The organism is Streptomyces sp. 3N207 (assembly GCF_052246355.1).
GTDB lineage: Bacteria > Actinomycetota > Actinomycetes > Streptomycetales > Streptomycetaceae > Streptomyces.
The window spans coordinates 1-57,671 of record NZ_JBQQBV010000004.1 but is presented as its reverse complement, the minus strand read 5'-3'; the positions used below and the strand labels follow the sequence as shown (position 1 = coordinate 57,671).

The 57,671-nt window shown below is 70.3% G+C and carries 43 protein-coding genes, 1 tRNA gene and 1 rRNA gene (1 of these 45 running past the window's edge); 14 read left to right on the top strand and 31 right to left on the bottom strand.

The annotated features are described in order from the left end of the window. The 5 genes from ACTWP9_RS08035 to miaA form a co-directional block, all read right to left on the bottom strand. Positions 1–59: the start of a M1 family metallopeptidase gene (locus ACTWP9_RS08035; RefSeq protein WP_443245310.1), read on the bottom strand. 1,486 nt of this gene lie to the left of the window's left edge; only the first 59 of its 1,545 coding nucleotides appear in the window; its start codon is at positions 57–59; the stop codon falls past the left edge of the window. 148 nt (positions 60–207) lie between these two features. Beyond that, positions 208–2,367, bottom strand: a complete 2,160-nt coding sequence (locus ACTWP9_RS08030) for a RelA/SpoT family protein (protein WP_443245309.1) — start codon at positions 2,365–2,367, stop codon at positions 208–210. A 238-nt stretch (positions 2,368–2,605) separates the two neighbouring features. Continuing rightward, on the bottom strand, positions 2,606–3,487 hold the full coding sequence (gene dapF / locus ACTWP9_RS08025; RefSeq protein WP_443245308.1) for a diaminopimelate epimerase: 882 nt from the start codon (positions 3,485–3,487) through the stop codon (positions 2,606–2,608). Positions 3,488–3,559: 72 nt separating this feature from the next. After that, positions 3,560–4,120: a hypothetical protein gene (locus ACTWP9_RS08020; protein WP_443245307.1), complete on the bottom strand. Its 561-nt coding sequence runs from the start codon at positions 4,118–4,120 to the stop codon at positions 3,560–3,562. 107 nt (positions 4,121–4,227) lie between these two features. Further along, positions 4,228–5,196: a tRNA (adenosine(37)-N6)-dimethylallyltransferase MiaA gene (gene miaA, locus ACTWP9_RS08015; protein ID WP_443245306.1), complete on the bottom strand. Its 969-nt coding sequence runs from the start codon at positions 5,194–5,196 to the stop codon at positions 4,228–4,230. 182 nt (positions 5,197–5,378) lie between these two features. Here miaA and ACTWP9_RS08010 point away from each other — a divergent pair, with 182 nt between their 5' ends. Continuing rightward, positions 5,379–5,780 (top strand): hypothetical protein, encoded by a 402-nt coding sequence (locus ACTWP9_RS08010; RefSeq protein ID WP_443245305.1) that lies wholly within the window; start codon positions 5,379–5,381, stop codon positions 5,778–5,780. 44 nt (positions 5,781–5,824) lie between these two features. After that, the gene (locus tag ACTWP9_RS08005; protein WP_443245304.1) at positions 5,825–6,112 is read left to right on the top strand and encodes an antitoxin; all 288 of its coding nucleotides are present in this window, start codon (positions 5,825–5,827) and stop codon (positions 6,110–6,112) included. Positions 6,113–6,299: 187 nt separating this feature from the next. Here the strand turns inward: ACTWP9_RS08005 and ACTWP9_RS08000 are convergent, their stop codons facing one another. The 3 genes from ACTWP9_RS08000 to ACTWP9_RS07990 form a co-directional block, all read right to left on the bottom strand. Beyond that, positions 6,300–7,007, bottom strand: coding sequence for a class III extradiol dioxygenase subunit B-like domain-containing protein (locus ACTWP9_RS08000; protein ID WP_443245303.1), 708 nt, complete (start codon positions 7,005–7,007; stop codon positions 6,300–6,302). A gap of 134 nt (positions 7,008–7,141) precedes the next feature. Further along, positions 7,142–8,662, bottom strand: a complete 1,521-nt coding sequence (miaB, locus tag ACTWP9_RS07995; RefSeq protein ID WP_443245302.1) for a tRNA (N6-isopentenyl adenosine(37)-C2)-methylthiotransferase MiaB — start codon at positions 8,660–8,662, stop codon at positions 7,142–7,144. Positions 8,663–8,743: 81 nt separating this feature from the next. Beyond that, the gene (locus tag ACTWP9_RS07990; RefSeq protein ID WP_443245301.1) at positions 8,744–9,229 is read right to left on the bottom strand and encodes an ATP-binding protein; all 486 of its coding nucleotides are present in this window, start codon (positions 9,227–9,229) and stop codon (positions 8,744–8,746) included. 341 nt (positions 9,230–9,570) lie between these two features. Here ACTWP9_RS07990 and ACTWP9_RS07985 point away from each other — a divergent pair, with 341 nt between their 5' ends. Then, on the top strand, positions 9,571–10,569 hold the full coding sequence (locus ACTWP9_RS07985) for a TAXI family TRAP transporter solute-binding subunit (protein WP_443245578.1): 999 nt from the start codon (positions 9,571–9,573) through the stop codon (positions 10,567–10,569). An 85-nt stretch (positions 10,570–10,654) separates the two neighbouring features. Then, positions 10,655–13,726 carry an alpha-mannosidase gene (locus ACTWP9_RS07980; RefSeq protein ID WP_443245300.1) on the top strand — a complete coding sequence of 1,024 codons (3,072 nt, stop codon included), beginning with the start codon at positions 10,655–10,657 and terminating at the stop codon, positions 13,724–13,726. On the opposite strand, the gene ACTWP9_RS07975 is transcribed toward ACTWP9_RS07980, so the two are convergent. Together ACTWP9_RS07975 and ACTWP9_RS07970 are read right to left on the bottom strand one after the other, a co-directional pair. Further along, on the bottom strand, positions 13,692–15,119 hold the full coding sequence (locus tag ACTWP9_RS07975) for a sensor histidine kinase (RefSeq protein WP_443245299.1): 1,428 nt from the start codon (positions 15,117–15,119) through the stop codon (positions 13,692–13,694). The genes ACTWP9_RS07980 and ACTWP9_RS07975 overlap by 35 nt on opposite strands. 30 nt (positions 15,120–15,149) lie before the next feature. Further along, a complete protein-coding gene (locus ACTWP9_RS07970) occupies positions 15,150–15,878 on the bottom strand; it encodes a response regulator transcription factor (RefSeq protein ID WP_443245298.1) in 729 nt (242 codons plus the stop codon). Between the two features lie 452 nt (positions 15,879–16,330). Between ACTWP9_RS07970 and ACTWP9_RS07965 the strand changes: the two genes are divergently transcribed. The 5 genes from ACTWP9_RS07965 to ACTWP9_RS07945 all read left to right on the top strand — a co-directional run bounded on the left by ACTWP9_RS07965 (position 16,331) and on the right by ACTWP9_RS07945 (position 21,838). Continuing rightward, on the top strand, positions 16,331–17,116 hold the full coding sequence (locus ACTWP9_RS07965) for an amino acid ABC transporter ATP-binding protein (protein WP_443245297.1): 786 nt from the start codon (positions 16,331–16,333) through the stop codon (positions 17,114–17,116). A gap of 115 nt (positions 17,117–17,231) precedes the next feature. Beyond that, positions 17,232–18,143 carry a glutamate ABC transporter substrate-binding protein gene (locus tag ACTWP9_RS07960; protein ID WP_443245296.1) on the top strand — a complete coding sequence of 304 codons (912 nt, stop codon included), beginning with the start codon at positions 17,232–17,234 and terminating at the stop codon, positions 18,141–18,143. Between the two features lie 181 nt (positions 18,144–18,324). Then, the gene (locus ACTWP9_RS07955) at positions 18,325–18,972 is read left to right on the top strand and encodes an amino acid ABC transporter permease (RefSeq protein ID WP_443245295.1); all 648 of its coding nucleotides are present in this window, start codon (positions 18,325–18,327) and stop codon (positions 18,970–18,972) included. Beyond that, the gene (locus ACTWP9_RS07950; protein ID WP_443245294.1) at positions 18,969–19,895 is read left to right on the top strand and encodes an amino acid ABC transporter permease; all 927 of its coding nucleotides are present in this window, start codon (positions 18,969–18,971) and stop codon (positions 19,893–19,895) included. The genes ACTWP9_RS07955 and ACTWP9_RS07950 overlap by 4 nt, the downstream gene beginning before the upstream one ends. Before the next feature lie 248 nt (positions 19,896–20,143). Continuing rightward, positions 20,144–21,838, top strand: a complete 1,695-nt coding sequence (locus ACTWP9_RS07945) for an FAD-dependent monooxygenase (RefSeq protein ID WP_443245293.1) — start codon at positions 20,144–20,146, stop codon at positions 21,836–21,838. Positions 21,839–22,025: 187 nt separating this feature from the next. Here ACTWP9_RS07945 and ACTWP9_RS07940 read toward each other — a convergent pair whose 3' ends face one another. From ACTWP9_RS07940 to ACTWP9_RS07915, 6 genes are all read right to left on the bottom strand, one after another. After that, entirely contained in the window at positions 22,026–22,784 is a 759-nt protein-coding gene (locus ACTWP9_RS07940) for a MerR family transcriptional regulator (protein WP_443245292.1), read from the bottom strand. Positions 22,785–22,794: 10 nt separating this feature from the next. Then, positions 22,795–23,679, bottom strand: coding sequence for a DUF2268 domain-containing protein (locus tag ACTWP9_RS07935; RefSeq protein ID WP_443245291.1), 885 nt, complete (start codon positions 23,677–23,679; stop codon positions 22,795–22,797). A gap of 198 nt (positions 23,680–23,877) precedes the next feature. Further along, on the bottom strand, positions 23,878–24,597 hold the full coding sequence (gene recX / locus ACTWP9_RS07930) for a recombination regulator RecX (RefSeq protein WP_443245290.1): 720 nt from the start codon (positions 24,595–24,597) through the stop codon (positions 23,878–23,880). Between the two features lie 3 nt (positions 24,598–24,600). Beyond that, positions 24,601–25,773, bottom strand: coding sequence for a recombinase RecA (gene recA / locus ACTWP9_RS07925; RefSeq protein ID WP_443245289.1), 1,173 nt, complete (start codon positions 25,771–25,773; stop codon positions 24,601–24,603). A 268-nt stretch (positions 25,774–26,041) separates the two neighbouring features. Continuing rightward, positions 26,042–27,148: an AI-2E family transporter gene (locus ACTWP9_RS07920; RefSeq protein WP_443245288.1), complete on the bottom strand. Its 1,107-nt coding sequence runs from the start codon at positions 27,146–27,148 to the stop codon at positions 26,042–26,044. A gap of 301 nt (positions 27,149–27,449) precedes the next feature. After that, entirely contained in the window at positions 27,450–27,644 is a 195-nt protein-coding gene (locus tag ACTWP9_RS07915) for a DUF3046 domain-containing protein (RefSeq protein WP_443245287.1), read from the bottom strand. 79 nt (positions 27,645–27,723) lie between these two features. Between ACTWP9_RS07915 and ACTWP9_RS07910 the strand changes: the two genes are divergently transcribed. After that, positions 27,724–28,629, top strand: a complete 906-nt coding sequence (locus ACTWP9_RS07910; protein ID WP_443245286.1) for a hypothetical protein — start codon at positions 27,724–27,726, stop codon at positions 28,627–28,629. 141 nt (positions 28,630–28,770) lie between these two features. On the opposite strand, the gene ACTWP9_RS07905 is transcribed toward ACTWP9_RS07910, so the two are convergent. The 3 genes from ACTWP9_RS07905 to ACTWP9_RS07895 all read right to left on the bottom strand — a co-directional run bounded on the left by ACTWP9_RS07905 (position 28,771) and on the right by ACTWP9_RS07895 (position 30,821). Next, positions 28,771–29,076: an AzlD domain-containing protein gene (locus ACTWP9_RS07905; RefSeq protein WP_443245285.1), complete on the bottom strand. Its 306-nt coding sequence runs from the start codon at positions 29,074–29,076 to the stop codon at positions 28,771–28,773. After that, complete coding sequence (locus tag ACTWP9_RS07900; RefSeq protein ID WP_443245577.1) at positions 29,073–29,780, bottom strand: AzlC family ABC transporter permease; 708 nt, start codon at positions 29,778–29,780, stop codon at positions 29,073–29,075. Before ACTWP9_RS07900 ends, ACTWP9_RS07905 begins: the two co-directional genes overlap by 4 nt. Positions 29,781–29,969: 189 nt before the next feature. Continuing rightward, positions 29,970–30,821: an AraC family transcriptional regulator gene (locus ACTWP9_RS07895; protein ID WP_443245284.1), complete on the bottom strand. Its 852-nt coding sequence runs from the start codon at positions 30,819–30,821 to the stop codon at positions 29,970–29,972. A 131-nt stretch (positions 30,822–30,952) separates the two neighbouring features. Here ACTWP9_RS07895 and ACTWP9_RS07890 point away from each other — a divergent pair, with 131 nt between their 5' ends. Further along, positions 30,953–35,803 (top strand): DNA glycosylase AlkZ-like family protein, encoded by a 4,851-nt coding sequence (locus tag ACTWP9_RS07890; RefSeq protein WP_443245283.1) that lies wholly within the window; start codon positions 30,953–30,955, stop codon positions 35,801–35,803. 81 nt (positions 35,804–35,884) lie between these two features. On the opposite strand, the gene ACTWP9_RS07885 is transcribed toward ACTWP9_RS07890, so the two are convergent. After that, positions 35,885–36,523: a MarR family winged helix-turn-helix transcriptional regulator gene (locus tag ACTWP9_RS07885; protein ID WP_443245282.1), complete on the bottom strand. Its 639-nt coding sequence runs from the start codon at positions 36,521–36,523 to the stop codon at positions 35,885–35,887. 157 nt (positions 36,524–36,680) lie between these two features. Here ACTWP9_RS07885 and ACTWP9_RS07880 point away from each other — a divergent pair, with 157 nt between their 5' ends. Then, a complete protein-coding gene (locus tag ACTWP9_RS07880; RefSeq protein ID WP_443245281.1) occupies positions 36,681–37,526 on the top strand; it encodes an Fpg/Nei family DNA glycosylase in 846 nt (281 codons plus the stop codon). Positions 37,527–37,575: 49 nt separating this feature from the next. Further along, positions 37,576–38,370: an SDR family NAD(P)-dependent oxidoreductase gene (locus ACTWP9_RS07875; protein ID WP_443245280.1), complete on the top strand. Its 795-nt coding sequence runs from the start codon at positions 37,576–37,578 to the stop codon at positions 38,368–38,370. A 641-nt stretch (positions 38,371–39,011) separates the two neighbouring features. Here the strand turns inward: ACTWP9_RS07875 and ACTWP9_RS07870 are convergent. The 8 genes from ACTWP9_RS07870 to ACTWP9_RS07835 all read right to left on the bottom strand — a co-directional run bounded on the left by ACTWP9_RS07870 (position 39,012) and on the right by ACTWP9_RS07835 (position 53,442). Continuing rightward, a complete protein-coding gene (locus tag ACTWP9_RS07870) occupies positions 39,012–39,392 on the bottom strand; it encodes a helix-turn-helix domain-containing protein (protein ID WP_443245279.1) in 381 nt (126 codons plus the stop codon). A gap of 130 nt (positions 39,393–39,522) precedes the next feature. Further along, a complete protein-coding gene (locus ACTWP9_RS07865) occupies positions 39,523–40,110 on the bottom strand; it encodes a CinA family protein (RefSeq protein ID WP_443245576.1) in 588 nt (195 codons plus the stop codon). Next, positions 40,107–40,934, bottom strand: coding sequence for a CDP-diacylglycerol--glycerol-3-phosphate 3-phosphatidyltransferase (pgsA, locus tag ACTWP9_RS07860; protein WP_443245278.1), 828 nt, complete (start codon positions 40,932–40,934; stop codon positions 40,107–40,109). Before pgsA ends, ACTWP9_RS07865 begins: the two co-directional genes overlap by 4 nt. Beyond that, entirely contained in the window at positions 40,931–42,568 is a 1,638-nt protein-coding gene (gene rimO, locus ACTWP9_RS07855; protein ID WP_443245277.1) for a 30S ribosomal protein S12 methylthiotransferase RimO, read from the bottom strand. Before rimO ends, pgsA begins: the two co-directional genes overlap by 4 nt. Positions 42,569–42,688: 120 nt before the next feature. Next, positions 42,689–43,492: a helix-turn-helix domain-containing protein gene (locus tag ACTWP9_RS07850; RefSeq protein ID WP_443245276.1), complete on the bottom strand. Its 804-nt coding sequence runs from the start codon at positions 43,490–43,492 to the stop codon at positions 42,689–42,691. Positions 43,493–43,806: 314 nt separating this feature from the next. Beyond that, entirely contained in the window at positions 43,807–46,626 is a 2,820-nt protein-coding gene (locus ACTWP9_RS07845; RefSeq protein WP_443245275.1) for a DNA translocase FtsK, read from the bottom strand. Between the two features lie 190 nt (positions 46,627–46,816). Then, positions 46,817–47,512 carry a response regulator gene (locus ACTWP9_RS07840; protein WP_443245274.1) on the bottom strand — a complete coding sequence of 232 codons (696 nt, stop codon included), beginning with the start codon at positions 47,510–47,512 and terminating at the stop codon, positions 46,817–46,819. Positions 47,513–47,760: 248 nt separating this feature from the next. Next, positions 47,761–53,442, bottom strand: coding sequence for a HAMP domain-containing protein (locus tag ACTWP9_RS07835; RefSeq protein WP_443245273.1), 5,682 nt, complete (start codon positions 53,440–53,442; stop codon positions 47,761–47,763). 461 nt (positions 53,443–53,903) lie between these two features. On the opposite strand from ACTWP9_RS07835, the gene ACTWP9_RS07830 reads away from it, so the two are divergent. Continuing rightward, the gene (locus tag ACTWP9_RS07830; protein WP_443245272.1) at positions 53,904–56,525 is read left to right on the top strand and encodes a SpoIIE family protein phosphatase; all 2,622 of its coding nucleotides are present in this window, start codon (positions 53,904–53,906) and stop codon (positions 56,523–56,525) included. An 80-nt stretch (positions 56,526–56,605) separates the two neighbouring features. On the opposite strand, the gene ACTWP9_RS07825 is transcribed toward ACTWP9_RS07830, so the two are convergent. The 3 genes from ACTWP9_RS07825 to rrf form a co-directional block, all read right to left on the bottom strand. Then, positions 56,606–56,681, bottom strand: a tRNA-Thr gene (locus ACTWP9_RS07825). 70 nt (positions 56,682–56,751) lie between these two features. Further along, positions 56,752–57,447, bottom strand: coding sequence for a DegT/DnrJ/EryC1/StrS family aminotransferase (locus ACTWP9_RS07820; protein ID WP_443245271.1), 696 nt, complete (start codon positions 57,445–57,447; stop codon positions 56,752–56,754). 98 nt (positions 57,448–57,545) lie between these two features. Further along, positions 57,546–57,662, bottom strand: a 5S ribosomal RNA gene (gene rrf / locus ACTWP9_RS07815). Positions 57,663–57,671 lie beyond the last annotated feature (9 nt).

Sequence of the window (57,671 nt, the reverse complement as noted above, 5' to 3'; positions counted from 1 at the left end):
CCGCGCCGTCCGGCGGCTGAGCGGGAGACTGCGCGTGCTGCGGGGGCTGTAAGGGCCATGGATCATCGCTACCAGCGGCCGCAGCCGGTGGTGGCTCCGCCCGGGCTCGTCCACCCGAAAGGGGACGTTCCGCGCCTCCGCCCGAACGGTGCCTGCTACGCCCGCGGAGCGGAAAGCCCGTCGATTCGCGACAGGAGGGACGGCCCGTCAGTTCGCTGCGGCCTGGCGGACGGAGCGGGCGACGTCGTAGACGCCCGGCACCCGCTGCATGGCACGCATCAGTGCGGGAAGCCCCGCAGCGTCAGGGAGTTGCAGGGTGTAGGTGTGCCGCACGCGCTGCTCGCGCGGGGGTTCCACATCGGCCGAGACGACAGCCGCGCCCTGTGCAGCAATGGTCTCGGTGAGGTCGGCCAGCAGGTGCGGCCGACCGAACGCCTCGGCCCGCAGGGTGACCCTGCATCCGGCCTCGCCCTGCTCCCAGCGCACCGGAAGGGTCAGGCGCCCGTCGGAGGCCATCCGGGCCACCGACCGGCAACTGTCACGGTGCACGGTGACGGCACCGCCCCGCACCGGGAACCCGGTGACCGCATCCGTCGGTACGGGTGTGCAGCAGCGGGCGAGCCGAACCGGCGTGCCGGGATGGCCGGGCACCACAGGAATGTTCTCCCCGTACTCCGCGTACTCCCCGTACTCCGCGTGCTGCTCCTCCTGCTCCGGACCGAGGGTGCGTTCGCTCTCGGCGGGAGCGCGATCGCTCCTGGAGTCGTCGGTTTCCCGCCGTCCGTGCGCGGCGAGCCACTCCCGGATGGCCAGCCGCGCGGACGGCGTGCGTACGTGGTCGAGCCACTCCGGGGACGGCCCCGAGGGGTTGCCGTGGCTGCCCTCCAGGAAGAGCTGCAGCGCGTCCCCGTCCCGCAGCACCGTGGTGAGCGCCGCCAGCCGGCCGTTGACTCGGGCCCCGATGCACCGGTGAGCCGCCTCCCCCAGCCTGGCGTATGCGGCGTCCACACATGTCGCACCGCCGGGCAGCGGCAGCGCGCCCCCTGCGGCACCCTCCGCTCCGGGGACGGCGCAGTAGACGGTGATCTCCAGGTCCTGCGCCAGTTCGTCGCGCAGCTCCTGCCAGAAGGTGTTCGAGTCGGGCGCGTGGCTCTGCCACTCCAGCAGGCGCGAGAGCCATCCGGGGCGGGTCGGGTCGGTCCGCTCCCCGGCCCCTTCGGCGGTCGCCGCTGACGCACCCCCTGCGCCTCCCTCGGCCGCGTCGGGGGCCGTCTCCGCCGTTGCGTGCGGGTCGCCGAGGGCGATGACACCGGTCTCGGCCACCTGGTGCATCCGGCGGGTGCGTACGAGCACTTCGGCGACCCTGCCCTCCTCGTCGGCGATCGCGGTGTGCAGCGACTGGTAGAGGTTGAACTTCGGAGCGGCGATCAAGTCCTTGAACTCGGAGACGAGAGGGGCGAAGCAGGTGTGCAACTCCCCCAGCACCGCATAGCAGTCGGCGTCCTCGTCCACGAGGACCAGCAGCCGGGCGAAGTCGCAGTCGCCCAACTGGCCGCGTTTGAGCCGCAGCCGGTGCACGGAAACGGTGTGCCGGGGACGGATGAGCACCTGCGCCGTGATTCCGGCCTCGCGCAGTGTACGGCGTACCTGGGCCGCAAAACCTGTCAGCGGATCGGGGCGCGAGTTGTGCTCACGGATCAACTCACGTGTCCTGGTGTGCTCTTCGGGGTGGAGGATCGCGAACACCAGGTCCTCCAGTTCGCTTTTGAGCGCCTGGATGCCGAGCCGTTCGGCGAGCGGGATCAGCACATCCCGCGTCACCTTGGCGATGCGGACCTGTTTCTCACGCCGCATCACACCGAGAGTGCGCATGTTGTGCAGCCGGTCGGCAAGCTTGATCGACATGACCCGTACGTCGTTGCCCGTGGCGACGAGCATCTTGCGGAACGTCTCCGGCTCGGCGGCCGAACCGTAGTCGACCTTCTCAAGCTTGGTGACCCCGTCGACGAGGTAGCAGACCTGCTCCCCGAACTCGCGGCGTACCTGTTCCAGCGTCACCGCGGTGTCCTCGACGGTGTCGTGCAGCAGCGAGGCGGTCAACGTGGTTGTCTCCGCGCCGAGCTGGGCCAGCAGCAGGGTGACCGCGAGAGGGTGGGTGATGTAGGGCTCGCCGCTCTTGCGCATCTGTCCCCGGTGCGAGGACTCGGCCAGCATGTATGCCTTGCGCAGCGGCCGCAGATCGGCCCCTGGATGGTGCGCCCTGTGCACCTTCGCGACGTGTTCGATGGCGTCCGGCAGTGAGTCCCGTGGCGTGGCGCCCAGCAGTGCCACTCTGCTGAGTTTCCGCAGACTGCGCACCGCGCTCATGGGCACCTCCCGCTTTCGCGCACCCCGGGCCGGGGGTGCGATGGTACCGACCCCATCACGTGCCACCGACCGGCTCCTGTCGAGCGTGAGGCGGATCACCCCATCGTGCGACGCCGGGTCACCGGCCGCTCACAGGAGCAGCACAGGGATCGGTCACGGGAGCGGTGCTGGATCGGCCGACCGGTCGCAGAAGGGATGCCGGATCGGCCGATCGGTCACAGGAGCAACGCCGGATCGCTCATGACAGCAGGGCGGGGTCGATGCTGCCTTCCGCGACGATCTCGGCCGGGCCGGACATCTCGATCTCGCCGTCGGCCCGCTCGGTGATCTCCAGCCGGCCTCCGGGCACGTCCACGGTGTAGGTCACAGCGGTGCCGTCCCTGCGCGGGTCCACGCCGTCCCTGCGCGCTGCCGCGACCATCACGGCGCAGGCGCCGGTACCGCAGGACCGGGTCTCCCCCGCGCCCCGCTCATGCACCCGCAGTGCCACATGCCGGGTCCCCCGTGAGACGACGAACTCGACATTGACGCCGTCCGGGAACGCGGTGGCAGGCCGCACCTCGGGAGCCTCCAGCAGCCGGCCCGCGTCCGCCAGGTCCGAGACGAACGCCACGGCGTGCGGATTGCCCATGCCGACCTTGCGCACCGGCCAGGTGTGCCCTGCGACGCTGACGGTGATCCCGTCCCCGGTCTCTTCCGGCCCCGTCAGCTGGGCCCTGCCCATGGCGGTGGTGATGTCACCACCGTTCTTGGCGATGTGGATCCGGCGTACGCCCGCCCGGGTCGCGATGGCGAGGTCGCCGGGCCCGGCCAGTCCCGCACGCTCCAGATAGCGGGCGAAGACCCGGGTGCCGTTGCCGCACATCTCCGCTACGGAGCCGTCGCCGTTGCGGTAATCCATGAACCACTCCGCCTCGGCGGCCATGGGCTTCGCCTCGGGGTGCGCCGCCGAGCGGACGACGCGGAGCACGCCGTCCCCGCCGATGCCCGCCCTCCGGTCGCACAACCGGGCCACTGCCGTCGGCGACAGGTCGAGCAGCCCGTCCGGGTCCGGAAGGATCACGAAGTCGTTCTCCGTGCCGTGGCCCTTGAGGAACGGCACGCCTGCTGCGCTGGTCACGCTGCCGATCGTACGGGAGATCCCGGCGCACCCCGGCTGCGGGCAAGCCGCGACAGTGGGGCAGCACGCCGGTCAGCGCAGCCGGGCGACCCGCCAGACGGCCAGGACGACGGCGGTGCCGACCACGACGGCGTAGATCAGGACCACGCGCCAGTCGGGACGTCCGCCGGAGCCGCGTGCCGGGAGCCCCGGCCAGGTGTGCCCCACCCGGCGGGCCGCCATCACGCCCCAGCCTGCCGCACAGCCGCACAGCAGGAGCCCGAGCATCGAGACCACCGCGCCGGAGCTGCCACCGGGCTCGAAGGCGAGCGGAAAAGCGAACATCAGCGACCCGAGGGCGCCGAGTATCACGATGGGGGCCAGCTGCCAGAGGCGCAGCTTGCGCTGCGGGCGCAGCTCGTGCGGTTCCACCGGCGGACCCGGCTCCGGCCCGGGCTCCTCCACGGAGGAATCCTCCGGCGGCTCACGGTCCGATGAGGGCTCAGGCCCCGGCAGCGGCTCATGGCCGCGTGGCTGCTCGCGGTCCGACAACGGGTCGTGGCCCGACAAGGGCTCACGGTCCGACAAGGACTCACGGTCCGAAAGCGGCTCGGCATCCGCAGGTGAGGAGTTGTCCCGAGGGCTGGCCTCCATTGCCACGTGCCCTCCCAACTCCGCTTCACGGCACCCAACGATGGTCGATGATGGCACGCCGGGGGTAACGGGACGGTCGCTCAGGGCTTCCCGATGCCATCACGTGATCAGGCTGTAACCGCCCTTGTGAGCAACGCCAGCGCGGCACCCGACAGTGCCCCCCTGTCCGCCGCCGCTCCACTGAGCCAGTTCACCCGCGGATCGCGGCGAAACCAGGAATCCTGACGGCGCGCGAAGCGCTTGGTAGCGCGGACCGTCTCCGTACGCGCCTCCTCAAGGGTGCACTCCCCCGCCAGCGCGGCGAGCACCTGCTGGTAGCCCAGGGCGCGCGAGGCCGTACGCCCCTCCCGCAGCCCTTGCCGCTCCAACTCGCGCACCTCGTCCACCAGCCCGGCCCGCCACATCCGGTCGACCCGGCGGGCGATCCGCTCGTCCAGTTCGGGCCTGGCCACGTCCACACCGATCTGCACGGTGTCGTACACGGCCTCATGACCCGGCAGATTGGCCGTGAAGGGCCGCCCGGTGATCTCGATGACCTCCAGGGCCCGCACGATGCGGCGTCCGTTGCTGGGCAGGATGGCGCGGGCGGCCTCCGGATCGGCCGTGGCCAGTCGCGCGTGCAGGACGCCGGGGCCGTGCTCGGCCACCTCCGTCTCCAGCCGGGCACGTACCTGAGGGTCGGTACCGGGGAACTCCATGGCATCCAGCGCCCCGCGCACGTACAGCCCGGAGCCCCCGACCAGCACGGGCACGCGCCCCTGGGCACGCAACCGGTCGATCTCGGCACGGGCCAGCCGCTGGTACTCCGCGACGCTCGCGGCGGCGGTGACGTCCCAGATGTCGAGAAGGTGGTGCGGCACGCCCTGCCGCTCCTCGACGGTCAGCTTGGCGGTGCCGATGTCCATACCGCGGTAGAGCTGCATCGAGTCGGCGTTGATGACCTCACCGCCCAGCTCGCGGGCGAGAAAGACCCCCAGATCGGATTTGCCGGCCGCTGTGGGGCCCACGACGGCGATGACCGGCGGGGAGGGCGGGGCGTCTGACGAGGCGGGCGAGGGGGCGGCGTCGGCATTCACGGCTCAAGTCTCGCAAACCCGCCTGAGGCTCCTCGAACGAGCGACGTGACGGGACGCTCTCGGGGTCGTTGCCCGTTGCGAGGTTCCGACAGCCGGTTTCCGCACCGGTGCCCCGGGGCGGCGCAAAGGGACGCTCCGCAAGGCGCGGGATTTCGCCCACACGAGTAAGATCTGGAGTAGATATGGGCGTTTTTGCGAAGCTTCTCCGTCGTTCGTCCAGCAAGTCAACACAGGGCAGCCCCGAGGCCACTCCCGCGGAGGAACCCGGACCGGAGGAGCGCGCCTCCGAGCGGGGCGACGGATCCGCACAGGTGGAGCCGGATGCCGGAGCGCCGGGACCGGACGGAGCGCAGAGCCCGGACGGTGATTCCAGGGAGAGCCCGTCGTCGGCCGAGGCCGAAGCCCCGGCAGGCGAGAACGATACGGTCGGTACGGACGACGTCGCCAAGGCGGCGGATGCGTCGGATGCGGCCGATGCGGCGGAGGCTGGTACCGGCACCGGCGAGGCGGGCGTCGGCATCCCCAAGCAGCCGTCCGCCGAACAGGCCGCCGACAGCGAGACAGGCGACAACGCCCGCAAGTAGGCCGCGCGGCCAGGCCCGCGCGGCAAGGGAGAAAGGGGACCGCGATGGGCTTCATGGACAAGGTCAAGGGCTTGCTCGGCCAGCACGGCGACAAGGTTCAGCAGAGCGTGGACAAGGCCGCGAAGCTTGCGGATTCCAAGACCAAGGGCAAATACAGCGACAAGATCAATACCGGCGCCCGGAAGGCCAAGGACGCGACCCGGCGACTCGGCGACGAAGGCCGCGGCGAAGGCGGCTCGGGCAGCGGTCCGACCGGCTCCGGCCCCAGCGGGGGCGGCAGCGGCTCCGGCCCGACCGGCAGCGGAAGCGGCCCGTCCGGGTCCGGCTCCTGAGCTCCTGAATTCTTGGGTCTTAGGCGCGCGGGAACGCGTTTCGTTGACAGAGATCGCCTGCGCTCAGCGGGGGTGTTCGGTGCGCATCGGCACCGAACCCCCCCGCTGCCGTGCTGGTACGCCTGAGAGTGCGGCTGCACGTCTGTGAGTACGCGTCCGATGTACGTACTCCGAGGCGCACGCTCCGTTACGACCAGCTCGCGACCATGTAGCCGACGCCGTAGGGCGCCTCGTCGTACAGCAGCCGTCCGGCCAGATCGCCGCCCTGGGCGGCGCCCGCGAGCGTCTGCCACGAAGAGCGCCCGGCGGCCTTCAGCTCGTACGCCAGCTCCTCGTCCAGGGCGAGCAGCGCGGGGCTGTCGGCGTCGCCCAGCGCACGGGCTGCCTCCGCGTCGAAGGCGGCGGCCCGCTCGTCGAAGTAGCCGGGGGCCTTGAGCGTGCGGCAGTTGCTGCCGTCGCCCATCACCAGCAGCGCGACGCGGTCAGCATGCGCCGCCAGCTCACGGCCCGTCTCCTCGCAGCGGGCCCGCGCGAGCGGTTCTCCGATGCCCAGCCCCTCGACCGGGCAGCAGGTCCAGTCGGTGCGCTCCAGCAGCCATGCGCCGACAGCCAGCGACGGGGGCAGCTCACGCCGGGCAGGCTCCCCCTTGCCGAGGCTCACTTCGAGGGGAACGCCGAATCCGGCGAACGATCCGCGCGCGCCCTGCGGATGCGGTCCGCGGCCGGACGGTTCGGCGGGGCCGAGCACATACAGGTGGTCGGGGCGGGCCGCCGCCAGGACGCCGAGGGCGTCGTAGCAGGCGGCGCGCGCGGCGTCCATCTCGGGAGCGGCACCGCCCGCGACCTCGGGTACGAGCAGCGGGGGGCAGGGACATACGGCTGCGGCGACAAGCATGGCGCGCAGCTTAAGTGCCCTGCGCAGCACTTCCCACCATGCCCGCGCCGTGACTCACCCGAGCGTGCGAGATCGGCTGAAACAGATGACACAGGCGCGTCCGACGGCCTACGCCATGTCGGTCGCGCCGGGCGTCAGCCCAGGCCGCAGCCGCCGGTGGCGGCGGGCAGCGGGTCCGGGGCGCCGACGGTGGGCAGGCCGAGCATGACGCCCTTGCCCTGCTGCGGCTCCTCGGGTGCCATGGTGCGGCGCTCCCAGGCGTCGCCGGCGCGGGTGCGGCGTACGGCCTTGGCGGGGCCCTCGGCGAGCAGATGGTGCGGCGCGGCATAGGTGATGTCGACGGTCACGACGTCGCCGGGGCGCATCGGCTCCTCGGGCCGGGTGAAGTGCACCAGACGGTTGTCGGGGGCGCGGCCGGACAGCCGCCGGGTGGCGTCGTCCTTGCGGCCCTCGCCCTCGGCGACCATCAGCTCCAGCGTGCGGCCGACCTGCTTCTTGTTCTCCTCCCAGGAGATCTCCTCTTGGAGGGCCACCAGGCGCTCGTAGCGCTCCTGGACGACCTCCTTGGGGATCTGGCCGGGCATCTCGGCCGCCGGCGTACCGGGGCGCTTGCTGTACTGGAAGGTGAACGCCTGGGCGAACCGGGCCTCGCGCACCACGTGCAGCGTCTCGGCGAAGTCCTCCTCGGTCTCGCCGGGGAAGCCGACGATGATGTCCGTCGAGAGCGCGGCCTCAGGAATGGCGGCGCGGACCTTCTCGATGATGCCGAGGAAGCGCTCCTGCCGATAGGAGCGGCGCATCGCCTTGAGGATGCGCGAGGAGCCGGACTGGAGCGGCATGTGCAGCTGCGGCATCACGTTCGGTGTCTCGGCCATGGCGGCGATCACGTCGTCGGTGAAGTCGCGGGGGTGCGGCGAGGTGAAGCGGACGCGCTCCAGCCCCTCGATGCGGCCACAGACGCGCAGCAGCTTGCTGAATGCCTCCCGGTCGCCGATGTCGGAGCCGTAGGCGTTCACGTTCTGGCCGAGCAGGGTGATCTCGCTGACGCCTTCGTCGACCAGCGCCTCGATCTCGGCGAGGATGTCGCCGGGGCGGCGGTCCTTCTCCTTGCCGCGCAACTGCGGGACGATGCAGAAGGTACAGGTGTTGTTGCAGCCCACGGAGACCGAGACCCATGCCGCGTAGGCGCTTTCGCGGCGGGTCGGCAGGGTCGAGGGGAACGCTTCCAGCGACTCGGCGATCTCGACCTGCGCCTCGTCCCGGAGGCGGGCGCGCTCCAGCAGCACAGGCAGCTTGCCGACGTTATGGGTGCCGAAGACGACGTCGACCCAGGGCGCCTTCTTGACGATGGTGTCCCGGTCCTTCTGGGCCAGACAGCCGCCGACCGCGATCTGCATGCCGGGGCGTGCGGCCTTCTTGGGGGCGAGTTGGCCGAGGTTGCCGTATAGCCGGTTGTCGGCGTTCTCGCGTACGGCACAGGTGTTGAAGACGACGACGTCAGCGGCGTCGGCACCCTGGGGCGCACGGACGTAGCCGGCGTCCTCCAACAGGCCCGCCATCCGCTCGGAGTCATGGACGTTCATCTGACACCCGAAGGTGCGCACCTCGTACGTCCCCTTGACGTCCACTGTCTGACCCCGGTCGCTACTGCTCATGCGACAAGGGTAGGCGTTCGCGCCGGTGTCCCGGCCCCCGGGCGGGTACCCCGAACCGTTACCGGAGCACTGTGATGCACGTCACTGCGCAGGGAGTTCGCCGGGGAGTTCGCGGGGAAGCCGTAGCGTCGCCCAGACCGCGTTGCCGTCGGTGACGGTGGAGGGCCGTACTCCCCAGTCGGCGGCGAGCGCGGCCACGATGCACAGGCCGCGGCCACTCTCGTCGGCGGCCTCGCTGTCCTTCAACTGCGGCCTGTCGTCGCCTTCCGCGTGGTCGTGCACCTCGATGCGCAGCAGTGCGGCAGCGGGGGTTTCCCGGACGGCCAGGGCGGCGCGGCAGACGAGCTCCGCGTCGGGCAGACAGCGGGTGTGCACGACGGCGTTGGTGGCCAGCTCGGAGAGCAGAAGCACGGCGTCGTCCACCGCCTCGGCGGATATCTCCGGTATCTCCGGATTCTGCCGCTCCTTCAGCCACGAGGTGAAGGCGACGCGTGCCCGCGCGATGTACTGCTCCCGCGCCGGAAAGCGCAGCTGCCAGGTGGGGTCTTCCGCGTGTCCGGACGGCACTGCCGGGTGCGAGGCACCTTCGGACGCCGGAGACGCTGTCGTGGCGGCTGCTGCGGGATCCCTGCGAGCGGGGGCGGCGTACACGTGGAGGCGCCTTCCGTCGAGCTGGTCCCGGCCCCGCGGAGGGCCGTGACGCGCGTGGTCTGACCGTCACTATGGCCCCATGCAGTTCCACTCAGCAAGCGACAGTGTGAAATTTGCAGTTCGCGAATCGGCGCGTTCGCACGGGGGTGGTGCTCCGGATGACGGCCCGGGTGATTCCCACCACTCCCCTCGGGGCCGCGGTGCTGGCAGTATCCCCTTTCATGGCCAGCCTGCGTCCGCGAACGGTGTCCCGTCCGATGCGCCGCCCGGGCGGACTCAGCACCGGTCGGCGACGTGTTCTGTGGGCTGCGGCTGCGGTGCTCGTGGTGTGCGGGTTGCTGGTGTGGTGGCTACGGCCGTCCCCCTCCCCTTCGCCGAGCGGAAAGATCACCTTCGCCACCGGGGTGCGCACCGGTGTGTACGAGCGTTACGGCACCCTGTTCAAGCAGCGGCTGGCCAGGGATCTGCCGCAGGTCGACCTGGGGCTCCAGCGCAGCCAGGGTTCGGTACAGAACGTGTCCCGGATCGTCTCCGGGCAGGCGGACTTCACCATCACCGCCTCCGATGCGCTCGCCGCCTACCAGGAGAAGGGCGGAAAGGGCGCCTCACACATCCGGGCGTGCGCGCGGCTCTACGACGACTACATGCATCTGGTGGTTCCCAGGGACTCGCCGGTCGACAGCGCCAAGGACCTCAAAGGGCTCCGTGTCGGAGTGGGTGAGAGGAGCTCCGGGGTCGCTCTGGTGACCAAGAGGCTGCTGAAGGCCGCCGGGCTGGACATGGACCACGATGTGCGTCCGGTCCGCAAGGGCATCGACACGATGCCCAAGCTGCTGTCCGAAGGGAAGCTGGACGCGTTCTTCTGGTCCGGCGGACTGCCGACCGGTGCGATCGAGCGCCTGGCGGAACGGACGGACATCCGTCTGGTGCAACTCGGCGATCTGCTGCCCCGGCTGCACGAACAGCGCCCGGAAATGCGCTACTACCGCGCCGCCGTGATGGCACCCGACGCCTACCCCACCGTGCAGCGCGGCCGCTCCGTCAAGACCGTGGCCATCGCCAACCTGCTGGTCACCACGGACCGTACGGATGCCGCGCTGACGGAGAGCATCACCCGTTCCGTCATCAAGAGCAGGGACCAGATCGGGCGTGAGGTGCACGCCGCACAGAAGGTGGATCTGCGCACCGCCATCTACACCGATCCCGTGCCGCTGCACGAGGGAGCCCGCCACTACTACCGCTCGTCCAAGCCCTGACGGGAACATCGTCCTGACAGCAACATCGCCCTGACCGGAACGTCGCTGCCGACGCCAGGCCCCGACCCCACCAAGGAGCCGATCGATGCATGACGACCGCCGTACCGTCGAGGACCGGCTGCGCCGCGTGCTGGACGAGCGCGTACGACCCGCACTCCACACCTCCGCGCTGCCGCTGACCGTCGAGCGCTGGGAGGCGCCCGGCGAGCCGGTACCGGTCGCGGAGGGCATCTCGGCGCCCTATGGACCGGCCGCGGTGGGCGAAGCGTGGGGGCCGGCCTGGGGCACCACCTGGTTCCGGGTGAGAGGGCAGGTGCCGCACGAGTGGGCGGGCCGAACCGTGGAGGCCGTGCTGGACCTGGGCTTCGAGCGGAACATGCCGGGCTTCCAGTGCGAGGGGCTGGTCTACCGCGCGGACGGCGAGGCGGTCAAAGGACTGCACCCGCGCAACTCCTGGGTACGGCTGGCGGATGCGGCCGTCGGCGGAGAGGAGATCGAGCTGTACGTCGAGGCGGCCTCCAACCCGGTCGTCAACACACCGCAGACGCCGACCTACCAGGGCGACGTGCTCACCGCCGACAGCACACCCCTGTACCGGCTGGCGCGGATGGATCTGGCGGTCTTCGAGCCGCAGGTGTGGGAGCTGGCGATGGATCTGGAGGTGGCGGGCTCGCTGATGCACGAGCTGCCACTGGAGGACGCCCGCCGCTGGGAGCTGCTGCGCGCCCTGGAACGGGCTTTGGACGCCCTGGACCTGGCCGATGTACCCGGCAGCGCCGACCGCGCCCGGGAGCTGCTCACCGCCGCGCTGACGGCTCCCGCGCGGGCCTCCGCGCACCAGGTCAGCGCCGTGGGGCACGCGCACATCGACTCGGCGTGGCTGTGGCCGCTGCGCGAGACGGTACGGAAGGTGGCGCGTACGGCCTCCAACATGGTGGCGCTGATGGACGACCATCCCGAGTTCGTCTTCGCCATGTCGCAGGCCCAGCAGTTCGCCTGGATCAAGGAGCACCGGCCCGAGGTGTACGCCAGGGTCAAGGAGAAGGTCGCCGAGGGCCGGTTCGTACCTGTGGGCGGCATGTGGGTGGAGTCGGACACCAACATGGTGGGCGGTGAAGCCATGGCGCGGCAGCTCGGTTACGGCAAGAAGTTCTTCCTGGAGGAGTTCGGAATCGAGACGGAGGAGGTGTGGCTGCCCGACTCCTTCGGCTATACCGCAGCCATGCCGCAGCTGGTGAAGCTGTCGGGCTCCAGTTGGTTCCTGACCCAGAAGATCTCCTGGAGCAGCACCAACCCCTTCCCGCACCACACCTTCTGGTGGGAGGGCATCGACGGGACGAGGGTCTTCACACACTTCCCGCCGGTCGACACCTACAACTCGACGCTCAGCGGCAGGGAGCTGGCACACGCGGCACGCAACTTCCGTGAGAAGGGCGCCGCCTCGCGCTCCCTCGTCCCGTTCGGCCACGGCGACGGCGGGGGCGGCGCGACCCGCGAGATGCTGGCCCGCGCGGCCCGCCTGCGGGATCTGGACGGCTCCCCGCGGGTGACCGTGGAGAAGCCCGCAGCGTTCTTCGAGAAGGCGCGGCAGGAGTATCCGAACGCACCTGTGTGGCAGGGCGAGCTGTATCTGGAGCTGCACCGGGGGACGTACACCTCGCAGGCCAAGACCAAGCAGGGCAACCGCCGTTCGGAGTCGCTGCTGCGCGAGGCCGAGCTGTGGGCGGCGACCGCGGCGGTGCGCAGCAGCGGCTACACCTATCCGTACGAGCGGCTGGAGGAGCTGTGGAAGACAGTGCTGCTGCACCAGTTCCACGACATCCTGCCGGGCTCCTCCATCGCCTGGGTGCACCGGGAGGCCCGCGAGACGTACGCGCGCGTGGCCGAGGAACTGACGGAGATCGTCGGCGGGGCGCAGCAGGCCCTCGCCGGGCGTGGGGAGCGGGAGCTCGTCTTCAACGGCTCGCCGCACTCTCGCTGTGGCATCCCGGCAGGCGGCGCCCGACCCGCCGACGAGCGCCCGCAGTACGGGGCTGAGCAGCGCGAAGGGGCCGTCACGGTGGCCGAAAGTGCAAGCGGCGGCTGGACGCTGGACAACGGGCTGTTGCGCGTGGAGGTGGACGGCCGGGGTCTGGTCGTCTCCGCATACGACCAGCGCGCCGGGCACGAGGCGGTCGCACCGGGGCAGGCGGCCAACCTCCTCCAGTTGCATCCCGATCTGCCCAACCACTGGGACGCCTGGGATGTCGACGCCTTCTACCGGCACACGGCCACCGATCTGACGCACGCCGATGAGCTGACCGTCGCCGAGGCCGACGGGAACAGTGCCACTGTCCGGGCTACCCGGTCGTTCGGACGGTCGACCGTGGTGCAGACGGTGACCGTGCAGGCGGGCAGCGCTGTGCTGCTCATGGAGGCCGATGTCGACTGGCACGAGAGCGAGAAGCTGCTCAAGGCGGCGTTCCCGCTGGATGTGAAGGCCGACAGGTCCGCCGCCGAGACACAGTTCGGGCACGTCTTCCGGCCCACCCATACCAACACCTCTTGGGAGGCTGCCAAGTTCGAGATCTGTGCGCATCGCTGGCTGCAGGTGGAGGAGCCGGGCTGGGGCGCCGCGCTGGTCAACGACTCGACGTACGGGCACGACGTCACGCGGGACATCCGCGAGGACGGTGGCCAGACGACCACGGTCCGACTCTCGCTGCTGCGCGCTCCCCGTTATCCGGACCCGGAGACTGACCAGGGGCGGCACCGGATGCGCTACGGACTGGCGCCGGGAGCGACCCTCCAGGACGCGGTGCGCGAGGGCCACCGGATCAACCTGCCCGAGCGGACCGTCCTGGGCGACGGAAGCCCCGTCACACCACTGGTCGCCCTGGAAGGCGAGCAGGGCGACCAGATCGTCGCCGAGACGGTGAAACTGGCGGATGACCGCAGCGGTGATGTCGTCGTACGCCTCTACGAGTCGCTGGGCGGCCGGGCGAGCGCACTGCTGGCACCCGGTTTCCCCGTCACATCGGTGGCCGAGACGGATCTGCTGGAGCGACCGCTGGCCGACCCGCAGGCGCACCACACCGTGGAGGAAACCGGTGTCCGGGTGACGCTGCGGCCGTTCCAGATCCTCACTCTTCGGCTGGGGCGTTCCGGGGAACGGTGATCATCACCCGCAGTCCCTGCGGCTCGTTGTGCGCGAAGGACAGCTTCGCGCCGCCCCCGGCGAGCAGGGCGCGGGTGATGGACAGGCCGAGCCCCGAGCCGGAGACGTTCTGGTGGCGGCCGCTGCGCCAGAAGCGGTCACCCACCCGCTCCAGCTCGTCGTCGGTCAGCCCGGGGCCGCCGTCCGCCGTCTCGACCGTCACGCTGTCGCCCTCCGCGTGCACGGTGACGGTGACGTTGCCGCCGTCCGGGGTGAACTTCACGGCGTTGTCGACAACGGCGTCCAGTGCGCTGGAGAGCGCCACCGGGTCGGCCCACCCGGTCGCGGCCGACTGTCCGGCCGCCGTCAGCCCGACGCCCTTCTGCTCGGCGCTGGGCCGCCAGGCTGCGACGCGTTCGGCGGCGATCTCGGCGACGTCGGTCAGCTGGACGTGCGCGGTGTCGGAGTGTTCGGCCAGCGCCAGGTCGAGGAGGTCGTCCAGCACCCGCGCCAGCCGCTTGCCCTCCGCGCGTACCGAGGCCATCTCCTCGTTGCCCTCGGGCAGCTCCAGTGCGAGCAGTTCGATGCGCAGCAGCAGCGCGGAGAGCGGGTTGCGCAGCTGGTGGGAGGCGTCGGCGACAAAGGCGCGCTGCTGCTCCAGCACGCTCTCCACATTGCCCGCCATCTCGTTGAAGGAGTGCGCCAGTCTGCGCAGCTCCGGAGGGCCCACCGAGTCGACGACGCGGGAGGTGAGCTTGCCGGTGGCGATCTCGTGGGCTGCCCGGTCCAGGGTCCGTACGGGCTTGAGCACCCATCCGGTCAGGCGCAGCGCGGCCCCGAGAGCCAGCAGCATCGCGGCGCCTTCGCCGACGGCGATGGCCAGCCAGCCGCGCAGGATCCGCGACCGCATCGGCCCGGTGGGCGAGTCCGTCAGCACCACGGCGGCCACGTCACCGTCCCGGATCACGGGGGAGGCCACAGCGATCCGGCCGCCGCTCTGCCAGGGCCACACCTGGGGCGGGTCGTGGCTGCGGCGTCCGGCCAGTGCCTCGGCGAAGGCCCGTGCGCCGTCCGGCCGGCCCTTCTGCCCGGCCTCCTGGCTGTCTCCGGGCACTCGCCAGTCGTCGGGAGCGGCGGCCATGGTGCGGCCGTCGCGGTAGAAGACGCCCGCACGGATGCCGTAGAGGTCGTGGTAGCGGTTCAGTTCGTGCTGGAGGGTGTCCCGGCGTTCGTCCGGCTGGCTGGTGGAGGTGACGAACTGGGCGAGCGAGGCGAAGCGTGCGGTGTCGTCGATCCTGTCGACCACCACCTGCTGCTGCTCGGCCTGTGCCTGGCTCACCGCCAGCGGGAATCCCAGGGCGAGCAGGATCCCGGCCAGCAGGATGATCAGGAGGGGGAGGAGGCGGCTGCGCACGTCGTCGTCGTTCCGGTCGGCCCTGGCCGGTCAGTCGCCCTGGGCGGCCATGCGGTAGCCCACCCCGCGCACCGTCTCGATGAGGGCGGGCCGCTGCAGCTTCGAGCGGAGCGAGGCGACGTGCACCTCCAGAGTGCGCCCGGTCCCCTCCCAGCTGGTGCGCCAGACCTCGCTGATGATCTGCTCGCGCCGGAAGACGACGCCGGGACGCTGGGCCAGCAGCGCCAGCAGGTCGAACTCCTTACGGGTCAGCGGCACCGCAGCGCCGTCCACGCTGACCTGCCGGGTGGGCAGCTCGATGGTCACGGCGCCCAGCCGCAGCGTGCCGGCCCCGTCCGAGCCCTGGGGGGTGGCCCCCCCCTCGCCGGCCGCGGGGGCGTCCTCGCCGGCCGTACGGCGGCTGACGGCATGGATGCGGGCGAGCAGCTCACCCATGTCGTAGGGCTTGACGACATAGTCGTCCGCGCCGAGGTTGAGGCCATGTATCCGGGACCGTACGTCGGCGCGCGCGGTCACCATGATCACGGGGGTGGAGCTGGTACGGCGGATACGGCCGCACACCTCGAAGCCGTCCTGGTCGGGCAGGCCCAGATCGAGCAGGACGACGGCGAAGCCGGCCGCCTCCTGGCCGCCGACCAGCAGCTCGTCGAGTGCCTCGGCGCCGCTGCGTACATGGGTGACCTCGAAGCCGTGCCGTGCGAGCACGGCGGAGAGCGCCGCGGCGACGCGGTCGTCGTCCTCGACGAGCAGCAGTCTCACCCGACACTCTCCTGTTCTCCCACTGTTCTCCTACCGCCCCCGGCGAACCATCCAACAGTGCATCCACGCCGATCGACGCAGGTGAGTCAAGGGGTCTTCGGGACCGCGCAGGCATCCGTTATACAGCCGGTACGACGACCGTCATACAGCCGTCCGACGACAGCCGTACATCCAGTGCAACAACCGGTGCAGCAGCCGTCACGCGCCGGTACGGCGACCGTCCTGGCAACAGCGGGCCAGGGGCCTGTGCGGGCCGCCGACCGGCCGGTGGCAGCTGCGTGCCGGAGCCTGTGCGGGCCGGAGAGCCGCCTGACAACCCTCCCTTGCCCTCTCTACCCGATGCACCGTGTCGCAGCCGGATCGTTATCCTCAATTTCAGCTCAGATGTAATGACGGTCACGTCGGCGGCTCACTAAGGTCCTCGCAACCGACGAGGACGGAGCTACACGTCGATGAGCGAAGTATCGGTGACCAAGGGCGCAGGCGGTCCCGAGTCCGCGACCGACAAGCTGGTCGTGCTGGACAACATCAACAAGCACTTCGGTGCGCTGCACGTCCTCCAGGACATCGACCTGACCATCGCCCCGGGCGAGGTCGTGGTCGTCATCGGCCCCTCAGGGTCCGGCAAGTCCACGCTGTGCCGCACCATCAACCGGCTGGAGACGGTCGACTCGGGCAGCATCACGATCGACGGCAAGCCGCTGCCCGCGGAGGGCAAGGAACTGGCGAAGCTCCGTGCCGACGTCGGCATGGTCTTCCAGTCCTTCAACCTCTTCGCGCACAAGACGGTGCTGGAGAACGTCACGCTGGGCCAGATAAAGGTCCGCAAGGCGGACAAGCGGGTGGCGGAGGAGAAGGCCCGCACGCTGCTCGACCGGGTCGGCGTCGGCAACCAGGCCGACAAGTACCCCGCACAGCTCTCCGGCGGCCAGCAGCAGCGCGTCGCGATCGCCCGGGCACTGGCGATGGACCCGAAGGTGATGCTCTTCGACGAGCCGACCTCGGCCCTCGACCCCGAGATGATCAACGAGGTTCTGGAGGTCATGCAGCAGCTGGCCCGGGACGGAATGACCATGGTCGTCGTCACGCACGAGATGGGCTTCGCACGGTCGGCCGCGAACCGCGTGGTCTTCATGGCGGACGGCCGGATCGTGGAGGAGGCCACCCCCGAGCAGTTCTTCAGCAACCCGCGCAGCGACCGTGCCAAGGACTTCCTCTCGAAGATCCTGCACCACTGAGCCTTCACCACCTGAGCCCGCACTCACGGCCCCGCTCCCGAGCAGGGACGGCGCGCCGAGCGGGCGGCGCACCAGCGCACTGGGCCAACGACTGTTCAAGCAAGGGATGTTCACTATGAAGTTCCACAAGACCGCCGCGGCGGCAGCCGCTGTCCTGGCTCTCGCCGCCACCGCGGCCTGCGGGGGCAAGGAAGGTTCGGCCGGCGACAAGCCGAAGGACCAGACGGACGAGAAGGCGCTGCCGAAGTACTCGGTCGCCAAGGACGTCAAGGTCGACTCCGCCGTCCTGAAGAAGGCCCAGAAGCGCGGGAAGATCATCATCGGCGCCAAGGCCGACCAGCCCTACCTCGGCTTCCAGGACCAGTCGACCAAGAAGTACTCCGGCTTCGACATCGAGATCGCCAAGATGATCGCGGCCGACCTGGGCTTCTCCCCCAAGCAGATCGAGTGGAAGACGGTCGACTCCGGAGCCCGTGAGACCACCGTCTCCAAGGGCGACGTCGACCTGATGATCGGTACGTACACGATCAACCCCGAGCGCAAGAAGCAGATCGACTTCGCCGGTCCGTACTTCCACGCCGGCGCCTCGCTGCTCGTCCGCAAGGACGAGAAGTCCGTCACCGGGCCGGACAGCGTCAAGGGCAAGAAGGTCTGCTCCATCGTCGGCTCGACGCCGCTGCAGACCATCAAGGAGCCCAAGTACGGCGCCAAGGTCACCGAGCTGAGCAAGTACTCGGAGTGTGTCTCGCAGCTCCTGGACGGCCAGGTGGACGCGGTCACCACGGACGACGCGATCCTCATGGGTTACGCCGCGCAGAACCCCGGCAAGCTGAAGGTCGTCGGCAAGCCCTTCTCCGACGAGCCGTACGGCGTCGGGCTGAAGAAGGGCGACAAGGCCCTCCAGAAGGCCGTCGCCGACGCCATCAAGAAGCACGAGGAAAACGGCAACTACAAGAAGGCGTACGACGCCACGCTGGGCAAGTCCGGCTCCAAGTTCAAGACGCCGCCCCAGATCACCGAGAAGTGATGTCCCACGCCCCGCTCCCCGGCGTCAGCGCCGCGCGGGGCGGGGCGTGCTGTTGCGGGCACACAGTTCGCTCCTGCGGGCACACCGTTCGCTCCGGCGTCGCCCCCCACCCGGCGGGTGACAGTCCCGTGCCCGGTCCGGCCCTTTCCGCCGCCCCTACGCGACTCCTCGCGGAGAATTCATGAACGTACTTCTCGACAACCTGGCGCTGTTCCGCGAGGGATTCCTCGGCACCTTGTGGCTGACGGTCGTCAGCGCGGTGCTCGCCGTCGTGCTCGGTCTGGTGATCGCGGGCTGCCGCGTCTCGCCCGTGCCCCCGCTGCGCATATTCGGCACGCTGTGGGTGACGGTGCTGCGGAACACCCCGCTGACGCTGCTCTTCCTGGTGGCGTTCTTCGTGGTGCCCAAGGTGCTCTTCCCGGGCATCAACTCCTTCATCCTGGCCGTCTGCGCCTGCGGCTTCTACACCTCGTCCTTCGTCGCCGAGGCCGTCCGCTCCGGCATCAACACCGTGCCGATGGGCCAGGCCGAGGCCGCCCGCGCCATCGGTATGACGTTCACCCAGACCATGCGGATCGTGGTGCTCCCCCAGGCCACGCGCTCGGTAGTACCGCCGCTGAGCAGCATCTTCATCGCCCTGACGAAGAACACCGCGATTGCCGGCGCCTTCGACAACGTCGATCTGTTCAACATCCAGAAGACGCTGAGCAACGACGGTTACGACATCGCCATGATCTTCATCTGGATCACCATCGGCTACCTGATCATCACCTACGCAATCAACGGCCTCTTCCGGCTGCTGGAGAACCGTCTGGAGGTCGCCCGATGAGCGCGAGCGTCCTGTTCGACGCGCCCGGCCCGAAGGCTCGCGTCCGCAACCTGATCTACTCCGTCGTCGGCAGTCTCGCCGTCCTCGGCCTGATCGCCTGGGTCTGCTACCGGCTGTACGACAAGGGGCAGTTCGCGGGCGAGCTGTGGGACATCTTCAACTACTCGGGCATCCGGGAGAACATCCTCGACGCCCTGCTGTCCACACTGAAGGTGTTCGCCCTGGCGGGTGTCTTCTCGCTGGTCTTCGCCGTGGTGCTGTGTGTGGCACGGCTGTCGGACCACAAGCCGGTGCGCTGGGTGGCCGTCGTCTTCATCGACCTGTTCCGGTCGATCCCGCTGCTCATCACCATCTTCGCCCTGTGGGTCGGCATTCTCGGCGACATGACGCCCATGTGGGCGCTCGTGCTGGGCCTGACCATCTACAACGGCTGCGTCCAGGCGGAGGTGCTGCGCGCCGGTGTGAACGCGGTGCCCAAGGGCCAGGTGGAGGCGGCATACGCGCTCGGACTGCGCAAGACCCAGGTGACCGCCTCGGTCCTCTTCCCGCAGGCCGTGCGCTCCATGCTGCCCTCGATCATCAGCCAGCTGGTGGTGACCCTGAAGGACACCTCGCTGGGCTTCATGATCCTCTACCCGGAGCTGCTGTACTCGGCCCGGCTCATCGCCAACAACACCCCGGTGGGCGGCGTCTACCCGACCGTCCAGACGGTCATCGTCTTCGGCGCCATCTACATCGCGCTGTGTCTCGTCCTGGCCTGGCTGGCGAAGTTCGTCGAGCAGCGCGGACGCCGGTCCAAGGCGGGCATCGTGCCCGCGGAGGCGAAGGAGCCCAAGGAAGTGGTGCCGTCCGGCAGCACGGACCTGACGCCGGTGCCCGAACCCAAGGACGCCGAGCCCAAGGACGCCCGGCCCAAGGACTGAGCCCCAAGGCTGTGTCCAGCTGCTGAGCCGAACACCACCCCCGGGACACCAGTGCCCCGGACCGCACATCCGCCGCGGCCCATGGCGCGGGCCACCCGCCCGCGCCATGGGCCGCGTTGGCATCTTATGGCGTCACTTGACGCGTGCTCAGGCAGTGGGTTGCATACCAGCGTGATCGCGCACCAGGCTCCACCACCAGAGAAACCCCGCCCCCGTCAGCACCACCAGGGCTGTGAGGTTTCCACACTGTGGATCCGGTGATCGTCGTCGGGGCAGGTCCGGCCGGACTCGCCCTCTCCCTCGCTCTCGCCCGGCACGCCGTCCCCTCCGTCGTCCTGGACTCCACCGACGGCAACCCGCCGCCCCGCGCGGCGCGCACCTGCGTACTGCGCCCGGACACCGCCGCCGTCCTGCCCGCACTGCCCGGACTGCGCTGGCGCTCCTGGCGCACCCAGCGGCGTGCGCAGCCGGTCGACCAGGTCGATCTCGCCCCGGAGCAGGCACCGGTGCACATCGAACAGCACGCCCTGGAGCGCACGTTGCGCAGCGCGCTGGCGGACGAGAAGCTCGCCCGGATCGTCACCGGTAGCCACGTCGACCTGCTGGAACAGGACGCGAGCGGCGTCACGGTGCACACCCGCGGCGCTTCCGGCACCTGGTGGCGCGGCAGTTACGCCGTCGGCTGCGACGGCGCGCGTTCCATGGTCCGCAAACTGCTCGGGGTGCGCTTCCCCGGTCGTACGGCGGTCGAGCGGCACGCGGTCGCCGCGCTGCGGGTGCGGCTGCCGTGGGAGGAAGGGCAGGACGACGAGGAGGGCACATGGCAGCCCGGAGACGCGGGCGGCGCACTGCTGCACCGCGACCCGGGCGGCACGCCGGGCGAGGTCACGGCCCGGCCGCTCGCCGGAGGCCGATGGCGGCTGGACTGGCTGCTGCCCCCGCGCGGCGATCTGGTGACCCCGGAGGAGATGCTGGAACGGGTGGCGGACACCCTCGCCGTCTGGTCCGAGGAGTCGCTGAAGTCCGCCGCAAGCACCGCGCCTGCCCGCCGCAGGCCCGTGGGAGCCGGCGGACGTGGGACCGGCACCGAGGACGGAGGCCCGAGCAACGGCATCGGCCCGTACGAACTCGTGGACACCGGTGTCCACACCGCGCATCAGCGGCTGGCCCGGCACTGGCGTGTGAACCGGGTCTTCCTCGCCGGGGACGCCGCACATCTGACCGGTGCGCTGGGGGTGCAGTCCGTCGACGAGGGGCTGCGGGACACCGCCAACCTCGCCTGGAAGCTCGCGCTGGCCTGGCACCACGGGCACGGCCCGGCAGCGGACACCTTGCTGGACAGCTACGAGACGGAGCGGCGCGGCGCCATGGTCGCCCGGCTGCGCGCCGTCGACCAGGCCCTGCCCGTCGTACGGCGCGGCGGCGGGCTGCGCGCGCTGCTCCCCGGCGGCGGCGCACGCTCCCATCTGGGCCTGCTCACCGACGGTCACCTGGGGCGGGGCCTGCTGGGCGCACCCCCCGCGTACTCCCGCACGCCGTTGACGCCGCCGCGCGGGAGTATCGGTGAGGTGTCCGTCGGTACGGCACCCGGCGCCCCCGTGTGCGATGTCCCGGTCACCGCCGCCGACGGTTCGCGCGGCAATCTGCACGACTGGCTGGGCGGCCCGGGCGGGGAACTACTGGTGCTGCTGGTGGCGCCGGGAACCGGAGTGTGGGACAGCCGCCACTGGTTGACGGCGGGAATGATGCCCGAACTGGTGGCCACCGTTGACGCACTGCCGCTGCGCGCCAAACTGCTGGTCGCCGAGAGCTATCCGGGGGCAGCGGCGCACACCGTGCTGGCCGTCCGCGCCGACGGCCACCTCGCGGCCGCCTTCCCCGCGGGACGCTCCAACGCGCTGCGCACCTGCGCGGAGGTCGTACGCGGAGGAGCGCATGGGTGAGGGAAGGCGCGGGGGAAGCACCTGGCGAGGGCGCGGGGGGCGCGCCTGAGGGAGGGCGCGGAGGGGGCGCGTCCCTGCGCCCGCAGGTGCGTATGAGCGTGCTTCTCGCGGATGTACTCGCTTTCGGACTCGGCCATGCCGACGAAGAGGATCTCGCAGAACGAGTCATTTCTGCGAACCACACGAGCTACATCCGCGTCCGCGCGTACGCCTGCAGTGCGTCGCGGACGAACGTCGCCCCCGCGGCGTCGTCGTACATGCCGGCAAAGCGGGGGTCGTCGACGTACATGTCCCCCAGTCCCTTCACCATGTCGATCGAGCGCTCCCGGTCGCCCTCGGCCGTGGGCGTACCCGGGATCTGGCTCAGCCACTGGACGTGCCGGGCAGCCAGTGACTGAGCGTGTTCCGATGTCGGAGAAACTCCGGCCTTCACTGCGGCGACCCATGCAGCGACGAGGTCTTCGGTGTCCTGCTTCCAGGCCCGCTGCTGGTCAAGGGACTTGCCGTGCCACCAGTCGTTGCTCACTCGGTACGCGCGCTCGCCCCAGCGTGAGATCACTTCGTCCTTGTAGAGGTCGTTGAACCCCGCCAGCATCACATCCATCCGGGGTTCCGCCCCCGCCTCCAGGGCCTCCAGCGTGTGGCGCACGGACCCGATCTGCCGTTCGATGCGGTCCCGTTCCTCTTCCAGCGCGGCGATATGGGCGCGGAGCCCGTCGCAGGTGTCCACCTCGTCGGCCAGGACCTCGGCGATGGCCGGCAGACCCATGCCGAGCCGGCGCATGAGCAGGATCCGCTGGAGCCGGGCGACCGCGCTCGCGTCGTAGTAGCGGTACCCGTTCGCACCGACCCGGGACGGGGCCAAGAGCCCGACGCGGTCGTAGTGACGCAGGGTGCGGCTGGTGATGCCGGCCCTCGCCGCGAGTTCCTGGATCGTCCACTCCATCGCTCCAGTGTTACCCGTGGCCGAGCGTGGCGGCGATGATCTTTGAGCTGTCGGCGTGCAGGGCCTGTGCCGCCGTCTGCCCGGTCGCCGCCAGATAGGTGTCGACCAGCCTGTTGCCCGCGGCGTACCCGGCGCCCATCGGCAGCCCCACCGGGGTGAGGCCGAGGCGCTCGGCGCCGGGGTCGCCGTGCACCCAGGCGGTGAAGTTCTCCATGCCCGTCACGTCGAGCCCGGTGAGCACCTTGGCGAAGACCTCGTCGTCGTGCAGGTGCGGCACGCCGATGCGGGCAGGGCCGAGCTCGTCGCCGTAGAGCTGGCGGGCGAAGGCGTCGGCCAGGCCCTCGCCGACGATGTGTTCGCCGACCGTGACGGTCATCGGGTCCCACACCACCCCGCCCGGGGCCCATCGCAGGTTGTGGTGGAGTTCGTGCACGGCGGTGGCCTCCAGCCGCTCCACGTTCTCGGGGAAGGGCCAGAACGTGATGGCGATGTGGCCCGCGATACCGCCGAACCCGGTCAACCCTTTGCAGGGACCCATGAAGTGCTCGTCACTCGGATCGCCGAGCACGAACAGCACGGTGATGTCCGGGGCCTCCAGTCCCGGCGTCGCCTCCAGCAGCACGGCGAGAGCGTCGTCGAGCGCACGTTGCATCCGCTCCCAGGCCCCGGCCGCCGCCAGGGTTTCGAGCGCGTCGAGGCAACGTTCCTCGTCGCGGTCGATGGGGAATCCGGACGATTGGTGGTGCACGGCCACCAGGTCGACCTCGCCGGGGTGGTAGCGGTACATGCCCCTGTTGGCCTCCAGCATCGAACGCAACAGGTCAACGCGGTCCGCGACCGGAGCCAGCAGGATCCGGCGCATGGCGGAGTAGGTGTCAAGAACAGTTATCGACATGGCCCAGATGCTAGAAGTTGACGCAGCGTCAAGGTCAAACCATCGGCGCTCCCGTCGAGGTACGGACGGCCTGCACGCCGGCCCCCGCACCGCCCTGGCCTGGCTTGGCTTGGCTTGGCTACTCAAGAACGCGCACACCGCCAGTGACCGAACTCGGGGTTGAGGGCCCACGGCTGAACGACCGGACCGACCTCCCCCTCAAAGGCCGGGGAAGTGCTCTTCCAGCACTTCAGGATCTTCACCCTCCTCTTCCAGCGCTCGCCGGACCACCCGCAGGGCGAGGCCCTCGGAGTAGCCCTTACGGGCCAGCATTCCGGCGAGCCGGCGGAGGCGCTTGTCTCTGTCGAGCCCCCTGGTGGAACGCAGCTTGCGGGCCACCAGGGCGCGTGCCGTCTCCTCCTCGCGCTCGGAATCGAGCTGGCCGACGGCCTCGTCGATCACGGTGGAGTCCACGCCTTTGGTCCGCAGTTCGCGGGCGAGCGCCCTGCGGGCCAGCCCTCGGCTGTGATGACGGGACTCCACCCAGGCGGCGGCGAACGCGGTGTCGTCGATGAGGCCGACGTCTTCGAATCTGGCCAGCACTTCCTCGGCGGCTTCCTCCGGCACCTCGCGTTTGCGGAGCGCGTCGGCGAGTTGCTGACGCGTCCTGGGCGTACCGGTGAGCAGCCGCAGGCAGATGGCTCTGGCCCGCTCGACCGGATCCGCTGGCTCCGCGTCCCCCTCCGGGCCCCGCCCCCCGGCCCGGCGTCGGCCCGGTTTCCGGGCCGACGCACGCGATGGTCCCACTTCGGCCCTCGACGAAGCGGGACCATCGCTGTCCTGAATGTCCGCCACCGGGCCGTCATCAGCCCAAGGGGCGGAGGCCGGGACCGGTTCCGGGGACGGGGTGTACTCCGGCCAGTCGCTGCGCCGTGTCACGGGCTAGCTCTTGGCCGCTGCGGCCTTGGACGTCTTGCTCGTCTTCGCCGTCTTGGCCGCCGGGGCCGGGACGGTCTTGGCCGCTGCGGCGTCCGTGCCGTCCGGCGTGGCCGCCGCTGTTGGAGCTGCCGAGGTGCTGTCCGCGGCGTCCGCGCCGGGCTCGCCCGCCGGGTCCTGCGGCTGTACGCCGATGCCCAGCTTCTCCTTGATCTTCTTCTCGATCTCGTTGGCGAGGTCGGGGTTGTCCCGCAGGAAGTTGCGGGCGTTCTCCTTGCCCTGGCCGAGCTGGTCGCCCTCGTAGGTGTACCAGGCGCCGGACTTGCGGATGAAGCCGTTCTCCACGCCCATGTCGATCAGGCCGCCCTCGCGGCTGATGCCCATGCCGTAGAGGATGTCGAACTCGGCCTGCTTGAAGGGCGGCGCAACCTTGTTCTTGACGACCTTGACGCGGGTGCGGTTGCCGACGGCGTCCGTGCCGTCCTTCAGGGTCTCGATCCGACGGATGTCGAGCCGCACCGAGGCGTAGAACTTCAGTGCACGGCCACCGGTGGTGGTCTCCGGAGAGCCGAACATCACGCCGACCTTCTCACGAAGCTGGTTGATGAAGATCGCGGTGGTCTTGGACTGGTTGAGCGCGCCGGCGATCTTCCGCAGCGCCTGGCTCATCAGCCGGGCCTGGAGGCCGACGTGGGAGTCGCCCATCTCGCCCTCGATCTCCGCCCGGGGCACCAGCGCCGCGACCGAGTCGATGATGATCAGGTCGAGCGCGCCGGAGCGGATCAGCATGTCGGTGATCTCGAGGGCCTGCTCGCCGTTGTCCGGCTGGGAGAGGATCAGCGCGTCGGTGTCGACACCGAGGCGCTTGGCGTACTCGGGGTCGAGCGCGTGCTCGGCGTCCACGAAGGCGACCGTGCCGCCCGCCTTCTGGGCGTTGGCCACCGCGTGCAGAGTCAGGGTCGTCTTACCGGAGGACTCCGGTCCGTAGACCTCGACCACACGGCCGCGGGGGAGACCGCCGACGCCGAGGGCCACGTCAAGGGCGGTCGACCCGGTGGGGATGACCTCGACCGGCTCGTTCGGCCGCTCGCCCATGCGCATCACGGCGCCCTTGCCGAATTGCCGTTCAATCTGCGCGAGCGCGGCGTCGAGCGCCTTCTCGCGGTCGGTTCCTGCCATGGGTGCCACCCGGTTGTTTGCTTGAGTCGATCGCTTCACGTCTCAAGACGCTAGCGCCTGCCACTGACAATCGGTCCGGACCCGCGCTCACTGGGCCATGGCCTGAGCGGGCGTGCTCGCCGGAGCCTCTATAAGAATCGATGTTCGATTTTTGCGTCAAGTCGCCCCGCTTTCCTGTGGATAACTCAGAAAACCCCAGGTGAAAGGTGCTGCTGAGGCGGTCTCGCGGAGGCGCTTCAGGCCGTGCGCAGGCGGAAAAACACCCCGTTCATCGGCTGCGCCGCCACCGCCACCGTCCACGTCCCCTACCGCCTCGGCGCCCCCATGTCCTTCTCCCGGGCCTCTCGTCCGACACGTCGTAGCGCTTCACATACGCGCCGAGGAACCCCTGGAGTGTCGCCATGGCGGGGATCGCGACCAGCGCGCCGACGACCCCCATCAGCGAGGTCCCGGCGATCACCGAGCCGAAGGCGACGGCCGGATGGATGTTCACGGTCCTCGCGATGATGCGCGGCTGGAGGATGTAGTTCTCGAGCTGCTGGTAGACGACGATGAACACCAGCACCCACAAGGCCGACCAGGGATCGACGGTGAACGCGATCAGCAGCGGCAGCGCACCGGCGATGTAGGTACCGACCGTGGGCACGAACTGCGAGACCACCCCGACCCAGACGGCCAGCGCGGCGGCGTAGGGCACCCCGAGCAGTTCCAGGAAGACGTAGTGCGCACCCGCGGAGATCAGCGCCATCAGCGCACGCGAGTAGATGTAGCCCCCGGTCTTGGCCACCGCGATCTCCCAGGCACGCAGCACCTCCGCCTGCCGCGCGGGCGGCAGTACGGAGCACAGCGCCACCCGCAGCCGGGGCCCGTCGGCGGCGAAGTAGAAGGTGAACAGGGCGACCGTCAGGAGTTGGAAGACCCCGCCCAGCACAGTCGCGGAGATGCCCCACACGTTCTGCGCTCCGCTGCGCAGAAAGCTCTGTGCCCAGTCGGAGTGGATGACCTTGGAGCGGAGCTTGTCGACGTCCAGATCGGTGTGGAAGTGGTCGTTGCTCCAGCGCAGCACCTCGGAGACGTATCGGGGCAGGCTCTCCACGATGCGGCTGACCTGCTCGGCGAAGAGTGAGCCCAGCGCCGCGAAGAATCCGGCCGCGGCGGCCAGGAGCACCACGGAGACCAGCGCGGTGGCCGGCCCGCGCCGCATACCGCGCCGGGCCAGACCCGCGATGGCAGGCTCCATGGCCAACGCCAGGAAGAACGCGATCAGAACGTTCAGCAGCAGTCCGAGAGTGCGCAGGAATGCCCAGCTGAGGATCTGGTAGGCACCGAAGAGCCCCAGGGCGAGCACGAAGGCACGCGGCAACCAGCGCGGCATGCGTGCGGACCGCAACTCCCGATCCGGCCCCTGAGCAGTCTCCGGCGATCCCCCACTCCCGCCCTGCGGTCCCGCATCCCGGCTTGGTGGCCCTCCACTCCCGCCTTGCGGTCCCCCACTCCCGCTCGGTGGCCCCGCGCTCCTGTCCGGAGGGCCGACCGCACCGCTCCTGTCGGCGTGGTTCTCTGCACCACCGTCCCGCTCCCCGTCGCCGTCCCTCTCGTCCCGGTCCCGGTCGCCGTCGTCTGGTGCACCCACCGGGCAAGTTTCGCGCCCTGGGACACGGCGCCCGGCAAACGACTCACCTCTTGTGCGCCGGTACCTCCATGACGTCACACACCACGCGCCAGACGTCCTTCGCGTCCCAGCCCGCGGCGAGAGCCTCGTGCACCGTACGGCCGCCGAGACCGGACATCACGTGGTCGTGCGCGAAGGAGTCGGCGTATGTCTCGCCGAAGTGCTCCGCCATTCGCTGCCAGAAGTCCGTCAACCGCATGACTCCAGTATCCCGCCCTGAAGGGTTGGCTCCGGCCGACAGCCGTGACCCGGCGACCGCGCGGGCCTACCGTCGGAGAATGGCTCCCTGTGGATCGGTTCTCTCCCGCGCGGAGAATTTCATCTGGCTGACAGCGCGCGTGCTGGAACAGCGGCGTTTCGAGCACGACTTCCTGGACGGCGACCCGAGCACTGTCGAGACCGCCCTCGACGCCTATCGCAATGCCGACGGCGGCTACGGCCACGCGCTGGAGCCCGACCTGCGCGGTCCCGTGAGCCAGCCGCTGCACACGGCCACCGCTGTGCAGGTACTGGACAGCATCGGGCGCTGTGCAGGGCAGCGGGTCGAACGCATCGGCCGCTATCTGACGGCGGTCTCCACACCGGAGGGCGCACTGCCCGCTGTGCACCCCTCGCTGCGCGGCTACCCCGCCGCGCCCTGGATCCCGGTGCAGGACTCGCCGCCCAGCGACCTGCTGGCGACCGGCCCGGTGGTCGGCACCCTGCACCGCAACAGCGTCTGGCACGCCTGGCTGTTCCGCGCCACGGACTACTGCTGGAGCACCATCGAGTCCATGGGCAAGACGCATCCGTACGAGGTGCGGGCAGCGCTCGCCTTCCTCGACGGCGTCCCGGACCGGCCGCGCGCCGAGGCCGCGGCAAGTCGGCTGGGCACTCTTGTACGCGAGCAGCGGCTCGCCGTGACGGACCCGGACCGCACGGCCGACTTCCCCCTCCCCGACGGCTACGCGCCCGGTGAGTACCACTATGTGACCGACTTCGCGCACCGGCCCGATTCCCTGGCCCGCCGCTGGTTCTCCGACGCGGAGCTGCAACGCGGACTCGACCACCTGATCAGTCGCCAACAGGACGACGGCGGATGGGACATCAACTGGCGCAGATGGGCCCCCGGAACGGCCCTGGAGGGGCGCCCTCTGGTCACCTTGGAGGCCCTGCACACGCTGCGCGCGTACGGACAGCTCTGACGTACGCCCCGGGCAGGCGGCGACGGACGACTTACGCTGTTGCGCGAAAGCTGGCGCTTGTCCGGCGGAGATCTGTCCAACGCTCGATTAATTTCCCCCGCAGCGTTTTCCCGGTGCGCCGCCGACTTCCGTCCACCTCGGCTAACCCAGCGCCCGCACCCCGGCCGTCACCAGCACGGCGGCGGCAACGACCACGAGGAACGGCGCCCGCAGGACCAGTGCGAGCCCGGCTGCGGCGAGCCCGGCTGTGCGGGCGTCGAGTACGAGCGTCGTTCCCTCGGCGAACGTCTGCTGAGCGACCAGTGCCGCCAACAGCGCCACCGGCAGCAGCGCTGCCAGCCGCTGGACCAACGGCCGCTCCAGCACGCCCGCGGGCACCGAGAGACCGAGCAGCTTCACCAGATAGCAGCCGAGGGCCGTGGCCCCGATGGCGATCCACACATTCACCGCGACTCCTCCTTCGCCGTCCGCTTTCCGGCTCGCTCCGCCGACTTTGCATCTCCCTCCGCCCGCTTGCCTGGCAGCGCTCTGCTGTGCACCAGCAGGACGAGCGGTGCCGCCAGGGCTGCCACCAGGACCGGCACACCGGCGGGCAGCACGGGCAGCAGGCCCAGGCCCAGGACGACGGCGAGTCCGGCTGTCGCCCGCTCGACGCCACTGCGGACCATGGGAGCCAGCAGGGCGAGGAAGGCCGCAGGTCCGGCCACGTCCAGGCCCCAGGCGTTCGTGTCGCCCAGTGCTTCCGCGCCCAGCGCGCCGAGCAGGGTGGTGAGGTTCCAGAGGACGAACAGTGTCGCCCCAGTCACGGTGAAGCCGAGCCGGACGGCGTGCTGTCCGCGCTGCGCGAGAGCGACGGCCGAAGTCTCGTCGATCACCCAGTGCGCGGCTGCGAGCCGCGCACCACCGCGCAGCCCCAGAAGACGGGACAGCCGTAGTCCGTAGAAGGCGTTCCGGAAGCCCAGGAAGAACGCACCGGCGGCGGCTGTCAGCGGAGCGCCACCGGCGGCCAGCGCGCTGACGAGGGCGAGCTGCGAGGCCCCGGTGAACACGAACAGACTCAGCGCACACGTCTGGGCCAGGGAGATGCCGGCACCGGCGGCCGTCACACCGAAGGCGAAGCCGGACAGCCCGACGGCTATCCCGACGCCCAGCGCGTCCCGTACGACAGCACGGTCGTCCCGTGCGACAGCGCTGCCGTCCCGTCCGCCCTGTGGGCTTTCCGAGCTTTCCGATGCGCCCTCATCAAGGGCGTCGGGTATGACGGAGGTTTCGGGCGCCGGACCGCTGTCCGACGCCTTCGGTTGGTCGAAGGTTTCTCTCTGCTGTGGCACGCGGCCACGCTAGGAGACCGGGGGCCACCCGTTCTTGTACGTTCTTGCACGCCCGCGGCGGTAGGCGCCGGGCGGGACGCCCATGATCCGCCCGAAGTGCCGCGTCAGATGGGCCTGGTCCGTGAAGCCGACGGCGGTGGCGGTCTCGGCGAGCGGCAGTCCCGCGTCCAGCAGGGCGCGTGCCCGGTGCACGCGCGCGTCCGTCAGCCAGGTGTGCGGCGGCATCCCGTACACCTGCCGGAAGGCGCGCAGCAGCGCGAAAGGGCTGGTACCCAGCTCGGTGGCGAGGCTCTCCAGGGACGGCGGGTCCGCCATCCGCTCCTCCAGCACCGCGCGGGCCCGCAGCGCATACCGGGCGCCCGCCGTACGAACGGACCGCTCGGGCAGCGGGCCGCCGTGCAGCCGCAGGAGCCGGGCGACCACCGCGTGCATGAGAGTGTCGGCGGCCAGCGCGTTGCCCTCCTCAAGGGCTCGGTGTATCGCCTGCACATGGCGGGCCGAGACGGAGTCGTCGGCCGTGGGGGCGGTGAATCCCGGGGTGCCCCGGATGGTGGTGGTCTCGGCCGCGATCCGGGCCACCAGGGAGGGGTCCGGGTAGAGCACCTCGTACGACCAGCCCTCGGGTGTCCCGGCGTGCCCGGTGTGCGTCGTGTCGGGGTTGATCAGAGCCAGTCCGCCGGGGCCGACCCGGTGCACGCTGCCGCCGTGGTGGAACGCCTCCACGCCTTCCGTTATCGCGGCGATCACATAGGTCTCGTGGGTGTGCCGCGCGAAGATCTTGCGTATGTAGCGTGCACGCAGCAGGTCGACACCGGGCAGCTTCGGCGACTGCCAGTAGTGCGCGCTCTCCCTCTGCGTCATGCCCCCATTCTCCGCCCCGGCAGCACAACCACCGGGCCGGTCCCCGTCCGCACCGCCGCGCCCCGGCTCCCGGCGCTGCCTTCGGCGCCGGTCTCAGGCCGCTGTCAGTGGCGTGCTGCACGATGGGGAGCATGGGTCGGACATCGGCGCTGGACGCCTTCTCACCTGCGACCCGTGCATGGTTCACGGGCGCCTTCAGCGAGCCCACTGCGGCGCAGGAGGGGGCTTGGCGTGCGCTTGCCGAGGATTCGGACGCGCTGGTGGTGGCGCCGACCGGGTCCGGCAAGACACTGGCCGCCTTCCTCGCCTCGCTGGACGCCCTCGCCGCCACGCCGCCCCCCGCCGACCCGCTCAAGCGCTGCCGCGTGCTGTACGTGTCGCCGCTGAAGGCGCTGGCCGTCGATGTGGAGCGCAACCTGCGCAGCCCGCTCACCGGCATCCGGCAGGAGTCGCTGCGGCTGGGCCTGCCCGAGCCGGAGATCAAGGTCGGGATCCGCTCCGGTGACACCCCCGCCGCCGAGCGCAGGTCGATCGCCCGCCGTCCGCCGGACATCCTGATCACCACGCCGGAGTCGCTGTTCCTGATGCTGACCTCCAGCGCCAGGGACGCGCTCGGTGGTGTCGAGACGGTCATCCTCGACGAGGTGCACGCGGTTGCGGGCACCAAGCGCGGCGCTCATCTGGCGCTCTCCCTGGAGCGGCTGGACCATCTGCTGGAGCGGCCCGCGCGCCGTATCGGACTGTCGGCGACCGTGCGCCCGGTGGACGAGGTGGCCCGCTTCCTCTCGCCCCGCCGGAACGCCGCGATCGTGCAGCCGCCCTCGGGCAAGCGGTTCGAGCTGTCGGTCGTTGTGCCCGTCGAGGACATGGGCGAGCTGGGCAGTTCCCCGGCGCAGGACGCGGCGGGAACCGACGGCCCGGGCCCGGGTGGCGGCGGCAAGCCGTCGATCTGGCCCTCGGTGGAGGAGCGGATCGCCGATCTCATCCAGGAGCACCGCTCCACCATCGTCTTCGCCAACTCGCGCCGCCTGGCCGAACGGCTGTGCAACAGGCTGAACGAGATCGCCTACGAACGCGCCACGGGCGAGCCCATGCCCGAGGACCACTCACCGGCCGAACTGATGGGCAACGCGGGCGCGGTCACCGGCGCCCCGGCGCTCATCGCCCGGGCACACCACGGCTCCGTCTCGAAGGAACAGCGCTCCCAGGTCGAGGAGGATCTCAAGGCAGGCAGGCTGCCCGCCGTGGTGGCCACCTCCAGCCTGGAGCTGGGGATCGACATGGGTGCGGTCGATCTGGTGATCCAGGTCGAGTCGCCGCCCTCGGTCGCCTCGGGGCTGCAACGCGTGGGGCGGGCGGGTCACCAGGTGGGTGCCGTCTCGGCAGGCGTGGTCTTCCCGAAGTACCGGGGCGACCTCGTGCAGTCCGCCGTGGTCACCGAGCGGATGCGCGAGGGGGCCATCGAGGCGCTGCGCGTCCCCGCCAACCCGCTGGACGTCCTCGCCCAGCAGATCGTCGCCATGACGGCTGTCGACACCTGGGACGTGGACGAGCTGCTGGCGCTGGTGCGGCGGGCAGCGCCCTTCGCCGCGCTCCCGGAGTCCGCGTACACCTCGGTGCTGGACATGCTCGCCGGGCGGTATCCGTCCGACGCGTTCGCCGAGCTGCGTCCGCGCCTGGTGTGGGACCGGGTGGCGAACACGGTTGCCGGCCGGCCGGGTGCTCAGCGGCTGGCCGTCACCTCCGGCGGCACCATCCCGGACCGCGGACTGTTCGGGGTCTTCCTGGCTGGCGCCGACCCCAAGAAGGGCGGCGGCCGTGTCGGGGAGCTGGACGAGGAGATGGTCTACGAGTCCCGGGTGGGCGATGTCTTCACCCTGGGGACGACGACGTGGCGGATCGAGGACATCACCCGGGACCGCGTGCTGGTCACTCCCGCGCCCGGAGTGCCGGGCAGGCTGCCGTTCTGGCGGGGCGATCAGCTGGGCAGGCCGCTGGAGCTGGGCCGGGCCCTGGGCGCATTCCTGCGCGAGATCGGCTCACTGAGCCGCGAGCAGGCCGAGGAGCGGCTGACGGCCTCCGGCATGGACGCGCTGGCGATCAGCAATCTGCTGGCCTACCTGGGGGAACAGCGCGAGGCGGCAGGACATGTGCCGGACGACAGGACGATCGTCGTGGAGCGTTTCCGCGACGAGCTGGGCGACTGGCGCATCGTGGTGCACTCCCCGTTCGGTGCGCAGGTGCACGCCCCCTGGGCGCTGGCCATCGGCGCCCGGCTGTCGGAGCGGTATGGCATGGACGCCCAGGTCATGCACGCCGACGACGGACTGGTGCTGCGGCTGCCGGACGTCGAGCTGATGGAGCTCGACCTGTTCGACCCGAAGTTCGACACCGACCTCGACGTGGGGCCCCGCTCCCCCCGCACACCGGAACAGGACCTCCCGGCGGACCCGGACCAGCCGCCGCTCGGCGTGAGCGACGTGCTCTTCGACAAGGGCGAGATCGAGCAGACCGTCACGGACCAGGTGGGCAGCTCGGCGCTGTTCGCGGCCCGCTTCCGGGAGTGCGCCTCGCGTGCACTGCTGCTGCCGCGCCGCAGCCCGGGCAAGCGCACCCCGCTGTGGCAGCAACGGCAGCGAGCCTCCCAGCTGCTCCAGGTCGCCAGCGAGTTCGGCTCCTTCCCGATCATCCTGGAGGCGGTCCGCGAGTGCCTCCAGGACGTGTTCGACCTGCCGGGCCTGACAGAGCTGATGGGCGACATCGAGTCCCGCCGGGTGCGGGTTGTCGAGGTCACCACTCCGGAGCCGTCCCCGTTCGCCCGCTCCCTGCTGTTCGGCTATGTGGCGCAGTACTTGTACGAGGGCGACTCCCCGCTGGCCGAACGCCGGGCCGCCGCGCTCTCCCTGGACTCGCGGCTGCTGTCCGAACTGCTGGGCCAGGCAGAGCTGCGGGAACTGCTGGACGCCGACGTACTCCACGAGTTGGAGCGCGAGCTCCAGTGGCGCACCGAGGATCGTCGCCTCAAGGACGTCGAAGGCGTGGCGGACCTGCTGCGGCTGCTGGGCCCGCTCACCTCCGAGGAGCTGGCCGAGCGCGGCGCCGAGCCGGGCTGGGCACCAGAGTTGGAGGCGACCCGCCGGGCCATCCGGGTCCGGGTCGCGGGCCGGGAGCACTGGGCGGCGGTGGAGGACGCGGGACGGCTGCGGGACGCACTGGGTGCCGCACTGCCGGTCGGCGTGCCGGAAGCGTTCACCGAGCCCGTCGCCGATCCGCTGGGCGACCTTCTCGCGCGCTACGCCCGTACGCACGGCCCGTTCACCTCCGCCGACGCCGCGGCCCGCTTCGGTCTCGGCACCGCCGTCGCGGACGGCGCACTGCACCGGCTGGCGGCGAGCGGGCGACTGGTGCAGGGCGAGTTCCACCCGTCCGGGATCGGCCAGGAGTGGTGCGACGCAGGAGTGCTGCGCAGGCTGCGCCGCCGTTCACTGGCGGCGCTGCGCCAGGAGCTGGAGCCGGTCGCACCACAGGCACTGGCCGCTTTTCTGCCGCAGTGGCAGCACGTGGGCACCAACAGCCTGCGCGGTGTGGAGGGACTGCTGCGCACCGTGGAGCAGTTGCAGGGCGCGCCCGTTCCCGCGTCCGCGCTGGAAAAGCTGGTGCTGCCCGGCCGGGTAGCGGACTACGCCCCGCCTATGCTGGACGAGCTGACCGCCTCCGGGGAGGTCGTCTGGGCGGGTGCAGGGGCGCTGCCCGGCAAGGACGGCTGGATCTCCCTCCACCTGGCCGACACCGCCCCACTGTTGCTGCCTCCCCCGCACCCCTTGGAGCTGACACCTGTGCACCAGGCGGTGCTTGCCGCGCTGGAGGGCGGATACGGGCTGTTCTTCCGGCAGGTCGCCGAACGGGCACGCGCCGAGCACCCGGAAGCGACCGATCCACAACTCACCGAGGCGCTGTGGGACCTGGTGTGGTCGGGCAGGGTCACCGGCGACACGCTCGCACCGCTGCGGGCGCTGCTGGGCTCGGGCCGTACGGCGGGATCGACAGCACACCGCGCCAAGCGCCCCACTCCGCGCGGGCGTTACGGCTCGTTCACCGCAGCAGCGGTGGCCGCGGGCAGCGGTGTCGGGCGCCGGGGGCCGGGCCGCGCACCGGCCTCCGCACCACCGACCGTCGCCGGGCGCTGGTCGCTGCTGCCCACTCCGGAGAGCGAACCCACCCACCGGGCACACGCGTTGGCCCGGACGCTGCTGGACCGGCACGGTGTGGTGACGCGTGGCGCCGTGGCCGCCGAAGGGGTGCAGGGCGGTTTCTCCGCGGCGTACCGCGTGCTGTCGGCCTTCGAGGAGAGCGGGCAGGCGCGGCGCGGTTATGTGGTCGAGGGCCTGGGCGCCGCACAGTTCGCGATGGACGGCGCCGTGGACAGGCTCCGCGCGGTCAGTACGGCCCGCGAACGGGAGGGCGAAGCGCCGGGTGCGTATGCGGGTGCGTACGACGGGTCGGGGGCGTACGGCGGGTCGCGCCGGGGCGGCGCCCGCACCGGGCCGCGCGCGTTGGTGCTGGCCGCCGCCGATCCCGCGAACGCCTACGGCGCGGCCCTTCCCTGGCCGTCACCCCCACCGGGCGCCACACACAAGCCGGGCCGCAAGGCGGGCGCCCTGGTGGTGCTGGTCGACGGAGTGCTGACGCTGTACGTCGAACGCGGCGGCAAGACACTGCTGGCCTGGACACACGACCCCGAGTCAACGGAGGGTCCCGCCGGGGAATCCCAGCCGGCCCTGTCGGCCGACGGCGAGGCAAGCACCGCCCGGCTGGCCGCCGCCGTCGAGGCGCTGGCCCAGGCAGCACGCGAGGGAGCGCTGGGTACCGTCACGGTGGAGCGTGTCAACGGCACTGCGGCCCTCTCCGCCCCGCTGGGCACGGCGCTGGAGGCCGCAGGCTTCCACCCGACCCCGCGCGGTCTGCGGCTGCGGGCGGGCTAACCCACCGACGGCGGCGCCCTACCGGCTGCCGCCCCCGCTGCCACAGCCACCGGCACAAGGCCGGTCCGCGCCAGCTCCCCGTCAGCCCCCGTCGTTCGTCTCGTCGTACGGCCCGGCCGTCTCGTCGTACGACGTCTCGGTCGCCAGCATGATCTGGCGGAGGAGGCCGGAAAGCAGGCGCTGTTCATGCCAGTCGAGCGTGCCGAACAGGCGGCGTTCTTCCTCGCCTGCCGCCTCGATGGCGGCCAGCCAGGTGGCGTGCCCCTCGTCGGTCAGTTCGAGCTGCTCGCCCCCCTCGCCCTCGCCCTCGGCCGAAGACCGGCGGCCGGCGGACTTACGGGCCACGAAGCCGCGCTTCTCCAGCACGTCCAGCCGCTCGGACAAGGCGTTGGGGGCCGCCCCCAGGTCGATGGCGAGCTGGGTGAGACCTCTGCGCCCGCCGTGTCCGGCGAGCATGTGCAGCGCCTCGTGCTCCTCCCGGCGCAGTCCGAACTCCGCCAGGGCCCGCTCACCCGCCCGTCGCAGATGGTCGGCGAGAAACTGCATACGGGTGACGGCGCCCTCGATATGGGGGTTGAGCTCGGGCAGCACCGGCTGCCAGCGGTCCACATGGTCGTCGACCCAGTCCCGCGCCCCCTCCAGAGCGTCCCTCTGCTCGGCCTCGGCCTCTCCGTCCACGTCGAGCGCGTCGTGCTGTCGTTCGTATCCCCACTGCCCCATGGCCCCGGATCGTATCCCGTGATCGTCTCCCACTTCTCGCCGCTGTCCCCTGTTCGGTCAGTGGTACCTGCGACCATGGGCATATGTCCTTATGGAGCCGGTGATGACGGACGATGCCGCCAGCATGCCGGAAGATCACTGAAGGGGTGACGGTCGGATGCCCGAGGGAGACACCGTCTGGCGTACGGCGCACACCCTGCACTCCGCGCTGACCGGGCAGGTGCTGGCCCGTACGGACTTCCGGGTGCCCCGGCTGGCGACCGTCGATCTTTCCGGCCGCATGCTGCTGAACGTGACCCCGCGGGGCAAACACCTGCTGATGCGCGTCGAGGGTGGGCTGACGGTGCACTCGCACCTGGGCATGGAGGGCGCCTGGCGCGTGAAGGCCAACCCGCCCGGCGGGACCAGCTCTCCCGGTGGCTTCGGACCGGCCCACCAGATCCGCGCCCTGCTGGCCACCGGCTCGCACACCGCGGCCGGAATCCGGCTTCCCGTACTGGAACTGCTACGCACGGCAGAGGAGTTCACGGCTGTCGGCCATCTGGGGCCGGATCTGCTCGGTCCCGACTGGGACGCGGCCGAAGCGGAGCGGCGGCTGCTCCAGGACCCGGCACGGCCGCTGGTCGAGGCGCTGCTGGATCAGCGCAACCTCGCCGGCATCGGGAACGTCTACGCGGCCGAACTGTGCTTCCTCGCCCGCACCTCCCCCTGGGCCCCGGTGGGTTCGCTGTCGGCTCCGCTGCCTGCCCGCCTGCTCACGGCGGCCAAGCGCCTGCTGGAGGCGAACAAGGACCGCGTCCGCCGCCGTACGACCAACAGCTCGCGCCCCGACCGCAATCTGGCCGTCTACGGCCGCGAGAACCGCCCCTGCTACCGCTGCGGCGCCCCCGTCCGCACAGGCTCCCACGGCCCGCCGGGCCGTCCGCGCACCGTCTGGTACTGCCCGCACTGCCAGCCGCCGCACAACGGGGAATCCCGCGTCGACCGCAGCAACGACTCATAGATGGCCAACTAATTGACGCCCCGTCAGGTTCTCCGTAGCGTCGTTCACCATGGGCCTCCCGGCGCACAACAGCCTTCCGGCGTACGACCTGACCGGCCGGACCGCCTTGGTGACCGGCGCCGCCGGTGGCATCGGCCGCGCGACCGCCGTACTGCTCGCCCAGGCGGGCGCAGCCGTGCACTGCGCGGACCGGAACGAAAAGGCCCTGGCAGACACCACGGAGCTGATCAACCAGGCGGGAGGCGACGCCTGGGCGCACCCGCTGGATGTGACCGACCGTGCGGCGCTCGGCGGCGCTGTCGCCGCGGCGGCGCGCACCACCGGCCGGCTCGACATCGCCGCCGCAATAGCCGGAGTCATGCACCGCAGCACCGTGCTGGAGACCGAGGACGCCGACCTGGACCGGGTACTGGCCGTCAACTTCAAGGGCGTCCTGTACACCTGCCAGGAGGCCGCCCGCAGCATGATCGGAACCGGCACCCGGGGCGCCCTCGTGACCATGGCCTCCGGCGCTGTGGACACCGGTTCCCCAGGGCTGCTGTGCTACGGCGTCGCCAAGGCCGCCGTCGTCCAGCTCACCAAAACCCTCGCCACCGAGCTCGGCGGGCACGGCATCCGGGTCAACGCGGTGGCACCCGGCTGGGTGCGTACGCCCATGACGGAACGGGAGGACGCGGCCGGCCGGCAGCGTACGGAGGAGGCGATGGCCAGGATGTCGCCGTTGGGGCGGGTCGGCGAGGCCGAGGAGGTCGCCCACTCGGTGCTGCATCTGGTCTCGGACGCCTCATCCTTCACGACGGGGCAGATCCTGCGGCCCAACGGCGGCGTCGCGATGCCGTGGTAGCCCGCCGGGGGCGCCGCCCTCTCTTCGCCGCGCCCCCTCTCGCGCGCTGCTCTGCGCCACATGCACGGGCAGCACGCTCAACCCCCATCCCCCCGCGGTCACCGAGGCTTCCACCGGGCCGCCCTCCCCCACGGCCAGCCGCCATATCGCACACAGCCAACCGACCGCACAGGCGCTGCCGAGCGCCCAGCGGCACAGCAGCAAGGGCCTCACACCCGGCACGCCGCCACCTCCCGCGACGGTGCCCGTCCAGACCGGGCGGCAACGCCACGCGCGGCAGGGACGCGAGACCGTCGACGAAGTCGAGAACACCGCCATCGTCCCGCACTACGGGCGACCCCGCGACCACGGACCGTAGGTCACACAGTGCGACGAACAGCCCGCACGCACCCGGCCTGCAACAACGCCCCTGCGCAGCCGAAAGTGCGCCTCAGGAAACTCCGGCCTTCCGGACGCACGAAGGCCCCGCCGGGTCCGGCGGGGCCTGTCGTTCACGTCTCATGCGCTCGTTCCTGCTTCAAGCACTCATTCGTGTCTCAAGCGCTCGTTCACGTCTCACTCGCCTTCCGCGGCCCGGATGTCACAGGACCCAAGCGGTACGCGGCACGGCGCAGGCACGGCCTGGGGCGATCGCACGGCGGTCAGGCCGCGACCACGTCCACGGCCTCCGTCGGCGCCTTGATCGTGACACGCTCCTCGGGCACTCCGGTGACCGAGGTGACGGACAGCGGGTTGAGCACCGGCCGCATGGGTGCGGGCACGGCATCGCTCTGCGCGGACGCGGCCAGCTCCGCAAGCGCCAGCTCATCGCTGACCTCTCGCATCAGCTCGGACATCCGCACATCGAGCGCATCACAGATCGACGAGAGCAGTTCGGACGAGGCTTCCTTCTGGCCACGCTCGACCTCGGAGAGGTATCCGAGCGAGACCCTGGCGGACGAAGAGACTTCGCGCAGGGTACGACCCTGACGTTGGCGCTGCCGACGCAGCACGTCACCCAACAGGCGACGGAGCAGAATCATCGGTGCTCCTCCCTCTCAACGCGCGGCGTCTTCCACAGCCTGTATCGGGACGGCCAGTTGGCCCCGACTCCTTCAGGCTCCACCGTACCGCCTTGGCACGCAGCCGTGCGGGGAGCGATGTCGTGTTCACTCAGGGCTGCAAACATCCATTCCCCCCGGTCTGTTCCCTATCCTGCCCTCCAGCATTTTCGATCAGTTCCTTGTAGAGCAGCTCCAGCGCTCCTCGAACACTCTCCGTACGAATACCGGCACGCACACGTTCCCCGGCTTCCTCACCGGTTTCGCCAGCTCGATCGCCGCTCCGGCCGCTCTCGAGCTGCAGTTTCTCCACCACCGCCGCGGCCGTGGGGCCGACGACAGCGACGTAGACCGTTCCGACCGGCTGCCCGTCCTGGGGCTCGGGACCGGCCACACCCGTCGTCGCGAGGCCCCAGTCGGCACTGAGCGCGGTACGAACACCTCGCGCCATCTGGAGCGCGACCTCGGCGTCGACAGCGCCCCGCTCCTCAAGGAGTGCCCCGTCCACGTCGAGTACATCCCTCTTGAGCGCGGTCGCATATGCCGTCACAGAACCGCGGAAGGCTCGTGAGGCGCCGGGGACGGCAGTGATCTCAGCTGCGAGCAGCCCTCCGGTCAGCGACTCCGCGACGGCGAGCGTCTGGCTCCGCCCGGTGAGCAGCGCCAGCACACCGCCGGCCCGCGAATCCACGTCTGTCAGGATCGTTCACCCCCCGCATTCCCCTCGCCTTCTGGGTCTACTTCGTTCCCCACGCTTCCGGCGCTACTGCGGTTCCCCGCCTCACTGCCGTTCCCCGCGTTGCTGCCGTTCGGCTCGTCGGCGCCGTCGGCCGCTGCTGCGCCGTTGCGAGCGTCCACTTCGCTCGCGGAGGCGGAGGGAGCGGCTCCGGGAGCCTCGGCCGCCAGCCCGGCCCGGCGCAGCACCACGGCCTGCCGTACGTAGTCGAGGCCGGTGACGACCGTCAGGGCGACGGCCACCGCCATCACCCACCACCGCGCGGTCGCCAGCGGGCCGGTCATCACCAGGATGTACATGCCGACGGCGACGCCCTGGGCGAGCGTCTTCATCTTGCCGCCGCGGCTGGCCGGAATCACTCCGTGTCTGATCACCCAGAACCGCAGCAGCGTGATGCCCAGCTCCCGGAAGAGGATCACGCCGGTGACCCACCAGGGCAGGTCGGAGAGGGCGGAGAGGCAGATCAGCGCGGCACCCATGATCGCCTTGTCCGCGATGGGGTCGGCGATCTTTCCGAAATCCGTGACGAGGTTGTACCGACGGGCCAGCTCCCCGTCGAACAGGTCGGTGATCATGGCGATGATGAAGGCCGCCCAGGCGAACGAGCGCCAGGCCGGATCGTGCCCGCCGTCCGCCAGCATGAGCAGCACGAATCCCGGCACCAGCAGCAGTCGCATCATGGTCAGGATGTTCGCGATGTTCCACAGGCTCACAGGGCGTACGGTGCTCACCGCCTTCGGCTTGGGGACGGTGCCACGCCGTGCCGCGGAGGCCGGGACTCCGGTCATCTGCCCGCCTCCTCGCGGACCTGGCGAGCCCCGTCGGCAACACCGGCATCGGCAACGCCGGCGCGAGCGGCCGGGGCAGCACCCTGCCCCGCAACGGCCGCCACGAGCGGCTCCGCGACCAGGTCGACGCCCTCGGCTGCGACCACCCGCGCCTCGACCATACGGCCGACCGCCAGGTCCTGCCCCGCCCCCGCCGGACCGGACGTCCCCGACAGCTCCAGCCGCACCTGACCGTCGGTCTCCGGGGCCTGGTGCGCACCGCGCCCGAGGGGGCCCTCGTCCTCGTCAACAGCCTCGACCAGAACCCGCACGGTCTCCCCCACACGCTCCTCGGCGCGCTGGGCTGTCAGCTCCTCGGCGAGCCGCGAGATATGTGCGAGCCGCTCGGCGACCTCCTCGGCGGGCACCTTCTCCGCGTATCCGGCGGCCTCGGTGCCCTCCTCATCCGAGTACCCGAACACACCGATCGCGTCGAGGCGGGCCTCGGTCAGGAAGCGCTCAAGTTCGGCCAGGTCCTGCTCGGTCTCGCCGGGGAAGCCGACGATGAAGTTCGAGCGCGCACCCGCCTGGGGCGCCCGCTTACGGATCTCCTCCAGCAGACCGAGGAAGCGGTCGGTGTCGCCGAAGCGCCGCATTGCGCGCAGCACGCCCGGCGCCGAGTGCTGGAAGGACAGGTCGAAGTACGGCGCCACCTTCTCCGTGCCGGTCAGGACATCGATCAGACCCGGCCGCATCTCGGCGGGCTGCAGGTAGCTCACCCGTACCCGCTCGATGCCGTCGACGGCCGCCAGCTCGGGCAGCAGCGTCTCCAGCAGCCGGATGTCGCCCAGGTCCTTGCCGTAGGAGGTGTTGTTCTCCGAGACGAGCATGATCTCCCGCACGCCCTGCTCGGCCAGCCACCGGGTCTCGGTGAGCACGTCCGCGGGGCGGCGGGAGATGAAGGAGCCGCGGAAGGAGGGGATGGCGCAGAAGGAGCAGCGCCGGTCGCAGCCGGAGGCAAGCTTGACGGAGGCGACGGGGCTGCTGCCCAGCCGCCGCCGCAGCGGTGCACGCGGCCCCGACGCAGGCGCGACCCCTTCGGGCAGGTCCGCGGGCGCTGACTCGACCGCCTCGACCGCCTCGGCCGCAGCAGCAGCCCCGGTCGGCTGGGATGCGCCGTGCCCCGGCAGCGCGACAGCGGCTCTCTGACGCTCGGCGGGGCTCACAGGCAGCAGCTTGCGCCGGTCGCGCGGGACGTGCGGCGCGTGCACACCGCCGCTCAGGATGGTCTGGAGCCGGTCGGAGATATCCGCGTAGTCGTCGAACCCGAGGACTCCGTCCGCCTCCGGCAGCGCGTCGGCGAGCTCCTTGCCGTACCGCTCGGCCATGCAGCCGACGGCCACCACAGCCTGGGTTCTGCCCTCGCCCTGACGGGCCGCACTCTTGAGGTCGTTCGCCTCCAGGAGCGCGTCGACGGAGTCCTTCTTGGCGGCCTCGACGAAACCGCAGGTGTTGACGACGGCGACATCGGCTTCGGCGGCGTCCTCGACGAGATCCCAGCCATCCGCCGCCAGGCGGCCTGCGAGCTCCTCCGAGTCCACCTCGTTACGTGCGCAGCCGAGAGTGACAAGGGCGACGGTACGGCGATCGGGCATGGGCTCAGCCTACTTCGTCCCGTAAGCACCACCCGCCGCCAGGTTGCGACCGCGCAGCTCACCGGCCCCGGCGAGCTGCGTCACCGTGGGCCGGTCGGTCAGGGGCGGCCGACAGGGCGGTCAGCCGGCCTCCGGGTCGCCGCGGGTGTAGCTGAGGCGCTGCACCTGGCCGACCTCGCCCGCGTGCTTGACCTGCTTGCCGTTGACGTACAGCTTCACGCCGCCCGCGTTGCCCAGCACGAGGTCGAGCCGCTTGTCGTCGGTGAGGGTCTTGGAGCGGCCCTCCTTGAGCACTCCTTCGTGGACCAGCCGCCCGTTGTGGTCCTTGGCGGACACCCAGCTGTTGCCCTTCTCCGCGGTCATCCGCACGGTGACCTTGTCGGCGGGTGCCCCTGCGATTGCGCTCTCGGAGGGCTTGGGGTCGTTCGTCTTGGAGGGGGACGGCTTGTCGGAGGCTCCCTTGGACGGAGCCGGGGACGGTGCCTCCTCGGCGGCCTGCTTGCCGGAGTCCTCGCCGCCACCGCTGACGAGAGTGAAGCCGACGAAACCGATCACCACGACGATGGCAGCGACCATGGCAGCGGTCCAGTTGGGCCTGCGCGGCTCGGCACGGATGCGCTCCGCGTCGAACAGCGTGGCGGGCGGGGTCGGCTCGGGACGGCCGCCGTGCTCCTCGTCGTACTGCGCGACCAGGGCGTCACCGTCGAGCCCGACAGCGCGCGCCAGTGTGCGGATATGGCCGCGCGCGTACACGTCCCCACCGCACCGGGAGTAGTCGTCCTGCTCGATCGCCTGCACGATCGGGGCTCGCACCCGCGTGGAGGTACTGATCTCTTCCACGGTCAACCGTGCGTCGATACGGGCCTGCTGGAGGGCTCGACCGACCGGAGGCCGGTCCTCTTCGGGGGAGTTGCCGATGGACACGGGGGCGCCTTTCGAGCGTGTAGCCACCTGCTGGAGGTTCAGTCTAGGGGCCAGGCAAAAGGGTGGGGCAAGCGGGCGGAGCAACTTTGTACGCCATATGTATGGCGTACGTATGACCGAGCTGCGCCGGGTGGGCGCCCGCGCGAGCCGGGTGCGCCGACGCCTTGAGCCGTCCCTTCCCTCAACTTGACGTATAGACCACGGAAACGGTTGCCTCGCTCGCCCTTTCGAGTGAGCGTGCCGCCCGCGCAGCCGGTCTCACCAGCGCTGCGCGGTCTGCTCAGTGCCGCGGGGGCCGCTCAGTGCCGCTGGGGCTACTCGCCGCCTCTGATGGCCGCGAGCACCCCGTCCAGCTCGTCGGGCTTGACCAGTACGTCGCGCGCCTTGGAGCCCTCGCTCGGGCCCACCACACCCCGCGACTCCATCAGGTCCATCAGCCGCCCGGCCTTGGCGAAGCCCACCCGCAGCTTGCGCTGGAGCATCGAGGTGGAGCCGAACTGGGTGGAGACGACCAGCTCCGCCGCCTGGCAGAGCAGATCCATGTCGTCGCCGATCTCCTCGTCGATCTCCTTCTTCTTGCCCTGACCACTGGTGACGTCCTCCCGGAAGACGGGCGTCATCTGCGCCTTGCAGTGCTCGACGACCACCTGGATCTCGCGCTCGTTGACGTAGGCGCCCTGCATCCGGATCGGCTTGCTGGCGCCCATCGGCAGGAACAGCCCGTCGCCCTTGCCGATGAGCTTCTCGGCGCCGCCCTGGTCGAGGATGACGCGACTGTCGGCCAGGGAGGAGGTGGAGAAACCGAGCCGGGAGGGGACGTTGGCCTTGATGAGACCGGTGACGACGTCGACCGAGGGCCGCTGGGTGGCCAGCACCAGATGGATGCCCGCGGCCCGCGCCAGCTGGGTGATCCGCACGATCGCGTCCTCCACGTCGCGCGGGGCCACCATCATCAGGTCCGCCAGCTCGTCCACGATCACCAGCAGATAGGGGTACGGCGTCAGCTCCCGCTCGCTGCCCTCCGGCGCCTGGACCCGGCCGGCGCGCACCGCATCGTTGAAGTCGTCGATATGGCGGAATCCGAACGCCGCCAGGTCGTCGTAGCGCAGGTCCATCTCGCGGACGACCCACTGCAGCGCCTCGGCGGCCTTCTTGGGGTTGGTGATGATCGGCGTGATCAGGTGCGGGATGCCCTCGTAGGCGGTCAACTCGACCCGCTTGGGGTCCACGAGCACCATCCGGACATCCTCCGGCGTGGCCCGGGCCATCACCGAAGTGATGAGGCAGTTGATGCAGGAGGACTTACCCGAGCCGGTGGAGCCCGCGACCAGGATGTGCGGCATCTTCGCCAGGTTGGCCGAAACATAACCGCCCTCGACGTCCTTGCCGAGCCCGACCAGCAGCGGATGCTCCTCGCCCGCGGACTCGGCGGAGCGCAGCACATCGCCGAGATTGACCATCTCCCGGTCGCTGTTGGGGATCTCGATGCCCACCGCGGACTTGCCGGGGATCGGGTTGATGATGCGCACATCGGGGCTGGCGACCGCGTAGGCGATGTTCTTGGCCAGCGCCGTGATCTTCTCGACCTTCACGCCGGGGCCCAACTCGACCTCGTAGCGGGTGACGGTGGGGCCGCGGGTGAAGCCGGTTACCGCGGCGTCGACCTTGAACTCGGTGAAGACGGTGGTCAGTGACCGCACCACCTGGTCGTTGGCGGCGCTGCGGGAGCGCCCCGGCCCGCCGCGCTCCAGCAGGTCCAGCGAGGGCAGCGCGTAGGTGATGTCCCCGGCCAGCTGGAGCTGTTCGGCACGCGGGGGGAGGTCGGCGGGTTCCGGCAGCGCCGGCGCCCTGGTCAGGTCCGGCACCGGGGTCTGCTCGGTGAGCTCGTTGCCCGCCGGGGCCGCGTACTGGGCGTGGCCGGCCTGGGCGCCGTGCCGGCCGCCCTCGCCCCGGGCCCCCGGCGCGGAGGGCTCCGCATCACCGCTCCGGCGCTTCCTGCCACGGGACTTGGCGACCGAACTGGTCAGATCGGCCACCACCGGCGAGGGCTGGATGCCGTTGACCACGGCACCGTCCAGCGAGGCGGCGGCAGCGGCGGCCACATCGACGGCGTCCAGCGTCCGCTCGGTCTCGCCCGCGCTCGCGCTGACCACCACGCCTTCCTCGGGCAGCGGCTCCTGCGTTTCGGCACCCCGCCTGCCCTGGCGGCCGGAGCGCCGACGGCGGTCGAGCGCTTCCTTCTCGGCGAGCGCGGGTGCGATCTGTTCCTTGCGCATGTTGTGCGCACGCCGCGCGGAAGCCGGTTCGCCCTCGTCGTCCGGCTCGGTGCCGTAGTCGTAGCCGGCCACCGGCTGGACGATGCCGAGCCGGACCCCGGCGGCCCGCAGCCGCTGCGGGATGGCGTTGACCGGCGTGGCCGTCACGACCAGCAGCCCGAAGACGGTGACGAGCGCCAGCAGCGCCACAGCCAGCATCTCGCCCATGGTGACGATCAGCGGCCGGGAGACCCCCCAGCCGATCAGACCGCCCGCGTCCCGCAGCGCGTCGTCGCCCTCGCCCCTGCCGGGTGCACCGCAGCCGATGTGGACGAGCCCCAGCACACCGAGGAGGAGTGCCGAAAGCCCGATCACGATACGGCCGTTGGCCTCGGGCTTCTCCGGATGGCGGATCAGCCGCACGGAGATGACGGCGAGCAGTATCGGCACCAGCAGGTCGAGCCTGCCGAACGCGCCGGTCACCAGCATCTCCACCAGATCGCCGACCGGGCCTTGGAGGTTGGACCAGGTGCCCGCCGCGACGATCAGCGCGATCCCGAGCAGCAGCAGCGCCAGGCCGTCCTTGCGATGCGCCGGGTCCAGCGCCTTGCCGCTGCGTCCTATACCGCGGAAGAGAGCACCGACGGCGTGGGCGAGACCGAGCCAGCATGCCTTCAGCACCTTGAGGACGCCACTGGTGGGCGACGGCGCCGCCTTGCCCTTGCCGTTGCCCTTGCCGCCCTTGGCCGCGGTCTTCTTGGCGGGTGCCTTCTTGGGCGGCGCCTTCTTCGCCGGGGCCGCCTTCGCGGCTTTCGGGGCAGCCTTTTTCGCGGGTGCTTTCTTGGCAGCCTTTCCTGTTCCCGACGCGCGTGAGGCCATAGGTGTGAGGTTACCTGTGCCGGGCACCCGAGGCACGGATGCCCGGGGCGACCGCACAGGCACCGGGCCCGGTTCCGGAGCAGGAGTCAGTTCGGGCCGAACCCGGCGTCAGTTCCGTGAGGTGCTTGTGAGTTCCGGGACGAACTGTCGGCCACGGAGGAAGCGGCCCGTCGACTGCGGAAGGAACCGGTCAGTTCTGGGAGGGAACCTGGGGCGAGGGGTCGCCGTCGGTGCCCGGCCCCAGTGCGTCAAGTGCGCTGCGCAGCCCGGCCAGTTTGCGCTCCAGATGTGCGGCGGTCGCGGATGTCGCGGCGTCAGCCGAGTCGCCCAGTTGCTTGGTGAGCGCCTCGGCCTGCTCCTCGACGGCCGCCAGCCGCGCTGAGAGCTCGACCAGCAGGCCCTGAGCCTCGTCGTCGCCGTCCTCGGCACCGGAACGCCGCTCGCCGCCGTTGCCCTCCAACTGGAGCCGCAGCAGCGACGCCTGCTCGCGCAGCTGAACGTTCTTCATGTACAGGTCGACGAAGACCGAGACCTTCGCCCGCAGCACCCAGGGGTCGAACGGCTTGGAGATGTAGTCGACCGCACCGGCCGCGTAGCCGCGGAAGGTGTGGTGCGGACCGTGGTTGATGGCCGTGAGGAAGATGATCGGGATGTCGCGGGTGCGCTCGCGGCGCTTGATATGGGCAGCCGTCTCGAAACCGTCCATCCCCGGCATCTGGACATCCAGCAGAATGACCGCGAAGTCGTCGGTCAGCAGCGCTTTGAGCGCTTCCTCCCCTGACGATGCCCGTACCAGCGTCTGATCGAGCGCGGAGAGAATGGCCTCCAGCGCCAGCAGATTCTCCGGCCGGTCATCGACCAGGAGGATCTTGGCCTTCTGCACCATGGCCCGTCCTCCTCGCCCCGGCAGCCTTTCGGACGCCGCCCCTGGGAGCGGCTTCCTGTCGCCGCCGCCCGTCCTTGTGCCGGTCATGGTAGCCGCACCCTGCGGTCCGCCACACCCTGTCACCGAGATGTCACTGTGCACGTAGCAGAAACGCCCCAGGGGACCAAAAGGTTCCCGCTTTACCGTGTTTCCACACGCACTTGACCACACTGAGTCAACATGTGGCCCTCATCGACACGGTGTCATATTCACCCGCCATCCATCCACCGCCTCATGACATCCAGCAGATGATCAGTGTCCACCGGCTTGGTGACGTAGTCGGAAGCACCGGCCTCGATGCTCTTCTCCCGGTCGCCCTTCATCGCCTTGGCGGTCAGCGCGATGATCGGCAGCCCGGCGAACTGCGGCATCTTACGGATGGCCGCCGTCGTCGCGTAACCGTCCATCTCCGGCATCATGATGTCCATCAGGACCACGGCAGCGTCGTCGTGCTGTTCGAGCACCTCAATGCCTTCACGGCCGTTCTCGGCGTAGAGCACCTGCAGTCCGTGCTGCTCCAGCACGCTGGTGAGCGCGAAGACATTGCGGATGTCGTCGTCGACGATGAGCACCTTCCGGCCGGCCAGCTCGCCGGTACCTCCCGCTGCAGGGGACGGCGCCTGGTCACTCTGGGTGGCCGCTCCCTGTCCGGGCGCCCCGGCGGTCCCGCCTGTGGTGTCGGCCGCGACGCCTCCCTGCTGCCCATCGGGCGCGGCAGCTCGCGGCGCCGCCCCGTTGCCCCATGGCCCTGCCCCGTTGACGGTCCCGTTGACCGCCCCTGCGCCGTTCTCGGCACTCGGGGACGACGGGCGGGCCTCCGGGGGCAGTTCGGGCTGCGCCTGTCCGCTGGCGTCCCGCAGCCGCCGCCGGTCGGCCAGTGAGTGCGCCGCCTCCTCCGCGGTCTGCTCGACGGCCTCCGGGGGCGTCTCGCCGCTCTCGCCGCGTGCTGCCTGCGCCGCCTCGTCGTGCTCGGCGGCCCGGGCCGCCGCTGCGGCCGTCCGCGCCTCCGGGAGGGCCAGCGGGCCGCTGCCGGAGGCGAGCTGTCCGTAGCCCTGCGGCGGCAGCTCCGTGGGGTGCAGCGGCAGATAGAGGGTGAAGGTCGAGCCGCGGCCCGGCTCGCTGACCGCGTAGATCTCACCACCCAGCAGCCGGGCGATCTCCCGGCTGATGGACAGCCCCAGGCCCGTGCCGCCGTACTTGCGCGAGGTGGTGCCGTCGGCCTGCTTGAACGCCTCGAAGATGACGCGCATCTTGCTCTGCGCGATACCGATACCGGTGTCCGTCACCGAGAACGCGATCAGGTCGGCGTCCGGGTCCCGCAGCGAGCCGTGCTCCAGCATCTGCTCGCGGATCGCGTCGGGCACATCCGAACGGGCCGAGCGGATCACCAGCTCGACGGCGCCGCTGTCGGTGAACTTGACCGCGTTGGACAGCAGGTTGCGCAGCACCTGCAGCAGCCGCTGCTCGTCGGTGTGCAGCGTGGCCGGCAGCTCCGGCGAGACACTCACCGAGAAATCCAGCCCCTTCTCCACCGTCAGCGGACGGAAAGTGGCCTCCACATAGTCGACCAGTTGCACCAGTGCGATCCGCGTCGGGCTGACGTCCATCTTGCCCGCCTCGACCTTCGACAGATCGAGGATGTCGTTGATCAGCTGCAGCAGGTCGGAGCCCGCTCCATGGATCGTCTCGGCGAACTCGACCTGCTTGGGCGACAGGTTGTTCTCCGCGTTGTCCGCCAGCAGCTTGGCCAGGATCAGCAGCGAGTTGAGCGGCGTACGCAACTCGTGCGACATGTTGGCCAGGAACTCGGACTTGTAGCGCATCGAGACGGACAGCTGCTCGGCACGCTCCTCCAGCACCTGCCGCGCCTCCTCGATCTCCCGGTTCTTGATCTCGATGTCGCTGTTGGTCTGGGCGAGCTGTTCGGCCTTCTCCTCCAGCGCCGCGTTGGACTCCTGAAGTGCCTTCTGCCGGCTCTCCAGCTCCCCCGAGCGCTCCTTCAACTGCGCCGTCAGCTCCTGCGACTGTTCCAGCAGCCGTTCCGTACGCATATTGACGCTGATGGTGTTGACGCTCGTCGCGATCATCTCGGCGATCTGGTTGAGGAAGTCCCGCTGGATCTGCCCGAACGGCTGGAAGGACGCCAGCTCGATCACGCCGAGCACCGTGCCCTCGAAGATGACGGGGAGCACCACCAGATGCGCGGGCGGCGCCTCACCCAGCCCCGAGGCGATCTTCAGGTAGCCGGGCGGCACATTGCCCATCTCGATGGTGCGCTTCTCCTTCGCGGCCGTCCCGACCAGGGACTCGCCGGGCAGGAAGGAGGTGGGCATGCTGTCGGTGCAGTAGCCGTAACTGCCCAGCATCCGCAGCTCGTACGAGCCGTCCTCGCCGGGCCCCGCGCCGACGCCCACCGCGCCCTCGGGGGTGCCCTCCGGCAGCGAGATGAAGAACGCGCCATGCTGTGCGGAGACCACCGGCGTCAGCTCACTCATGATGAGCCCGGCCACGTCCCGCAGGTCGCGGCGGCCCTGCATCAGTCCGGAGATCCGTGCCAGGTTGCCCTTGAGCCAGTCCTGCTCCTGGTTGGCCTGGGTGGTGTCGCGCAGGTTCGCGATCATCGTGTTGATGTAGCCCTGAAGCTCCAGGATCTCCCCGGCCGCCTCCACGTCGATGTGGACGTTGTGGTCGCCGCGGGTCACCGCGGTGGCGACCTCGGCGATCGCCCGCACCTGACGGGTGAGGTTGCCCGCCATCTCGTTGACGGAGTCGGTCAGGTCCTTCCATGTACCGGCGACGCCCGGGACGCGCGCCTGACCGCCCAACTGGCCCTCGGTGCCCACTTCGCGGGCCACTCGGGTCACCTGCTCGGCGAACGACGACAGTTGGTCGACCATCGTGTTGATGGTCGTCTTCAGCTGGAGGATCTCGCCGTTGGCCTCGATGTCGATCTTCTTGGTCAGATCACCCTTGGCGATTGCGGTGGTGACCATGGCGATCTGCCGCACCTGGCCGGTCAGATTGGACGCCATGGAGTTCACGGACTCCGTCAGGTCCTTCCACGTACCCGCGACGCCCTGCACGCGCGCCTGGCCGCCCAGCACGCCGTCTGTGCCCACCTCACGGGCCACCCGCGTCACCTGCTCGGCGAACGACGAGAGCGTCGTGACCATCGTGTTGACGGTGTCCGCGAGCTGCGCCACTTCGCCGCTGGCCTCGACGGTGACCTTCTTGGTCAGGTCACCGCCCGCGACCGCAGTGGCGACCTGCGAAATGTTCCGCACCTGGCTGGTCAGATTGTTGGCCATGATGTTGACGTTGTCGGTCAGGTCCTTCCAGATACCCGACACATCACGCACCCGCGCCTGGCCGCCGAGGATGCCCTCGGTGCCCACCTCACGGGCCACCCGGGTCACCTGCTCGGCGAACGACGAGAGCGTGTCCACCATGGTGTTGACGGTCGTCACAAGAGCGAGCACCTCGCCCTTGGCGTCGACGGTGATCTTCTTGGACAGATCGCCCTGTGCGACAGCCGTGGTGACCTCGGCGATGTTGCGGACCTGCGAGGTCAGGTTGTTCGCCATGAAGTTCACGGACTGGGTGAGGTCCTTCCAGGTGCCCGAGACGCCCTTGACCTCTGCCTGACCGCCCAGCATGCCCTCGGTGCCGACCTCGCGGGCGACCCGCGTCACCTCCTCGGCGAACGACGACAGCTGGTCGACCATCGTGTTCAGCGTGGTCTTCAGCTCCAGGATCTCGCCCCGGGCGTCCACGTCGATCTTCTGCGACAGATCACCACGCGCGACCGCGGTCGCCACCTGCGAGATGTTGCGCACCTGGCTGGTCAGGTTGCCCGCCATACCGTTCACGGAATCGGTCAGATCTCGCCACACACCCGCAACGCCCGGCACCTGGGCCTGACCGCCCAGCCGGCCCTCCGTACCGACCTCCCGGGCCACTCGCGTGACCTGGTCGGCAAAGGCGGAGAGCTGGTCGACCATCGTGTTGATGGTGTTCTTCAGCTCCAGGATCTCGCCCCGGGCATCGACCTCGATCTTCTGCGACAGATCACCACGCGCGACCGCCGTCGTCACCTGAGCGATCTGCCGGACCTGAGAAGTCAGGTTGTTGGCCATGAAGTTGACGGAGTTCGTCAGGTCCTTCCAGGTGCCCGAGACACCGTCCACCCGAGCCTGACCGCCCAGTCGGCCTTCTGTGCCCACGTCCCGGGCCATCCGGGTCACCTGCTCGGCGAAGGACGACAGCTGGTCCACCATCGTGTTGACGGTGTTCTTCAGCTGAAGCATCTCGCCGGAGACGTCCACGGTGACCTTCTGCGACAGATCACCGTTCGCCACCGCCGTCGTCACCTGAGCGATGTTGCGCACCTGGCCCGTCAGGTTGCGGAAAGCGGTGTTGACCGAATCGGTCAGATCCTTCCAGGTGCCGGCCGCGCCCGGCACTGCCGCCTGGCCGCCCAGCTCACCCTCGACGCCGATCTCCCGGGCGACGCGGGTCACCTCCGCGCCGAAGGCGGAGAGCTGGTCGACCATCGTGTTGACGGTGTTCTTCAACTCCTGCATTTCGCCGGAGACATCGACGGTGACCTTCTGCGACAGATCACCGTTCGCCACCGCCGTCGTCACCTGAGCGATGTCCCGCACCTGAGCGGTCAGATTACGGAAAGCGGAGTTGACCGAATCGGTCAGATCCTTCCAGATCCCGGCAGCACCCGGGACGACCGCCTGGCCGCCCAGCACACCGTCCGTACCGACCTCGCTGGCGGCCCGTGTGACCTCGTCCGCGAGCGTGCGCAGCGTGTCCGTCATCGCATTGATCGTCTCGGCGAGCTGCGCCACCTCGCCCCGCGCGTTCACGGTGATCTTCTGCGACAGGTCGCCGTTCGCGACCGCCGTGGTCACCTGGGCGATCTCGCGCACCTGGGAGGTCAGATTTCCCGCCATCAGGTTGACGGAGTCCGTCAGGTCCTTCCACACGCCCGCGACGCCCTGCACCCGCGCCTGGCCGCCCAGCTCGCCCTCGGTGCCGACCTCGCGGGCGACCCGGGTGACCTCGGACTGGAAGGAGGAAAGCTGGTCGACCATCGTGTTGACGGTGTTCTTCAGCTCCAGCATTTCACCGGCGACATGAACGGTCACCTTGCGTGACAGGTCGCCCTTGGCAACCGCCGTCGTCACCAGCGCGATGTCCCGCACCTGGGCCGTCAGCCGCGACGCCATGGTGTTGACCGAATCGGTCAGATCCTTCCAGGAACCGGACATTCCGCGCACCCGGGCCTGGCCGCCCAGCTTGCCCTCGGTGCCGACCTCGCTGGCGACTCTCGTCACCTCGTCCGTGAACGCCGACAGCTGGTCCACCAGCCCGTTGACCGTACGGCCGACCTTCAGGAACTCCCCGCGCAGCGGATGCCCGCCGCCCTCGGCCCCGCGCGAGCGCAGATCCATGCGCTGCTCCAGATCACCGTCGGCGACGGCCGACAGCACCCTCCCCACCTCGGAGACGGGCCACACCAGGTCGTCCACCAACGCGTTCGCCGCATCGATCGCTGACGCCCACGAGCCCTCACAGGTACCGGTCTGCAACCGCTCTGTGAGTTTTCCCTCACGGCCAACCACCCGCCGCACCCGGGACAGCTCGCCCGTCAGATGCAGATTCTGGTCCGCGACCTCGTTGAAGACCGCGGCGATCTCGGCCATCGGGCCCTCACCGGTCACGGTGAGCCGCTTGCGGAAGTTGCCGTCCCGCATCGCCGTCAGCCCTGCCAGGAGCTTGTTGACGGCGGCGGCGTCCACCTCGATCGTCCCGCTCTTCCGGGACCGTCCGCCCTTCACGCGCGTGTTGGCGCTACGCGCGGTTGTGCCAGACTCCACTGCCCCTCCTGCGGGTCGACCTTCCTGCCCGGGCCCTGTACTCCGAGCCTTCCCAGTGTTTCACCCTGCCCGAACCCGGCGATAACAGTTCGGCAGCATGGCATACCGCACTGCGTTTGCGGGCCCGGAGGGAAATCACCCGCATCCGGCAGCCACTCGCCGTGGATACGTAAGTAACCTGGCACCCGGCTGTCCGTTCACCCCCATGTCGGCGGGGTGCCCGACCGGGTCCGATTGGGTAGGGGCTTCGCAGGGGGCAGCGGTGTGAGTACGAAGGGCGACGGAGGGGCGCTGCGGTGACGCAAGAGCAGAGCGCCGAGCGCGGGGGGCTCCCCACCGGGGTCCCCCCGAGCGCCGTGGGCTCACAACAAGGCCCGAACGACGAGGCGGGGACCGTTACGGCCCTGACCGCACAGCGCACAGGAGTGCGCCTGGCCGACAGGACATCCATGGGGAGACAAGTGATCACCGCACGAGCCGCCGCCACCTTCGAGCCGGTGGGCCGGTCCGTCGCCACCGCGCGCGGCTTCGTACGCGACACCCTCCAGGGCTGGGGCCTGTCCGACATCGTCGACGACGCCGTCGTCCTCACCAGCGAGCTGGTCACCAACGCCGTGGTGCACGCCGGCACGGCCGCCGAGGTGCTGTGCCTGCGTGACGAGGACGGCGTCCGCATCGAGGTAATCGACCGCTACCCCGAGCGCGAGCTACCCCTCCAGGAAGTCAACCCGCAGCCCGCCAGCCCCGACCGCGAAGGGGGCCGCGGGCTGCTGCTCGCCTCGGCACTGGCCACCCGCTGGGGCGTCGACTACACGGCGGCCGACAAGCGCGTCTGGTTCCGTCTCGACCTCCCCGAGCGCCCTGTCGGCACCCGTACGGCAGGCCCGGCGCTCCCGGACACCGCGCTGCCGGTCACCGACACCCGCGTCCGGGTAGCCGTCATCCAGGTGGACCGCAGCGGCTCGATCAGCGCCTGGAACGAGGACGCCACGGAGCTGTTCGACTACCCGGCGGAACAGGTCGTCGGCAAACCCCTCACCGACTTCGCCGCCTGGCCGCACACCCCCGGCACCGGCACCGGCGTCGCCGAGGCGCTGCGCCTCTCCCGCTGGGAGGGCTCCTACGGCATGCGCGGCTCGGACGGCCGCACCATCCCCGTCTACGCCTCCCACCTGCGGGTACGTGACAGCGACGGCGAGCCCTCCACGGTCTGCCTGCTGGTACGGGAGCACGAGCGCGCCGTGCTCCAGTCGCCGCCCCGCGTGCTCTCCCACGACAACACCGGCACCGCAGGCGACTCCCAGGAGCAGTCCGCCGCCGACCCCTTCGAGGTCTTCATCGGCTCCCCGGCCCCCGACGACCTCGACGGCCTGCTCCAGCGCACCGTCGAACGTGCCAGGGACATGCTGGACGGCGACTCCGCCTATCTGCTGCTGGCCACCGACGACGAAACCGAACTGGAGGTCCGCGCCTCCACAGGTCTCCCCTCGGCCCGCCAACGGTTCGCCCGCGTCCCCGTCGAGACCGGCAGCGGCCGGTACGGCTCGGCCCGGATGCCCTCCGTGCACGAGGACCTCACCGTCGTACCCGGCGCCGTGCCGCTCCTGGACGGCACGGGCATGCGCTCCGTGGTCACCGTGCCGCTCAAGGTCGAGGGCCGACTCACCGGCTCCCTCGGCGTCGCCACTGAGGCGCCCGGCCGCTACACGAACGAGGAGGCCCTGCGCCTCCAGTTCGCCGCCGACCGCATCGCCCTCGCCGTGGAGCGCGCACGCCTCACCGAGCTGGAACGTCTGCGACGCGGCTCGCTCTCCTTCCTCGTCGAAGCCTCCGACCTGCTCGCCGGCACCCTCGACCGCGACCAGACGCTCGCCCTGATGGCCCAGATGACGGTCCCCACGCTGGCCACCTGGTGCGCTGTCTACACCGTCGCCGACCAGGGCTCGGACCCCAAGCTCTCGTACGTACTGCACGAGGACGAGGACCGCATCGACAACCTCAAGGCGCTGCTCGCCAAGGTCGACCCGCCCGAGCCCGTCCCCACGCCCGGAGCACGCGTCTGGACGGCGCCCACCGAAGCCGCGCACTCGGCCGCGTTGCGCACCTCGCTGCGCAACGTCTCGCTGGACGGCGAGGACCACCAACTCTCCCCCGGCACAAGCCTGGCCACCGCGGCGGCCGTCGGCGGCGAGACCGTCGTACTGCCTCTGGTGGCGCGCAACCGCGTCATCGGCATGCTGACCCTGGGCAAGCCCACCGACGAGCGCTTCCGGCAGGAGATCCTGGAACTGGCCGAGGACCTCTCCCGCCGCGCCGCGCTCGCCCTGGACAACGCGCGCCTCTATTCCGAGCGCACCGCCATCAGCCAGTCCCTCCAGCGCAGCCTCCTGCCGCCCGAACTGCCCGACATCACAGGCGGGATCGAGCGTGAGGTCATCTACCGCGCCGCGGGCGAAGGCAACGAGGTCGGCGGCGACTTCTACGACCTCTTCGAGATCCGCGAAGGTGTCTACGGCTTCGCCATCGGCGACGTCTGCGGTACGGGCCCCGAAGCAGCAGCCGTCACCGGTCTGGCCCGGCACGCGCTGCGCCTGCTCGCCCGCGAGGGCCTCGGCGGACCGGCCGTACTGGAACGCCTCAACACGGCCATCCTGGACGAGGGGGCACGCAGCCGCTTCCTCACCCTCCTCTACGGCGAGATGCGTCCCCAGGGGGACGGCAGCGCCGAGCTGAAGGTCGTCTGCGCGGGCCACCCCCTGCCGCTGCGCCTCCGCCAGGACGGCAGCGTGGAACCCGCCGCCGACCCCCAGCCCCTGCTCGGCGTCATGGAGGACCTGGAACTGTACGAGCAGACCGTCTCCCTCGACCCCGGCGACGTACTGCTGTGCGTGACGGACGGCGTGACAGAACGCCGTGAGGGCACCCGCATGCTCGGCGACGACGGCCTGGCCGACGTCCTCGGCACCTGCACGGGCCTCAACGCCGGCGCGGTGGCAGCCCGCATCATGCGCGCCGTCGAACGCTTCGCCACCGACGCCCCCTCCGACGACATGGCCATCCTGGCGATGCGGGTCCCGGAGTAGGGCACTCGGGACAACGCATACAGCGAAAGACATACGAAGAAGGCCCCCGCCATACGGCGGGGGCCTTCAACTCGCTTGTATGGAGCCCCAAAACGGAATCGAACCGTTGACCTTCTCCTTACCATGGAGACGCTCTGCCGACTGAGCTATTGGGGCGCGGTCAGCGAAAGCGATCTTACCCGATCCACGGCACTGGATCGAACTGACGCTGGGGCCCCCACCACACTCAGCTGGCGCGCTCCCGCAGCAGCCCCCCGAGCCCGTTGCAGGCCGACACCACACGGTGCAGGTCCTTCTTCGTCATGGCAGCACTCAGTGGAAGCGACAAGCATTCGTCAGCAGCCCGCTCGGCTTCCGGCAACGGCACAGTCGGCGCGTATTCCGTGTACTCCGGCAGCCGGTGAGCCGGCACTCGCACCGGAACCTCACATTCGAGGCCCCTCATTCGCAGCGCCCTCCGAAAGGCATCGCGATCGGGCCGCCCGTTCCCGAGCACCCGCACGACGTACGCCGTGAAGGCGTGCTCCTCTCCGTCCCCGGCCGTCGGCACGACGACACCCCTGAGACGGCGCCCCAGGTACGTGGCGTACTGGCGCCGCCGGACCGCATCGATCGCGTCCGTACGAGGCAGTGGCTCCCACTCGACGACAGGTACGTCATGCTCCGCGCCCAGCCCGCGCAGGCCGTCCACATCCGCGGCGTGACCGAAGAGGTGAACGGGAACGATGGCTGCGGTCCGCGAAGTCACCGCATGTGCCACAGACGCGGGATCAAGGCAGTAGGTGTCGGCGTCGATGTCGGCAAAGACAGGCCGCGCTCCGAGCTCTCGTACGGCCTGCGCGACGTCGGCCCCGCCGAACGACGGCACCACGACCTCGTCACCTGCACCGACGCCCGCTGCGGTCAACTGTGTTGTCCCCATGCTCGGATCATGTCCACGCAATGTGAACTGCCGGTGTCCACATACAAAAAAGTCGTGGTCCCTGAACTGACGTCCAGGGACCACGACTTGCACAGTTAGTTCGGCGGTGTCCTACTCTCCCACACGCTCCCGCATGCAGTACCATCGGCGCTGAAAGGCTTAGCTTCCGGGTTCGGAATGTAACCGGGCGTTTCCCTCACGCTATGACCACCGAAACACAGCGA

What these genes read in the sequence shown, in the direction of transcription:
- ACTWP9_RS08030 (WP_443245309.1), bottom strand. Translation starts at nt 2,367, where the DNA reads ATGAGCGCGGTGCGCAGTCTGCGGAAACTCAGCAGAGTGGCACTGCTG.
- ACTWP9_RS08020 (WP_443245307.1), bottom strand. Translation starts at nt 4,120, where the DNA reads ATGGAGGCCAGCCCTCGGGACAACTCCTCACCTGCGGATGCCGAGCCG.
- ACTWP9_RS08010 (WP_443245305.1), top strand. Translation starts at nt 5,379, where the DNA reads ATGGGCGTTTTTGCGAAGCTTCTCCGTCGTTCGTCCAGCAAGTCAACA.
- ACTWP9_RS08005 (WP_443245304.1), top strand. Translation starts at nt 5,825, where the DNA reads ATGGGCTTCATGGACAAGGTCAAGGGCTTGCTCGGCCAGCACGGCGAC.
- ACTWP9_RS08000 (WP_443245303.1), bottom strand. Translation starts at nt 7,007, where the DNA reads ATGCTTGTCGCCGCAGCCGTATGTCCCTGCCCCCCGCTGCTCGTACCC.
- miaB (WP_443245302.1), bottom strand. Translation starts at nt 8,662, where the DNA reads ATGAGCAGTAGCGACCGGGGTCAGACAGTGGACGTCAAGGGGACGTAC.
- ACTWP9_RS07985 (WP_443245578.1), top strand. Translation starts at nt 9,571, where the DNA reads ATGCGCCGCCCGGGCGGACTCAGCACCGGTCGGCGACGTGTTCTGTGG.
- ACTWP9_RS07980 (WP_443245300.1), top strand. Translation starts at nt 10,655, where the DNA reads ATGCATGACGACCGCCGTACCGTCGAGGACCGGCTGCGCCGCGTGCTG.
- ACTWP9_RS07965 (WP_443245297.1), top strand. Translation starts at nt 16,331, where the DNA reads ATGAGCGAAGTATCGGTGACCAAGGGCGCAGGCGGTCCCGAGTCCGCG.
- ACTWP9_RS07960 (WP_443245296.1), top strand. Translation starts at nt 17,232, where the DNA reads ATGAAGTTCCACAAGACCGCCGCGGCGGCAGCCGCTGTCCTGGCTCTC.
- ACTWP9_RS07955 (WP_443245295.1), top strand. Translation starts at nt 18,325, where the DNA reads ATGAACGTACTTCTCGACAACCTGGCGCTGTTCCGCGAGGGATTCCTC.
- ACTWP9_RS07950 (WP_443245294.1), top strand. Translation starts at nt 18,969, where the DNA reads ATGAGCGCGAGCGTCCTGTTCGACGCGCCCGGCCCGAAGGCTCGCGTC.
- ACTWP9_RS07940 (WP_443245292.1), bottom strand. Translation starts at nt 22,784, where the DNA reads ATGGAGTGGACGATCCAGGAACTCGCGGCGAGGGCCGGCATCACCAGC.
- ACTWP9_RS07935 (WP_443245291.1), bottom strand. Translation starts at nt 23,679, where the DNA reads ATGTCGATAACTGTTCTTGACACCTACTCCGCCATGCGCCGGATCCTG.
- recA (WP_443245289.1), bottom strand. Translation starts at nt 25,773, where the DNA reads ATGGCAGGAACCGACCGCGAGAAGGCGCTCGACGCCGCGCTCGCGCAG.
- ACTWP9_RS07920 (WP_443245288.1), bottom strand. Translation starts at nt 27,148, where the DNA reads ATGCCGCGCTGGTTGCCGCGTGCCTTCGTGCTCGCCCTGGGGCTCTTC.
- ACTWP9_RS07915 (WP_443245287.1), bottom strand. Translation starts at nt 27,644, where the DNA reads ATGCGGTTGACGGACTTCTGGCAGCGAATGGCGGAGCACTTCGGCGAG.
- ACTWP9_RS07910 (WP_443245286.1), top strand. Translation starts at nt 27,724, where the DNA reads ATGGCTCCCTGTGGATCGGTTCTCTCCCGCGCGGAGAATTTCATCTGG.
- ACTWP9_RS07895 (WP_443245284.1), bottom strand. Translation starts at nt 30,821, where the DNA reads ATGACGCAGAGGGAGAGCGCGCACTACTGGCAGTCGCCGAAGCTGCCC.
- ACTWP9_RS07890 (WP_443245283.1), top strand. Translation starts at nt 30,953, where the DNA reads ATGGGTCGGACATCGGCGCTGGACGCCTTCTCACCTGCGACCCGTGCA.
- ACTWP9_RS07885 (WP_443245282.1), bottom strand. Translation starts at nt 36,523, where the DNA reads ATGGGGCAGTGGGGATACGAACGACAGCACGACGCGCTCGACGTGGAC.
- ACTWP9_RS07880 (WP_443245281.1), top strand. Translation starts at nt 36,681, where the DNA reads ATGCCCGAGGGAGACACCGTCTGGCGTACGGCGCACACCCTGCACTCC.
- ACTWP9_RS07875 (WP_443245280.1), top strand. Translation starts at nt 37,576, where the DNA reads ATGGGCCTCCCGGCGCACAACAGCCTTCCGGCGTACGACCTGACCGGC.
- ACTWP9_RS07870 (WP_443245279.1), bottom strand. Translation starts at nt 39,392, where the DNA reads ATGATTCTGCTCCGTCGCCTGTTGGGTGACGTGCTGCGTCGGCAGCGC.
- pgsA (WP_443245278.1), bottom strand. Translation starts at nt 40,934, where the DNA reads ATGACCGGAGTCCCGGCCTCCGCGGCACGGCGTGGCACCGTCCCCAAG.
- rimO (WP_443245277.1), bottom strand. Translation starts at nt 42,568, where the DNA reads ATGCCCGATCGCCGTACCGTCGCCCTTGTCACTCTCGGCTGCGCACGT.
- ACTWP9_RS07845 (WP_443245275.1), bottom strand. Translation starts at nt 46,626, where the DNA reads ATGGCCTCACGCGCGTCGGGAACAGGAAAGGCTGCCAAGAAAGCACCC.
- ACTWP9_RS07840 (WP_443245274.1), bottom strand. Translation starts at nt 47,512, where the DNA reads ATGGTGCAGAAGGCCAAGATCCTCCTGGTCGATGACCGGCCGGAGAAT.
- ACTWP9_RS07820 (WP_443245271.1), bottom strand. Translation starts at nt 57,447, where the DNA reads ATGGGGACAACACAGTTGACCGCAGCGGGCGTCGGTGCAGGTGACGAG.